This window comes from Gordonibacter faecis (assembly GCF_030077735.1).
GTDB lineage: Bacteria > Actinomycetota > Coriobacteriia > Coriobacteriales > Eggerthellaceae > Gordonibacter > Gordonibacter faecis.
Window position 1 is genome coordinate 171,811 of sequence record NZ_JASJEU010000013.1, and the last position, 57,671, is coordinate 229,481.

General features: G+C 58.4%; 47 protein-coding genes (2 of these 47 only partly in view). 37 read left to right on the top strand and 10 right to left on the bottom strand.

All coding sequences use genetic code 11. From position 1 onward, the window contains the following. Positions 1 to 83: the 3' end of an FKBP-type peptidyl-prolyl cis-trans isomerase gene (locus QNJ86_RS07235; protein ID WP_283831931.1), read on the top strand. Its footprint begins 436 nt before the window's first position; 83 of the gene's 519 nt are visible here — the last part of the coding sequence; the start codon falls outside the window, past its left edge; its stop codon occupies positions 81 to 83. Between the two features lie 11 nt (positions 84 to 94). Beyond that, positions 95 to 397, top strand: a complete 303-nt coding sequence (locus QNJ86_RS07240; protein WP_283831932.1) for a hypothetical protein — start codon at positions 95 to 97, stop codon at positions 395 to 397. Between the two features lie 162 nt (positions 398 to 559). Here QNJ86_RS07240 and sdaAB read toward each other — a convergent pair whose 3' ends face one another. Continuing rightward, the gene (gene sdaAB, locus QNJ86_RS07245; protein WP_283831933.1) at positions 560 to 2,173 is read right to left on the bottom strand and encodes an L-serine ammonia-lyase, iron-sulfur-dependent subunit beta; all 1,614 of its coding nucleotides are present in this window, start codon (positions 2,171 to 2,173) and stop codon (positions 560 to 562) included. A gap of 276 nt (positions 2,174 to 2,449) precedes the next feature. On the opposite strand from sdaAB, the gene QNJ86_RS07250 reads away from it, so the two are divergent. From QNJ86_RS07250 to QNJ86_RS07310, 13 genes are all read left to right on the top strand, one after another. Then, complete coding sequence (locus QNJ86_RS07250; RefSeq protein ID WP_283831934.1) at positions 2,450 to 3,820, top strand: putative manganese-dependent inorganic diphosphatase; 1,371 nt, start codon at positions 2,450 to 2,452, stop codon at positions 3,818 to 3,820. Between the two features lie 15 nt (positions 3,821 to 3,835). Continuing rightward, positions 3,836 to 4,945: a M20/M25/M40 family metallo-hydrolase gene (locus QNJ86_RS07255; protein WP_283831935.1), complete on the top strand. Its 1,110-nt coding sequence runs from the start codon at positions 3,836 to 3,838 to the stop codon at positions 4,943 to 4,945. Positions 4,946 to 5,331: 386 nt separating this feature from the next. Continuing rightward, positions 5,332 to 5,703, top strand: coding sequence for a 30S ribosomal protein S12 (rpsL, locus tag QNJ86_RS07260; protein WP_283831936.1), 372 nt, complete (start codon positions 5,332 to 5,334; stop codon positions 5,701 to 5,703). Positions 5,704 to 5,813: 110 nt separating this feature from the next. Beyond that, positions 5,814 to 6,284: a 30S ribosomal protein S7 gene (rpsG, locus tag QNJ86_RS07265; protein ID WP_283831937.1), complete on the top strand. Its 471-nt coding sequence runs from the start codon at positions 5,814 to 5,816 to the stop codon at positions 6,282 to 6,284. Between the two features lie 20 nt (positions 6,285 to 6,304). Beyond that, positions 6,305 to 8,422: an elongation factor G gene (gene fusA, locus QNJ86_RS07270; RefSeq protein WP_283831938.1), complete on the top strand. Its 2,118-nt coding sequence runs from the start codon at positions 6,305 to 6,307 to the stop codon at positions 8,420 to 8,422. 33 nt (positions 8,423 to 8,455) lie between these two features. Further along, a complete protein-coding gene (gene rpsJ, locus QNJ86_RS07275; protein WP_080142318.1) occupies positions 8,456 to 8,764 on the top strand; it encodes a 30S ribosomal protein S10 in 309 nt (102 codons plus the stop codon). 16 nt (positions 8,765 to 8,780) lie between these two features. Beyond that, positions 8,781 to 9,401 (top strand): 50S ribosomal protein L3, encoded by a 621-nt coding sequence (gene rplC, locus QNJ86_RS07280; RefSeq protein ID WP_283831939.1) that lies wholly within the window; start codon positions 8,781 to 8,783, stop codon positions 9,399 to 9,401. A 31-nt stretch (positions 9,402 to 9,432) separates the two neighbouring features. Beyond that, positions 9,433 to 10,056 (top strand): 50S ribosomal protein L4, encoded by a 624-nt coding sequence (rplD, locus tag QNJ86_RS07285; protein WP_283831940.1) that lies wholly within the window; start codon positions 9,433 to 9,435, stop codon positions 10,054 to 10,056. Then, complete coding sequence (gene rplW, locus QNJ86_RS07290; RefSeq protein ID WP_283831941.1) at positions 10,056 to 10,340, top strand: 50S ribosomal protein L23; 285 nt, start codon at positions 10,056 to 10,058, stop codon at positions 10,338 to 10,340. Before rplD ends, rplW begins: the two co-directional genes overlap by 1 nt. A 169-nt stretch (positions 10,341 to 10,509) precedes the next feature. Beyond that, a complete protein-coding gene (locus tag QNJ86_RS07295; protein ID WP_283831942.1) occupies positions 10,510 to 11,211 on the top strand; it encodes an ABC transporter ATP-binding protein in 702 nt (233 codons plus the stop codon). Positions 11,212 to 11,224: 13 nt separating this feature from the next. Further along, the gene (locus tag QNJ86_RS07300) at positions 11,225 to 14,689 is read left to right on the top strand and encodes an ABC transporter permease (RefSeq protein WP_283831943.1); all 3,465 of its coding nucleotides are present in this window, start codon (positions 11,225 to 11,227) and stop codon (positions 14,687 to 14,689) included. 676 nt (positions 14,690 to 15,365) lie between these two features. Then, positions 15,366 to 15,611 carry a zinc-ribbon domain-containing protein gene (locus tag QNJ86_RS07305; RefSeq protein WP_283831944.1) on the top strand — a complete coding sequence of 82 codons (246 nt, stop codon included), beginning with the start codon at positions 15,366 to 15,368 and terminating at the stop codon, positions 15,609 to 15,611. A 683-nt stretch (positions 15,612 to 16,294) separates the two neighbouring features. Then, positions 16,295 to 17,620, top strand: a complete 1,326-nt coding sequence (locus QNJ86_RS07310; RefSeq protein ID WP_283831945.1) for a trigger factor — start codon at positions 16,295 to 16,297, stop codon at positions 17,618 to 17,620. A 182-nt stretch (positions 17,621 to 17,802) separates the two neighbouring features. On the opposite strand, the gene QNJ86_RS07315 is transcribed toward QNJ86_RS07310, so the two are convergent. Next, positions 17,803 to 19,287 (bottom strand): helix-turn-helix transcriptional regulator, encoded by a 1,485-nt coding sequence (locus QNJ86_RS07315; protein WP_283831946.1) that lies wholly within the window; start codon positions 19,285 to 19,287, stop codon positions 17,803 to 17,805. 223 nt (positions 19,288 to 19,510) lie between these two features. Between QNJ86_RS07315 and QNJ86_RS07320 the strand changes: the two genes are divergently transcribed. Next, positions 19,511 to 21,193: an FAD-dependent oxidoreductase gene (locus tag QNJ86_RS07320; RefSeq protein ID WP_283831947.1), complete on the top strand. Its 1,683-nt coding sequence runs from the start codon at positions 19,511 to 19,513 to the stop codon at positions 21,191 to 21,193. A gap of 280 nt (positions 21,194 to 21,473) precedes the next feature. Here the strand turns inward: QNJ86_RS07320 and QNJ86_RS07325 are convergent, their stop codons facing one another. The 3 genes from QNJ86_RS07325 to QNJ86_RS07335 all read right to left on the bottom strand — a co-directional run bounded on the left by QNJ86_RS07325 (position 21,474) and on the right by QNJ86_RS07335 (position 24,656). Next, positions 21,474 to 21,773, bottom strand: coding sequence for a hypothetical protein (locus tag QNJ86_RS07325; protein ID WP_283831948.1), 300 nt, complete (start codon positions 21,771 to 21,773; stop codon positions 21,474 to 21,476). Between the two features lie 98 nt (positions 21,774 to 21,871). Beyond that, positions 21,872 to 22,222, bottom strand: a complete 351-nt coding sequence (locus QNJ86_RS07330) for a 4Fe-4S dicluster domain-containing protein (protein ID WP_283831949.1) — start codon at positions 22,220 to 22,222, stop codon at positions 21,872 to 21,874. Between the two features lie 10 nt (positions 22,223 to 22,232). Continuing rightward, positions 22,233 to 24,656, bottom strand: coding sequence for a molybdopterin-dependent oxidoreductase (locus tag QNJ86_RS07335; protein ID WP_283831950.1), 2,424 nt, complete (start codon positions 24,654 to 24,656; stop codon positions 22,233 to 22,235). Positions 24,657 to 25,160: 504 nt separating this feature from the next. On the opposite strand from QNJ86_RS07335, the gene QNJ86_RS07340 reads away from it, so the two are divergent. From QNJ86_RS07340 to QNJ86_RS07370, 7 genes are all read left to right on the top strand, one after another. Continuing rightward, positions 25,161 to 26,768, top strand: a complete 1,608-nt coding sequence (locus QNJ86_RS07340) for a LuxR family transcriptional regulator (protein WP_283831951.1) — start codon at positions 25,161 to 25,163, stop codon at positions 26,766 to 26,768. A 151-nt stretch (positions 26,769 to 26,919) separates the two neighbouring features. Continuing rightward, on the top strand, positions 26,920 to 29,457 hold the full coding sequence (locus QNJ86_RS07345; protein WP_283831952.1) for a molybdopterin-dependent oxidoreductase: 2,538 nt from the start codon (positions 26,920 to 26,922) through the stop codon (positions 29,455 to 29,457). Then, positions 29,457 to 29,795: a 4Fe-4S dicluster domain-containing protein gene (locus QNJ86_RS07350; protein ID WP_283831953.1), complete on the top strand. Its 339-nt coding sequence runs from the start codon at positions 29,457 to 29,459 to the stop codon at positions 29,793 to 29,795. Before QNJ86_RS07345 ends, QNJ86_RS07350 begins: the two co-directional genes overlap by 1 nt. Positions 29,796 to 30,033: 238 nt before the next feature. After that, entirely contained in the window at positions 30,034 to 31,347 is a 1,314-nt protein-coding gene (locus QNJ86_RS07355) for an MFS transporter (RefSeq protein ID WP_283831954.1), read from the top strand. A gap of 141 nt (positions 31,348 to 31,488) precedes the next feature. Beyond that, positions 31,489 to 32,802 carry an MFS transporter gene (locus tag QNJ86_RS07360; protein ID WP_283831955.1) on the top strand — a complete coding sequence of 438 codons (1,314 nt, stop codon included), beginning with the start codon at positions 31,489 to 31,491 and terminating at the stop codon, positions 32,800 to 32,802. Positions 32,803 to 32,824: 22 nt separating this feature from the next. Continuing rightward, a complete protein-coding gene (locus tag QNJ86_RS07365; protein WP_283831956.1) occupies positions 32,825 to 35,395 on the top strand; it encodes a molybdopterin-dependent oxidoreductase in 2,571 nt (856 codons plus the stop codon). 4 nt (positions 35,396 to 35,399) lie between these two features. Beyond that, entirely contained in the window at positions 35,400 to 35,753 is a 354-nt protein-coding gene (locus tag QNJ86_RS07370) for a 4Fe-4S binding protein (protein ID WP_283831957.1), read from the top strand. Between the two features lie 333 nt (positions 35,754 to 36,086). Here the strand turns inward: QNJ86_RS07370 and QNJ86_RS07375 are convergent, their stop codons facing one another. Further along, on the bottom strand, positions 36,087 to 36,470 hold the full coding sequence (locus QNJ86_RS07375; RefSeq protein ID WP_347278119.1) for a helix-turn-helix domain-containing protein: 384 nt from the start codon (positions 36,468 to 36,470) through the stop codon (positions 36,087 to 36,089). Next, a complete protein-coding gene (locus tag QNJ86_RS07380) occupies positions 36,380 to 36,715 on the bottom strand; it encodes a hypothetical protein (RefSeq protein ID WP_283831959.1) in 336 nt (111 codons plus the stop codon). The genes QNJ86_RS07375 and QNJ86_RS07380 overlap by 91 nt, the downstream gene beginning before the upstream one ends. 140 nt (positions 36,716 to 36,855) lie before the next feature. On the opposite strand from QNJ86_RS07380, the gene QNJ86_RS07385 reads away from it, so the two are divergent. From QNJ86_RS07385 to QNJ86_RS07430, 10 genes are all read left to right on the top strand, one after another. Next, positions 36,856 to 37,089: a zinc ribbon domain-containing protein gene (locus QNJ86_RS07385; RefSeq protein WP_283831960.1), complete on the top strand. Its 234-nt coding sequence runs from the start codon at positions 36,856 to 36,858 to the stop codon at positions 37,087 to 37,089. Positions 37,090 to 37,128: 39 nt separating this feature from the next. Next, positions 37,129 to 38,430 (top strand): MFS transporter, encoded by a 1,302-nt coding sequence (locus tag QNJ86_RS07390; protein ID WP_283831961.1) that lies wholly within the window; start codon positions 37,129 to 37,131, stop codon positions 38,428 to 38,430. A 53-nt stretch (positions 38,431 to 38,483) separates the two neighbouring features. Further along, the gene (locus QNJ86_RS07395; RefSeq protein ID WP_283831962.1) at positions 38,484 to 40,958 is read left to right on the top strand and encodes a molybdopterin-containing oxidoreductase family protein; all 2,475 of its coding nucleotides are present in this window, start codon (positions 38,484 to 38,486) and stop codon (positions 40,956 to 40,958) included. Between the two features lie 3 nt (positions 40,959 to 40,961). Continuing rightward, positions 40,962 to 41,387 (top strand): 4Fe-4S dicluster domain-containing protein, encoded by a 426-nt coding sequence (locus tag QNJ86_RS07400; RefSeq protein ID WP_283831963.1) that lies wholly within the window; start codon positions 40,962 to 40,964, stop codon positions 41,385 to 41,387. Between the two features lie 82 nt (positions 41,388 to 41,469). Further along, positions 41,470 to 42,717 carry an MFS transporter gene (locus tag QNJ86_RS07405; protein WP_283831964.1) on the top strand — a complete coding sequence of 416 codons (1,248 nt, stop codon included), beginning with the start codon at positions 41,470 to 41,472 and terminating at the stop codon, positions 42,715 to 42,717. 113 nt (positions 42,718 to 42,830) lie between these two features. Then, the gene (locus QNJ86_RS07410; protein WP_283831965.1) at positions 42,831 to 43,961 is read left to right on the top strand and encodes a phosphotriesterase family protein; all 1,131 of its coding nucleotides are present in this window, start codon (positions 42,831 to 42,833) and stop codon (positions 43,959 to 43,961) included. Positions 43,962 to 44,144: 183 nt separating this feature from the next. Beyond that, entirely contained in the window at positions 44,145 to 45,704 is a 1,560-nt protein-coding gene (locus tag QNJ86_RS07415; RefSeq protein WP_283831966.1) for a PucR family transcriptional regulator, read from the top strand. A 263-nt stretch (positions 45,705 to 45,967) separates the two neighbouring features. Beyond that, entirely contained in the window at positions 45,968 to 47,614 is a 1,647-nt protein-coding gene (locus QNJ86_RS07420; protein ID WP_283831967.1) for a response regulator transcription factor, read from the top strand. Positions 47,615 to 47,749: 135 nt separating this feature from the next. Beyond that, the gene (locus QNJ86_RS07425) at positions 47,750 to 48,964 is read left to right on the top strand and encodes an MFS transporter (RefSeq protein ID WP_283831968.1); all 1,215 of its coding nucleotides are present in this window, start codon (positions 47,750 to 47,752) and stop codon (positions 48,962 to 48,964) included. Positions 48,965 to 49,207: 243 nt separating this feature from the next. Continuing rightward, positions 49,208 to 49,564: a 4Fe-4S dicluster domain-containing protein gene (locus QNJ86_RS07430; RefSeq protein ID WP_283831969.1), complete on the top strand. Its 357-nt coding sequence runs from the start codon at positions 49,208 to 49,210 to the stop codon at positions 49,562 to 49,564. Positions 49,565 to 49,591: 27 nt separating this feature from the next. Here the strand turns inward: QNJ86_RS07430 and QNJ86_RS07435 are convergent, their stop codons facing one another. Further along, positions 49,592 to 50,257, bottom strand: a complete 666-nt coding sequence (locus tag QNJ86_RS07435) for a TetR/AcrR family transcriptional regulator (protein WP_283831970.1) — start codon at positions 50,255 to 50,257, stop codon at positions 49,592 to 49,594. Positions 50,258 to 50,480: 223 nt separating this feature from the next. Between QNJ86_RS07435 and QNJ86_RS07440 the strand changes: the two genes are divergently transcribed. The 3 genes from QNJ86_RS07440 (at position 50,481) to QNJ86_RS07450 (ending at position 54,449) form a co-directional block, all read left to right on the top strand. Further along, positions 50,481 to 52,769 carry a molybdopterin-dependent oxidoreductase gene (locus tag QNJ86_RS07440; protein ID WP_283831971.1) on the top strand — a complete coding sequence of 763 codons (2,289 nt, stop codon included), beginning with the start codon at positions 50,481 to 50,483 and terminating at the stop codon, positions 52,767 to 52,769. A gap of 11 nt (positions 52,770 to 52,780) precedes the next feature. Beyond that, positions 52,781 to 53,119, top strand: a complete 339-nt coding sequence (locus QNJ86_RS07445; protein WP_283831972.1) for a 4Fe-4S dicluster domain-containing protein — start codon at positions 52,781 to 52,783, stop codon at positions 53,117 to 53,119. A 103-nt stretch (positions 53,120 to 53,222) separates the two neighbouring features. Next, entirely contained in the window at positions 53,223 to 54,449 is a 1,227-nt protein-coding gene (locus tag QNJ86_RS07450) for an MFS transporter (protein ID WP_283831973.1), read from the top strand. 153 nt (positions 54,450 to 54,602) lie between these two features. Here the strand turns inward: QNJ86_RS07450 and QNJ86_RS07455 are convergent, their stop codons facing one another. Together QNJ86_RS07455 and QNJ86_RS07460 are read right to left on the bottom strand one after the other, a co-directional pair. Continuing rightward, the gene (locus tag QNJ86_RS07455; RefSeq protein WP_283831974.1) at positions 54,603 to 54,938 is read right to left on the bottom strand and encodes an oxidoreductase; all 336 of its coding nucleotides are present in this window, start codon (positions 54,936 to 54,938) and stop codon (positions 54,603 to 54,605) included. A gap of 15 nt (positions 54,939 to 54,953) precedes the next feature. Further along, the gene (locus QNJ86_RS07460) at positions 54,954 to 57,239 is read right to left on the bottom strand and encodes a molybdopterin-containing oxidoreductase family protein (RefSeq protein WP_283831975.1); all 2,286 of its coding nucleotides are present in this window, start codon (positions 57,237 to 57,239) and stop codon (positions 54,954 to 54,956) included. Between the two features lie 238 nt (positions 57,240 to 57,477). Between QNJ86_RS07460 and QNJ86_RS07465 the strand changes: the two genes are divergently transcribed. After that, positions 57,478 to 57,671 carry the start of a molybdopterin-dependent oxidoreductase gene (locus tag QNJ86_RS07465; RefSeq protein ID WP_283831976.1) on the top strand. It continues 2,215 nt past the right edge of the window, so 194 of the gene's 2,409 nt are visible here — the first part of the coding sequence; it begins with the start codon at positions 57,478 to 57,480; its stop codon lies beyond the right edge, outside the window.

Below are 57,671 nucleotides of genomic sequence, written 5' to 3' on the forward strand. Positions count from 1 at the left end.
TCGTTTCCGCAGCTGAGAAGGCCAAGCACCTGAAGGAGCAGTCGAAGCTTCTGGGCGGCGACCAGGCCTCGGACTTCCGCTAGGAGTTTTGAGCATGTGCTGGTCATGCAATCCCATCTGCGGTGGCTGCCGACCGCCGCGCAAGCGCCCGGTGAAGTGTCCCGAGTGCGGCATGTTTAATGCCGTTGACCTGGAGCATTTCTCGGAACCCAACCCGTGTTCCAAGTGCGGTGCCGATCTGACAGAGCTGGCGCTGCCTGAACCGGTGGTGTGTACCATCTGCGGCGAGGTGTGTTACAACTCCTGTCGCAAGGGGCGCACGGAGCAGCCGGATGACGCGCGCGGCACGTGTCAGGTGCGCGTAGCGAAACCGTTCAGGCCGCAAGATGCGGTGTAGAAGCGGCGCGGTAACAGTAACAAACATTTTTTGCCTGCCAGGTTGACCGTAGGGCAAGGGCTTTGCCCTTGCCGCCAACTACGTTGACCTGGCAGGTTTATTTTTGTTGAGTAGCAAGGGAAACCTTGTCCAGCGAACTACCTGCCTGCGCTTTGCGGCGTGCTAGGCGCGGGCGGCGCACCAGGCGCAGGCGCTCGGGGCGGCGGCGATGCCACCAAGCGCGCTTTCGCGCAGTTCGAAGGGGAGTGCGCGGCCGACTGCGTCAAGCGCGGCCACCGTTTCGTCGAAGCCTACGAGGTTGTTCACGCCAGCGAGGGCAATTTGGGCGCTGATAAGAGCCACGCCCGTCGCGGCGGCGTTGCGCTTCTGGCAGGGCACTTCCACGAGGCCGCCCACCGGATCACACACAAGCCCCATGAGCGAAGTGAGCGCGTTCGCGGCGGCATTGAGGGCTGCGGCGGGCGAGCCGCCGGCCATCTCTACCGCGGCTGCAGCGGCCATGGCGGCCGCCGCGCCAATTTCCGCCTGACAGCCTCCTTCAGCGCCCGACACCGTGGCGTTGCGGGCGATGAGTAGGCCGACTGCTCCTGCAGCCAGAAGGCCGCGGCGCAAGGTGGTTGCGTCGAAGCCGCGCGTTTCTTCCAGCGCCAGCAGCACGCCGGGTACCACGCCCGCCGAGCCCGCCGTGGGTGCGGCCACAATTACACCCATGGAGGCGTTCGTTTCCAACACGGCCAGGGCATACTCGGCCGCGCGGGCGGCAGTGCCATCGAGCACGGCCACGCCCCGCTCGCGCGCACGATGCACGTCACGGGCTTCGCCGCCGATGAGGCCACCCATGGAGGGCGTGGGCTCCGTGAGGGGCTGGACGGCTGAGGCGCGCATGACAGCAAGCGCCCGATCGGCGTAGGCCAGCGTGCCGCAGGTGTGTCCATCCAGCGCAGCAAGCGCTTCCTCGCGCGCAAGCAGCGCATCGGCCAGGCCGCCGCCCTGGTGTGCGCAGCGTTCCAGCAACTCAGCGCCTGAAGTGAAGTCGCAGGCGACGAAGCGCTCTTCCGCGCCTTCGGCCGGCACGGTTGCGCCGGGAGCATGTGCGCCGTGGGGCGTGTCGGCGGGCACCACGCGCACGTCACGCACGGCGGCGCAGCGCTCGATGGCATCCTTCACCTGGGGCGGCACCTCGCCGTCCAACTCCATGATGGTGAACGCCTCCAAGCCGCGGCGCGTGCGATACACGCGCGTGGTGGCAATGTTCACGTCGTGCTCCGAGAGGCTGCTGGCAATGTGCGCGAGCACGCCGGTCACGTCGCGCTGACGCACCACGAGGCTGGTGCGTTCGCCCGTGAGATCGACGTCGATGCCGTCGATGCGCCTGATGACAGCCGCCCCGCCGCCCACGCTGACGCCGCGCACCTCAAGGATGGCGCCCTCTTCGGCTTCAAGATGGATGTCCACGGTGTTGGGGTGATCGACCTCCGTTTCGCGATCACACGTAAACGAAAACGTGAGGCCCGCCGCGCGTGCCCGCTCGAAGGAATCGCGTACGCCCAGGTCATCGGGCGCGAGTCCCATAAGGCCCGCCACGAGCGCCTTGTCGGTGCCATGTCCCGTGCGCGTGTGGGCGAACGAGCCGTAGAGCGTGAACGCGGCGCGCACGGGAGGTGCGGCCAGAAGGCTGCGCGCCATGCGGGCGATGCGCAGCGCGCCCGCCGTGTGCGAGCTGGAGGGCCCCACCATGAGCGGGCCTATGATGTCGGAGAACCCGAATGTTTCCATGCGTGTCCTTTCGCGTGGTGAATCTGGCGGTACCCGCGCGCTGCGGCGCGGGGCTGCGGCGCTATCGTAGCGCACTCGCGTCTGTTCGGGCCCGTCGGCCGACCGAATCTTGAGATTCCGCGACGAATCGGCCGCGCGCCGGGTCAAGCGCGGCGGCATCGCTATACTGGTCGCATCAGCGCCGCGAGCCCGCAGGCCGCGGCAGAATTTTCCACAAGGCAGACGATACCTGCACGGCGCCCCGCCCGGGGTTGCGTGCGGCAAAGGAGCGATACCATGTCCACAGCGGCGCCCGTCATTGTGGTGGGCCACAAGAACCCCGACAACGATTCCATTTGTGCGGCGGTGGCATACGCCTATTTGAAGAATGAACTCGCGAAACGCGCGGCCAGCAAGGGTGCGACCCCCGTTCGCTATGTGCCCGCGCGCCTGGGCCCCCTTCCGCCCGAGAGCGCATGGATTTTGGAGAAGAACGGCATCGCGGCGCCCGAGGTGGTGAGCCATGTGCACGCGCGCGTGGCGGATGTGATGACGCCGAACCCCATTTCCATCGCGCGCGATGCCACGCTGCTGGAGGCCGGGCGGCTGCTGCGCCAACACAATGTGCGCGCGCTCGTGGTGACGAACGACGACGGCCGGTATCGCGGCCTCATCACCACGCGCATGATTGCCGAGCGCTACATTTCGGCCACTGACGTGCTGGAAGAGGGCGGCGCGAATGAGATGGCCGTGGCGGGCGACCTCATTGCCTCGCTCGGTCAGAAGGTGGAAGACATCACCGAGACCGATGTGCTGGTGCTGGACAAGGATGGCCTTTTGGGTGAAGCCATTGAGGATTTGATGGCGAGCGCGCTGCGCGAGGCCGTGGTGCTTGATGACCAGGGCATGGCTATTGGCATTGTGACCCGCTCCGACGTGGCCGTGCGCCCGCGGCGCAAGGTGATTCTCGTCGACCACAACGAAACGCGCCAGGCGGCGAATGGCATTGAGGAAGCCGACGTGGTGGAGATTGTGGACCACCACCGCATTGCCGATGTGTCCACGGCGAACCCCATCCTGTTCCTCAACCTGCCCGTGGGCTCCACCGCCACTATTGTGGCGACCGAGTTCGAGCGCCACGGCGTGGAGATTCCGCCGGCCATTGCCGAGGTGTTGCTGTCGGCTATTATGACCGACACGGTTATATTGAAGTCACCGACCGCCACCGTGATTGACCATGAGCAGGTGGAGCACCTGGCTGCCATCGCGGGTGTGGATGCCACCGAGTTTGGCCTGGCGGTGTTCAAGTGCCGCGGCGGCGAGGACGACATGCCGGTGGAGAAGCTGGTCGGCGCCGACTCGAAGGAATTCCAGCTGGGAGATTCCACCGTGCTTATCGCGCAGCACGAGACGGTGGACTTGTCGTCGGTCATGAAGCGCGAGGACGAGATTCGCGCGCACATGCGCCGCCTGAAAGACGACCACCACTATGAGTTTGTGCTGCTCATGGTGACCGACATTCTGGCCGAGGGCAGCCAGTTCATCTGCGAAGGCAACTGCCGCACCGTGAACCGCGTATTCGGCATAGAATGCGCCCCCGGCGGCACCTGGATGCCCGGAGTGTTGAGCCGTAAAAAACAAGTAGCCGCCAAAATATTGGGTGCGTAAAGAAAGAAGTTACTCATGTCTCGTGTGCTTGATTTGTTTTGTGAGCTTGCTCGGATTGAGAGTCCTTCGCGCTCTGAGGGGGTTATGGCGGCGCGTTGTGCTGATGAGTTGCGTGATCTGGGGTTCTCGGTGCGCTTCGACGATTCAGCTGCGCAGACGGGGTCGGATACGGGAAACCTCATTGCGCATCTGCCGGGTACGGCGGCGGGGCACGTGGTGCTGTCGGCGCATATGGATACCGTGCGGCCGTGCGCGGGCATCGAGCCCGTTGTCATGGACGGGGTGGTGCGCTCGGCTGGCGATACTATTCTTTCCGCCGATGACAAAGCGGGCGTGGCGGCCATTCTGGAAGGCGTGCGCTCGGTGGTGGAATCGGGCGTGCCGCGGCCCGATGTCACCGTGCTGTTCACCACGTGCGAAGAGCTGCATCTGTTGGGTTCCGGGGCGTTGGCCGCTGACGCGCTGCCTGCTGGCGCACCGTGTTACGTGCTGGATGCCGACGGCGCGCCAGGCACCGTGGTGACGGGCGCGCCCTGCCACTGGGGGCTTGAGGCGGCGTTCGCTGGCCGCGCCTCGCACGCGGGCGTGGTGCCCGAGGCGGGCGTGTCGGCCATCCAGATGGCGGCGGCCGCCATTGAAGCCATGCCACTTGGCCGCATCGACGAGGCCACCACGGCAAACATCGGCGTTATTGCGGGTGGCTGCGAGACCAACGTCGTGCCGGACGCCTGCACACTGGCAGGCGAGTGTCGCTCGCTCTACCCCGAGCGCGTCGAGGCGCAGAACGCAGCGATGACGTCCGCGCTGGAAGAGGCCGCCGCCCGCTTCGGCGGTACGGTGGACGTGTGCTGGACAAAAAGCTACGACGCGGTACTTTATAGCGAGGACGACGCGGTGGTGCAAGCAGCCGCCCGTGCGGCACGCGCTGCGGGTCTTGAGCCGGCGTTTCGCCACGACGGCGGCGGTGCCGATGCCAACATCCTCGCTGCTCGCGGTGTGCGCGCCGTCACCCTCGGCGTTGGCATGACCGCCTTCCACTCCACCGACGAGCATATAACAGTAGCCGACCTTGAAAACTCCGCCCGCCTCGCCGCAGCTCTCATCCAAGAAAGCGTGGAAGCCTAAGCGCCAGCATACGTTCTTCGTGCGTGGACAGGGGTGCTTCTGCTGGCATCCCTGCACGCCCGAGCAAGAGTTTTCACCGTGAGCAAATAAATTTGAGATTACGTGGAGGCGCGGACTCACATAGCGCAACGGTATGCCTTTCATCAGGCGAAACGCAATAAAAGAAGATGGATACTCCCGGATGCGTGGCGTTTGACAAGCTGCGGAGGCGATGATAAAGTTCTCCGTCGCGCCTCATATCGGTGCGCGTTTTCGTGTGCGAATCAGCTGAGCGCACAGGAAGACATCCGTTGGTCCCGTATCAACAAAGGTAGTAACAGGCGTTTTATGTGAATGGTCAAACGATTCACCATAAAACACCGTCAGGTAGAAAAAGGAGAAGAGTTTTGCCTACCATCAACCAGCTGGTCCGCAAGGGCCGCAAGAAGACGGTCGAAAAGAAGAAGACGCCGGCTCTCAAGGGCAACCCGCAGAAGCGTGGCGTGTGCACGCGTGTGTACACCACTACGCCGAAAAAGCCGAACTCGGCTCTGCGTAAGGTGTGCCGTGTGCGCCTCGTCAACGGCATGGAAGTGACCGCCTACATCCCGGGCATCGGCCACAACCTGCAGGAGCACTCCATGGTGCTCATCCGCGGTGGTCGTGTTAGGGACCTCCCCGGTGTGCGCTACAAGGTCATCCGTGCCGCGCTCGACTGCTCGGCCGTCGACAACCGCAAGCAGGCTCGCAGCCGCTACGGCGCCAAGCGCCCGAAGTAACCACTAAGACGCGCGGGCCACACAACCGCCGCCGCCCAAGAGGGGCGTCGCGCGGGGCCTAATGGGCGAAGGAAACGCCCCGAAGCGCGCAGGAAGAAGAAGGAGATACAATGCCGCGTCGTGCAGCAGCAGTCCGTCGTGAAGTTCAGCCGGACGCACAGTACAACAACCGTCTTGTCACGCAGCTTATCAATAAGGTACTGCTTGATGGCAAGAAATCCGTCGCCGAAGGCATCGTTTACGGCGCTTTCGACATCATTGAGAAGAAGACCGGCGGCGACCCGCTGGCCGTGTTCAAGAAGGCCATGGACAACGTCCGCCCGACGCTTGAGGTTAAGCCCAAGCGCGTTGGTGGCGCCACCTACCAGGTGCCGATGGAAGTTAACTCCCGTCGTTCCACCACGCTGGCCATCCGCTGGATCGTGGACTTCTCGCGCAAGCGCAAGGAGCACACGATGAAGGAGCGCCTCGCCGCCGAGATCATGGACGCCTCTGAAAACACGGGCGCGTCGGTGAAGAAGCGTGAGGACCTGTACAAGATGGCCGAGTCCAACCGCGCGTTCTCGCACTATCGTTTCTAGGAAAGCGTGAGGATATCTTTATGGCAAAAATTGAACTGAAAGACACGCGCAACATCGGCATCATGGCCCACATCGACGCGGGCAAGACGACGACGACCGAGCGCATCCTCTACTACACGGGTAAAACCCATAAGATCGGCGAGGTGCACGATGGCGCCGCGACGATGGACTGGATGGTGCAGGAGCAGGAGCGCGGCGTAACCATTACCGCTGCCGCTACCACGTGCTTCTGGAAGTACCCCGGTGGTGCCGATGACGGCAAGGAGTACCGCTTCCAGATTATCGACACGCCCGGCCACGTTGACTTCACGGCTGAGGTCGAGCGTTCGCTTCGCGTGCTCGACGGTGCCGTTGCCGTGTTTGACGCCGTTGCTGGCGTGCAGCCGCAGTCCGAAACGGTGTGGCGTCAGGCCAGCCGCTACGGCGTGCCGCGCATCGCTTACATCAACAAGTACGACCGCGTGGGTGCCGACTTCTTCCACGCTATCGAAACCATGAAGGATCGCCTGGGCGCGCCGGCTATCGCCGTGCAGATGCCCATGGGTGCCGAGGACAACTTCTGGGGCGTCATTGACCTGGTCACCATGACCGCGTGGGACTTCAAGGCCGACGACAAGGGCATGACCTGGCCCGAGCCGATGGACGCCATCCCGGCCGAGTTCGCCGAAGAGGCTGAACTGCGCCACCAGGAGCTGCTTGAGGCCGCCGCTGATTGCGACGACAACCTCATGGAGAAGGTGCTCATGGAAGAAGAGGTGACGGTCGAGGAAATTAAGACCGCCATCCGCAAGGGCACCATCGCCTGCCAGATTCACCCCGTGTTCGTGGGTTCGTCCTACAAGAACAAGGGCGTGCAGGAGCTGCTCGACGGCGTGGTTGACTACATGCCGTCCCCCATCGACATCCCCGCCATCAAGGGTACCGATCCGGAAACGGGTGAGGAAGACGAGCGTCGCGCCGACCTGAAAGAGCCGTTCAGCGCGCTGGCCTTCAAGATTATGACCGATCCGTTCGTGGGTAAGCTCACCTACCTGCGCGTGTACTCGGGCCAGCTTGACTCGGGTTCCTACGTGCTGAACGCGTCCAAGGACAAGAAAGAGCGCATCGGCCGCCTGCTGCAGATGCACTCGAACCAGCGCGTCGACATCGACGGCTGCGCCGCGGGCGACATCGTTGCCGTCGTGGGCTTGAAGGACACGTCCACCGGTGACACGCTCTGCGACCCGGACAAGCCGATTGTGCTTGAGTCCATGGAATTCGCCGAGCCCGTTATCGACATCGCTGTTGAGCCTAAGACGAAGGCTGAGCAGGACAAGATGGGCGTGGCGCTGCAGAAGCTGGCTGAGGAAGACCCGACGTTCCGCGTGTCCACCAACCAGGAGACGGGCCAGACCATCATCGCTGGTATGGGCGAGCTGCACCTGGAGATCATCGTTGACCGTCTGCTCCGCGAGTTCAAGGTGGAGGCAAACGTTGGTAAGCCGCAGGTAGCCTACCGCGAGACGGCCACGAAAGAGGCCCTCAACGTGGAAGGCAAGTTCGTGCGTCAGTCCGGCGGTCGCGGCCAGTACGGCCATGCGGTCATCAACATGTACCCGCAGGAGACCGGCAAGGGCTATGAGTTCGAGAACAAGATCGTGGGCGGCGTCGTGCCGAAGGAGTACATCACGCCTATCGACAAGGGCATCCAGGAGGCGCTGAACTCGGGCGTTCTGGCAGGGTATCCCGTCGTGGACGTGCGCGTTGAGCTGGTTGACGGCTCCTATCACGAGGTCGACTCCTCCGAGGCGGCGTTTAAGGTGGCCGGTTCCATGGCCATCAAGGCGGCTCTCAAGAAGGGCAACCCGGTCATCCTCGAGCCGATGATGGCTGTCGAGGTTGAAACGCCTGAGGAGTACATGGGCGACGTTATGGGTAACCTCTCCAGCCGTCGCGGCCAGATCCAGGGCATGGGCGATCGCGGAGGCGCCAAGACCATCAAGGCGAAGGTCCCGCTGTCCGAGATGTTCGGTTACGCCACCGACCTGCGTTCCACGACGCAGGGCCGCGCTTCGTACACGATGCAGTTCGATTCGTACGAGGCTGTGCCGAAGAACGTGGCGGAAGAAATTATCAGCAAGGCCGGCGGCAACGCCTAGGGCGTGCGCGCGAGCATGATGGAGGTAAGGTAAGTGGCTAATCAGAAGATTCGCATCCGCTTGAAGGGGTACGACCATGAGATCGTGGACCAGTCCACGAAGCTCATCGTCGACACCGCTCAGAAGACGGGTGCCAAGGTGTCCGGTCCTATTCCGCTGCCGACGGAGCGCAACCTGTACTGCGTCGTCCGCGGTCCGCACGTCGACAAGGATTCCCGCGAGCAGTTCGAGATGCGCACGCACAAGCGCCTCATCGACATCTTGGAGCCGACCCCGAACACGGTCGATTCCCTGATGCGTCTCGATCTCCCCGCCGGCGTCGACATCGAAATTAAGCTGTAAAGGGGGTCAGGCTCACATGATCAATGCAATCTATGGTAAGAAGATCGGCATGACCCAGATCTTCGGCGAGGACGACCGCGTCATTCCGGTGACCGTTATCCAGGCCGAGCCCAACAAGGTCTGCCAGGTGAAGACGAAGGACACTGACGGCTACGAGGCCGTGCAGATGGGCTTCGGCGCCATCAAGGAGAAGAAGGTCAACCGCCCGATGAAGGGTCACTTCGAGAAGCAGGGCACGGCTCCCGTGCGTTACCTGCGCGAGGTGCGCGTGGAAAACGCCGGCGAGTACAAGGTCGGCGACGAGCAGACGGTGGCCGCGTTCAACGAAGTGAAGAAGGTTGACGTCACCGGCACGTCTAAGGGTAAGGGCTTCGCCGGCGTTATGAAGCGCTACGGCTTCCGTGGTGGCCCGGGTGGCCACGGCGCTCACTTCCACCGCGCTCCCGGTTCGGTGGGCCAGTGTGCCACGCCGTCCCGCGTGTTCAAGGGGCTTAAGCTCCCTGGTCACATGGGCTGCGAGACCGTGACGGTGAAGAACCTGGAGGTTGTCCGCGTGGACGAGGATCAGAACCTCATCCTCATCAAGGGCGCCGTTCCCGGTGGTAAGAATGGTATCGTTCGCGTCCGCATGGCGTAAACGTGGGTTTGGATACAGAGGAGTTTAACCTATGACCACGATTGAGATCAAAGACGCGAGCGGGAAGAAGGCCGGCTCTGCCGACCTGGCCCCCTCCGTTTTCGGCATCGAGCCGAACATCCACGTGATGCACACGGTCGTGCGTTCGCAGCGCGCCGCGTGGCGTCAGGGTACGCACGACACGAAGACCCGCGGGCAGGTGCGCGGCGGCGGCAAGAAGCCGTGGCGTCAGAAGGGCACCGGTCGCGCTCGTCAGGGCACCATCCGCGCTCCCCAGTGGGCCGGCGGCGGCACCGTGTTCGGTCCGCATCCGCGTTCCTACGAGATGCGCGTGAACAACAAGGAAATCAAGCTGGCTATGCGCTCTGCGCTGTCCGCCAAGCTGGCCGATGGCGAGTTGGTTGTGGTGAAGGACTTCGAGTTCGAGAAGCCTTCGACCAAAATTGCCGTAGCTGCCATGAAGGCGCTTGGCCTGGAAGGCCGCGTGACGATGGTCATCCCCGATGACGCGGTGGACACCTACCTGTCGTTCCGCAACATCCCGAAGGTGAACATCCTTCCCGCTTCCGACATCAACACCTACGAGCTGATTGACAACAAGAAACTCGTGGTGACCGAAGACGCCCTGAAGTACATCGAGGAGGTGCTTGCATAATGAAGGACCCCCGCGAGGTTATCATCCGCCCCATCATCACGGAGCACAGCTACGACATGATGGAGCAGAACACCTACACGTTTGAGGTGGCGAAAGACGCGAACAAGGTTGAGATCGCTCAGGCGATCGAGGCAATCTTTGAGGTGAAGGTTGTCAAGGTGAACACGCTGAACGTGAAGCCGAAGCCGAAGCGCGTTCGCTATCAGCTGGGCCAGACCCGCACCTGGAAAAAGGCCATGGTCACGCTCAAAGAAGGCGACACGATTGAACTGTTCGCTTCCTAAAGCGTACGTTTAGAGTTTTGAGAAAAGCCCCTGCAATCGCGGGGGCTTTTTTGTGTGCCTTAAGGTCGGGCTTCGGGCGGAAAATGTGGGGAGGCTGGCACGAGGGGATGGGTTGGTGTATCGTGAGGGAATTGAGCGTGAGCCAGGGGGAGAAGAAAGAGGTCAACCGGTGGCGTTTGTGGAGTTCAGGGATGTGCGTAAGGTGTATACCATGGGTGAGGTGGAGGTGGCCGCCGTTGATGGTATGACGTTTGACATCGAGCGCGGTGAGCTTGTGGTGGTGGTTGGGCCTTCCGGTGCTGGTAAAACGACGCTTTTGAACATGCTGGGCGGGATGGATGGGTGTTCCTCGGGCACTATTCGGCTGGACGGGCGGGAGATCAGCTCGTTTGGGCAGAAGGAGCTTACGTATTACCGCCGCTATGATATTGGCTTTGTGTTTCAGTTTTACAACCTGGTGCAGAACTTGACGGCGCTTGAGAATGTGGAATTGGCATCGCAGATTTGTAAGGACCCGCTTGATGCGGCGTTGGTGTTGGCGCAGGTGGGGCTGGGGCATCGGTTGGATAACTTCCCGGCGCAGCTTTCGGGTGGCGAGCAGCAGCGCGTGGCTATTGCGCGCGCCCTGGCGAAGAACCCCAAGCTGCTGTTGTGCGACGAGCCCACGGGCGCGCTCGACTATCAGACGGGTAAGGCTATTCTGAAGCTGCTGCAGGACACGTGCTACGACACGGGTAAAACCGTGGTGCTGATCACGCACAACTCCGCGTTCACGGCCATTGCCGATAGGGTCATTCACATTCGCGAGGGACGCGTGGCGGGTGTCGAAGTGAACGACGCGCCGCTCTCGGCTGAGACGCTGGAATGGTAGGTCTTCGGTTCCGGTGAGAAGCGCGTTCAACAAAGAAGTCGCTCGTTCTATCACCCACTCGCTCGGGCGCTTCTTGGCCATTGCCGCTATCGTGGCGCTGGGCACGGGCTTCTACGCCGGCTTGCGCATGACGGCGCCTGACATGAAGCTGGCGGCGGACGCATTCTATGACGGCACGAAGTTGATGGACGTGCGCGTGCTCTCGACGCTGGGGCTGACGGACGACGACCTCGCAGCGCTGCGCGACGTGGAGGGCGTGGACGCGGTCATGGGTGCGTATGAGACCGATGTCATGGCTACTATCGCAGGTGAGCAGTATGCCACGCGCGTGCATTCGCTCCCCGACGCGGCGCGCACTTCCGACACCTCCGACGGGGTACAGGCGCACGCGGACGACCCCGACTATCTTAACCGGCCGATTCTGGTTGAGGGCGCGTGGCCTGCGCGAGCGGGGGAGTGCGTGCTGTCGGCCGACCTCGTGACGGCGCAAAATGCGCGTGTCGGTGACACCGTGCGCATTGACGAGTGGACGGAAGGCCAAGAGGATGCGCTCGCGGCCCGCGAATACACCGTGGTTGGTCTGGTGAGCGCGTCGTACTATGCCACCTCGTCGGACTTGGGGGCAACGTCGCTCGGCAGCGGCTCCATCACCCAGTATATGTATGTGCCGGAGGACGATTTCTCGGCTGACCTTCCCTACACCGAAGCGTTTTTGACCGTGGCGGGTGCGGCGGATGAGCGTTCGGGCAGTGCGGCCTACGACGAGCGCGTGGCTGGGGTGACGGAGCGCATTGAGGCGCTGGCACCCTTCCGCGAGAAGGCGCGCGTTGATGGTTTACGCGCGGAAGCGCAGGGCGAACTTGACGACGCCCGTGCCGAGTATGACGAACAGAAGGCTGACGCTGACTCCCAGCTGGCCGACGCGAAACAGCAGCTGGACGACGCAGCGGCCAGCATTGCCGAAAACGAGCAGAAGTTCGCTGATGCGCAGGTGCAGTATGACAACGGCGTGGCCGAACTGGCGAACCAGCGTGCGAGTGGCCAGTGGCAACTCGATGCCGCCGCGCAGCAGGTGGCTGACGGTCGTGCGCAGGTGGACGCAGCGCGACCGGCCATTGAGCAGGGGCAAGCGCAGCTGGCGGTAGGCTGGGCGCAGTGGCGGCAGGGTGCTGACGCGCTCGCGCAGGCGCGCGCCGCATGGCAGGCGCAAAGCGATGCGTTGTCCGGTGCCGTTGCGCAGATGGAACAGGGCATCGCGGCGCTTGAAGCGCAGATTCAGGCGCTCGACCCGAACGATCCCGCCTACGCCGCCACAAAAGCTGCCCTTGAGGCGCAGCGCGAGGGCCTTGCGGCCCAGTTGGAGCAGTTCAAGCAGGAGCACGCCGCTGACTTTGCTGCTCTTGATGCCGCCAAGCAGCAACTTGACGCGCAGCAGGCTACCGTGGATGCGACCAAGCAGGAACTCGATACCCAGCAAGTGGCATTTGACCAGCAGAAAGCGCAGTTCGACGCCGTGGTGGCGCAGGTGGAACAGGGCGCCGCCGATCTTGCGGCGGCGCAAGCGTTGGCCGATTCGCAGCTGGCCGCCGCCCAGCAGCAGCTTGATAGCGCGGCGGCACAACTGACGAGCGGCCGCGCGCAGCTTGCGCAGGGCAAGGCTGACTACGAAAGCGGCCTCGCCGAATACGAGAGCAAGAAAGCCGAGGCCGACGAAAAACTGGCCGACGCCAAGCGCCAGCTCGATGACGCTCAGCGGCAAATCGACGATTTGGAAAACCCCGTCTGGTATGTCATGGATCGCACGGCTAACTACGGCGTAGCCAGCTTCAATGCCGACGCCGACCGCGTGGACAGCATCGCCGCCGTATTCCCCTTCATCTTCTTCCTTGTGGCGGCGCTGGTGGCGCTCACCACTATGACGCGCATGGTGGAAGAAGAGCGCATGCTCATTGGTACGTACAAGGCGCTCGGCTACAGCCGCGCGCGCATTACGGCGAAGTACCTGGTGTACGCCTCAATCGCCAGCGTGACGGGCAGTATCATAGGCATTGCGGTGCTGTCGCAGGTGCTGCCGACGGTTATCATGAAGGCGTACGGCATTATCTACTTCGTGCCGTCTCAGCCGCTACCCCTCACCATTGACCTGGGGCTTGCGGGACTCGCGGCCGGACTTGGCGTGGGCGTGACGCTGGTGGCCACCGCCGCCGCAGCCGTGTCCACACTGCGCGAGCGCCCCGCCACCCTCATGCTGCCGCGCGCACCGAAGTCGGGTAAGCGCATTCTGCTGGAGCGTATTACGCCGCTCTGGCGGCACCTGTCCTTCTCGTGGAAGGTGACCTTCCGCAACCTCTTCCGCTATAAGAAGCGTTTCATCATGACGGTGATTGGCATCGCGGGATGCACGGCGTTGTTGCTCACGGGGCTGGGGCTGTCGGATGCCATCAACGACATCATTGACAACCAGTTCGGCTCCATCACGAAGTACAACGCCCTGATCACACTTGAGGACGAACTCACGGCTGAAGAACAGGCCGAACTTGACGCGGTGCTGGGCAACAAGGAACTCGTGAGCGACCACGGACGCGTGCAGCGTGAGAATATGCTGACGGCGGGGCCCGACGACGAGGACGTGGGCGTGCAGGTGATGGTACCCAAGGACGCGGACTCCCTCGACCGCTTCGTGATGATGCGCACGCGCCTGGGGCACGAGCCCATCACGCTGGGTGCAGACGGTGTGGTGCTGGCGGAGAAGCTGGCCACGCAGCTAGGCGTGGGGGTGGGCGACACTGTGTCGTTCACCGAGCAGGACGCCATCGGCAACGCCACGGGCTCGCCGCACGAAGCCATGGTCACGGGCATCATGGAGAACTACATCTACAACTACGCGTTCATCGGCCCTGAGCGCTACGAGGAACTCATGGGCGAAGCGCCGCCGTACTCCACGGAATTGGCCATTGTTGCGCCCGACCCGCACCTTCGCTCCCAGCTGAGCGAGGACTTGGGCGCCGTCGAGGGCGTGAAGACCGTGGCGTACAACGATGAAACCATCGACGCGTATCGCGACATGCTGTCGAGCGTGAACATGATTGTGGTGGTGCTGGTGGTGGCCGCTGCGGCACTCGCGTTCATCGTGCTGTACAACCTGACGAACATCAACATCACCGAGCGCATGCGCGAGATAGCCACGCTCAAGGTGTTGGGCTTCACGCCGCGTGAGGTGGATGCCTACATCTACCGCGAGATTGCGCTGTTGTCCATCATCGGCAGCCTTGTGGGGTTGGTGCTGGGTGTGTGGATGGAAAGCTTTGTGGTGGTGACAGCCGAAGTGGATCAGGTGATGTTCGGGCGCGTCATCCACCCTGAGAGCTTCCTGCTTGCGTTTGTGCTGACGATGGTGTTCACCGTACTGGTGATGATTGCTATGCGCCGCAAGTTGGGGAACGTCGACATGGTGGAAAGTTTGAAGTCAAACGAGTGAACTCGCTTTCTGGCGGAGCCTCCGGGATGGACTTGCGGCTCGGGCAGTCCTGGGCTCGCACGAAAGCGCCACTGGCGCTTTCGGCTCGTGCGGAACTCGCCTCAAGCCCACCCCGGAGGCTCCGCCAGAAAGCGGTGACTTGTGTGACGTTCGGGGAAAAGAGGGGAAGAGCTTTCGGCTCGTGCGGAATCTCGCAGCAAACCCACCGCCAAGCCCACGCCCAAAAGGCAGTAGGGGCTGCAACAAAAATTCCACTTGCAGGTACTCCGTAGGGCAAGGGTTCTACCCTTGCCGCTCAGTGAGAACGAACCTGTTTGGTTAAATGTTGTTGACGGCAAGGGCAGAGCCCTTGCCCTACGGCCAACTTGTGGCCGAAGAAGAGGTTAGTTGGAGGGGGGAGTATCAAAACCCCTGGTGGGAAATGGGAATCAGTCTGGAGGTATTACGGGTTTTTCGACATTTAAGAGATTACAGGGGATGCGATTATTGCTCTGGGCTTGTTAGAGTGTCGCCTTGAGAGATCGAATTCGCTTCGTGTGATCGGCGCGGTTCGCTGTGCTGGATGAGTGTGCGTGAGTCGTTGCGGACACCGAATGCGATCCTCCGGATGCTGTGAACCAAGCGGGTGTGCAGCATCTGTAGCGAGCAAGCGTATCAGAGAGAAAGGACCATCCCTATGTGCTTCAGACCAGCTGCTGTTAACCTTGACAAGACCTGCCCCAAGTGTGGTGCCACGGCCCAGCCGACGGATACCGTGTGCCCCCAGTGCGGCGCCGAGCTTCCTTCCGGCCCCGGTGCTCCGGGTGCGCCGGGCGCTCCTGGTGCCCCTGCGGCTCCTGGTGCTCCGGGAACGCCGGGCGGCGCGCCGAAGGCTCCGGGTGCTCCCGGCGCTTCTGGTGCCCCCAAGGCTCCCGGCCAGTAAGCATTCCCCTGCACAATCACATTCCCTTCTGTGAGGTAAGCACAGGGCCCCAGCTTTCCCCGGCTGGGGCCCTGCCGCGTTTAGGGGGCTCAAAGGAGCGCAAACGAGAGGTCTCTTCGCAGATAAAAACTCGCGTTACCACCCTTTTTCTGCAAAAACAGGCGAAAGTGGTACGTCGAGTATGAGATGAAAAAGACGAAATAGGACCTTTGGTACAATGCGCGGATTCTCTCGACGGGGTATAGTTCTTACTGCGCTGCACGACAGGCACCGCGCGGACGTTGAGGTCAAACCCCCTGAATAGACCTCCCGCCCTTCGCCCGCAGGGCGCCGCGGAAAACTTGTCGTGCAGCTTCTTCTTTTTCCCCTCTCGCACGGGGCTCCCCTCGACAGAATCTCAGCAAAAGTGTCACTATGCCTTGGCTAACCTTCGAGGTATTGCGCGCATCTCGGCCTCGCATCGCGCGATGTGCGTTACAATTGCAAGCTAATAAGGACTGGAGAAGAAGACTGCGCACCTTTCCCGCAGGTGCCCGCATGGGGCGTGCGGTGGAGAAACGCGAACCTGCGCTTTCCGCGACACGAGGGACGCATGCCCGGGGTGGCATGAAGAGCGTGTGCGTTGTTTTCACTCCCGCCTGGCGTCACGCGCCGCAATGCTCGTAAGAAGGAGACGGAACCACATGAAAGTCACTCAGAAGAAGCTCGACGACGGCAAACTCTTGATTGATGCCGTGGCCTCAACGGCCGAGGTGAGCCGCGCGCTCAACAACGCCCATATCGGGTTCGCGCAGCAGATGGGCCTGCGCCCCGAAAAGGATAAGACGGTGGCCGAAGTGGCCGAAGAGCGCATGGGCGTGAAGGACCTCGACTCGGTGGTGCAGGCGCAAGCGGTGGAAATGCTCGTGCCGTTTGCCATTGACAAGACCGGCATTCTTCCCGCGTATCCGCCCCAGCCTCAGGTGAAATCCGCGTTGCGTCGCGGCCAGACGTTCCAGTTCTCGCTTGAGTTGGCCCCGAAGCCCGACTACGACTTGGAGTCGTACGATCCGGTGGAAATCACTATCCAGCCGCTCGTGCTGGACGAGAAGGAAATTGACGCACAGATTGCCAGCATGGCTGAGCGCTATGCCGAATTCGTGGCCGACGATCCGCACCCGGTGCGCAAGGGCGACAGCTGCCTGTTGGCCCTGGAGTCCTACGAGAGCGGCAAGCAGGTGGCCGGCCTCACTACCGACGCGCGCACGTATACGACGGGCGCGGGCCTCATGCCCGACGGCTTTGATGAGAACATCATTGGCATGGAAGTGGGCGAGACGAAGAAGTTCACGTTCGAAGGCCCCGGCATTGACGACGATGGCAACGAGATTGTGGAAACCATCGAGTGCACGGCCACGGTGAAGGAAATTCAGAAAAAGGTCATTCCGGTCATAGACGATGAGTGGGTGCAGAAATATATGCCCATGTACAAGGATGCCGCCGCGCTGCGTGGCAGCATCTCCGAGAGCATGAACAAGCAGGCCATGGCTGAGTACGAGAATTACAAGCGCAACATTGCTGCCGGCGAGCTGGCCAAGCGCTTTAAGGGCCGCATTGCTGACGAGGTGTACGAGGCCATGTCGCGCAACCTGATGAACAGCCTGCGCATGCAGGTTCAACAGCAGAACATGACGTGGGAGCAGTTCATCGAGCAGCAGGGCGGCGAGCAGCAGTTCAACATGATGATGATGATGCAGACCCGCCAGATGCTGGTGCAGGGTTACGCGCTGGATGCTCTGTTCCGCCACGAGGGTCTGGTAGTGAGCGACGAGGACGTGAACGAGGCGTGCCGCGCCATGAACCCGCAAAGCCCGCTGAGCGTGCGTCGTCAGATGGAAGAGTCGGGCCGTGGCTTCGCGCTGCGCGAGGCGGCCGAGCGCATCAAGGCCAACAAGTGGCTGCTTGAGCATGCGAAGATCACCGTGAAGGATCCGAAGGCCCCCAAGCAGGAAGAGGCAGCGGCTGAATAAGCGCTTGCGCTTGCCGTTAAAAGACTCTGTAAGCCTGCCAGGTTAACCGTAGGGCAAGGGTTCTACCCTTGCCGTCAACTACGGAAGACCTGGCAGGTTTTGTTTTTGCTGAGCGGCAAGGGCAGAGCCCTTGCCCTACGGAGTACCTAGGAAGGGTGCGAGGGGTCGGGCGATGTGCGACCCTACTGCGTGCGCTCTACCAGGTCGATGAGTTCCTGGTGGGAGTGGACGTCCAGCTTGGCGTATACGTGGCTTACGTGCGTCTTCACGGTGTTGTAGGACACGACGAGGGCCTCCTGGATGAAGCGCACGTTGCGCCCGCGGGCGAGGTATTCGAAAATTTCCTGCTCACGGTCGGTGAGGCCGTGCGCCGCGCCAATGGCGGCACAGCGCTGTTCCAGCGTGGATGCGGAAGTGGCGCCCGCCTCCGCGTCACCAGTGGCAGCTACCGGTGCAGTAACGAGGGGCACCAGCGGCGCCACTCCGTTGATGGTGCTGGTGAAGCTAAACGTTTTCTGCACGAGCACCACGTAGGCTACAATGCCGAACACCACCACAGAGGCGATGGCGGACACGGCGGAAGGGTCGGCCGCCTGCACGTTTGTGAAGCGCCCGAAGTTCGCACCCAGCAGCGTACCCCACGACGCCATCGCGTTTCCCCAGGCCAGAAGCGGCAATGCGTTCAGCGTGTTCTTCGCCCCCAGCGCTATGAGCACGTAGTACATCAGCATCTCGAAGAATCCGGTGCCGCACGAGAGAACCATGCTGGTGACGGAGCCCTGCACGTGCGCGATGGATAGCATGAGAAATCCGGCCACCGAGCACAGGATGGACAGCTGGAACAGCCGGTCGGGCGAAAGCTCGCGGCGGCTGGCTATCACGTAGACGGCCACAAGCGCGAGCGGGGCAAGCGCGCCCAGCGCCAGCAGCGGCACGCGATCCACCTCGCCAAACGTGAGCGTGTAGCCATAGATGAAGCGGAAGATGAGCAGCGTGATAAACACCTGGTGGCCGAAGGGAAGAAACGACTTCGGTGCCGTGACTGCGGCCTGCGCGGGCGAGCCCTCGGTGAATATCTGATTGAAAAGGGGCCGCGCCGCCGGTGCCATGAGTGCGAGGGAGCCAAGCGGCAACAGGCAAAACAGCGTGAGGTTAGCCTCTCCCGGCACCAGCGAAAACAGCCCGCGGCTGGCGTAGGCCAGCACGTAAGCGGACGTCACCGCCACGCCGAGGCGACGCATGCCAAGCCCAATGCAGCCAATGCCCACGACGATGTTCGCCAACCCCGTGCCTACGGTGACAAGGGACGCGCCCGCCACCAACAGGGCCGATTGTCGCAGTGCTAACCCCGCCGCCACAAGCAGCGAGCCGGCAATCATGACGGCCGCAGACGCGCCGAAAAAGCGGCCGCTATCAAATAGGTGCGGCCGCCAATAGGACACAAACGCAATGGCGCTGAGCGCGATGCCGCCCGCTATGGCGCTTGCCTCGCGCGTCCATATATACACCGAGTCGAAGAGCGGAAAGGCGCAGTAGTTCAGCAGCCAGTATTCCGCAAACGACACGGCGAGTGCAATCGTGCAAAGAACAAGGTGCCCGCGCATGGCGGGCGAAGTTGTCTCGGGCGCCGCGCTGAGCGCGCGCGACGCGGGAGAAGCGGTTGACATGATGCCTCCTCCCTCCCCGGAAAAGCATCGTGCGGTCTGTCGGCCCTCCATTCTAGCAGGGCGACGTGGCATGAGGCGGCGCTGTGGGCAAAATCACCCAAGTTGTATGAGGCGCTTCACCCGGGTCACGTGACGCTCTTTTTGGCCGGACTCGGTATGGTTGACCTCGTAAAACCCGTTCACGCGGGGAGGGAAAAGGTTGAACGATCGAAAGGGGAACACCATGACTGAATCAAGCAAAGGTTTGAGTCGCCGCGCCTTCTTGGGGCTGGGAGCAACGGCTGTCGCCGTGGCCGGCGCGGGGCTGGTGGGTTGCGCGCCCGCAGCGGCGCCGTCCAAGGAGGATAAGGCAACCGCGGCTGTGAGCGACTGGCTGGGCGAAGAGCCGGAGATTGCCGAGGATAAGATTGTCGAAACCATCGACACCGAAATTCTCGTGTGCGGCGCTGGCACGTCCGGTCTGTTCGCCGCTTGCTCCGCGGCCGAGGAAGGCGCGAAGGTGGTGTGCATCGAGAAGGGTGCCATCGGCGGCGGCGTGCGCGACAACCTGGGTTCGCTCAACAGTCGCCTGCAGAAGGAGGCCGGCTGCGTCATCGACGAGAACGAGATCTGCAACGACCTGACGCGCTACGCGAACGGCTACGCGAACCCGCGCCTCTACCATATTTGGGCGCAGAACTCCGGCGAGGCCATCGACTGGTATCAGGATCGCCTGGAAGAGGCCGGCTTCCAACTGTTCTTCGAAGCCGCCAACAACTGCAAGCCCACCATCTACAAGCACTGGGCCACGGGCCACATCCCCAGCTGGCCGGCCGACGCTGAGTTCGCGGGCCTGTCGGACGTGGTGAACGGCAAGATTGTGCTGGGTGACTACGCCAAGGAGAAGGGCGTGGACTTCCGCTTCACCACGCCGCTCGTGAAGCTGGAGCACAAGGACGGCAAGGTGACGGGCGCCATTGCGAAGGGCTCCGACGGCTACATTCGCATCAACGCCAGCAAGGGCACGGTGGTCTGCACTGGCGGCTACGCGCGCAACGAGGACATGCTGAAGGCGCTGCAGCCCCAGACCATGGACAAGTATTCGCTGTCCATTGCTATCGACGGCACGACGGGCGACGGCATTAAGGCCTGCCTCTGGGCCGGCGCGCACATGGACGAAATTCACACGGCCATGGTGTTTGACCGCGTGGCGGTGAAACCGAACGAGTTCGGCGGCTCGCAGACCACGGGTTCGCTGTTCTGGATGGGTTCGAACCCGTGGCTCAAGGTGAACCTGAACGGCGAGCGTTTCTGCAACGAGTCCGGCCCCTACGACTACATCCTGAACGCGGCGCTCACGCAGCCGAACCACACGATTGTGGACATCTGGGACTCGGATTACGAGAAGTACCTGGAGCAGTTCGACATCCATGGCTGCGCGCGTGTGTATCCGTTCGAGAACGGCGCGCCCACGAACATGAACCTGGAGACGGTGAAGGGCATCAACGAGGGCCTGCTGGCCGACGGCTACATTGTGAAGGCCGACACCATCGAGGAACTGGCCGAGGGCCTGGGCATTCCCGCCGAGAATCTGAAGAAGACGGTGGAGCGTCAGAACGAGAACTTCGACAAGCAAATGGACCCCGACTTCGGCAAAGAGGCATTCCGCCTGTCCGCCATCCGCACGGCGCCGTTCTATGGCGTGCGTACGTCCGGCTACATGCTGTGCACGCTTGACGGCATCACCATCAACGAGGAATTCCAGGCTGTGGACGACGCGGGCGAGGCTATCGAGGGCCTGTATGTGGCCGGCGTCGACTCGGGCTCGTACTACGCAGGCACGTACCCCAACATGTCCACCGGCAACTGCTGCGGTCGCTCCGTAACGTTCGCCCGCATGATTGGCAAGGCGCTTGCTGCGAAGTAGGTGTGTGCGCGAAAGCATGTGCCCGTGTGTCGGTGTGGGTGTGAGAGCGCTCGAAGTAGGTAAGTGTGTGATGTGAGCGTGTGAAGGCAGCGCATAGTGTTGCGTGTTGCCGCGCACTTCAATAACCCGCCCGGCTTAGCGCTTCCCCAGAAACGCCAAGCTGTGGCTCAAAACCCGTCGGTCCTGCGCCCCTCCCTCCCTGGCGCAGGACCGATTGGTGTTATGGGGAAGTGAGCGAGGGAGGGTAATGCGGAACGAAACGCATTTCAAAACGGTGGGACTATAAGAACGCGATAGTGATGTCCTTGCGGGCTGGTTCTTGGCCTTTGTCGAGGTAGGCTTTGCCGCCGCCTATTTGTGTGCCTTGAGCATCGAAGCTCATGCAAACGGCCATGCAGGTCTTTTCGTGCTCGCAGCCATCTTTGGCCTTATCGGCGGCAAGGATATAGCGGTTTTGCTTTTCGTTGGCGAGAATCTGTTGTTCAAGATCCTTTTTTGCCTCTTCATAACCAATGGCGGCATGTTCCTCAATGAACGCGCGGAACTTCTCTTCTCCCCTCATGGTGATGTTCACTTCCATGGAAGGAACCTCCTTGTTCGCTCTGGTGTGGCGTGCCCGACTGACACACGGGTGCAGGTCGGGCACCTTTTGTTGAGTACGGTGCGAGTGCCCCTTACCTACTGTTCGACGGTGGTGTACAACGCCCAGCGCGTCTTGCCGTTCATCTTGCCTGCCAGTTCTTCAACCTCTCCGCTGTAGAGGCACCAGGCTTGACATGCTTGGACGCACGCTGGCATTTTGCCTGTGGCGGTGCGGCTCGCGCACATATCGCACGCCTTAGTGATGGTGGGGTTGTATACCCACTCGTAGGGTGTTTCAGCGTTGATGTCGGTGGTATAGCGATAGGGTCCGACCTCAGTCACTTTGATGCCAAACTCCCCAGCGGCAAGTCCCCGTTCGTTGCGGCAAGCAACTTCGCAGGAGTGGCAACCCGTGCAGTACTCGTAATTGACCAATATGCCTTTCATGCGCTTCCTCCTAGTTCATAACCGTGACGACGGGTTCTTCGACCGGCTTATAGGGCTTGCCCGGCTCATAGGAAGCGAAGTCGCCCTTTTCGGCAATGATCTCGTGCGGTAAGGTGTCACCTTCTTGCACGGGGTAGATCTTGCAGAGCATGCTCTTGATGGCCGATCCAATGCCGCCCTGTCCGGTGCGGAACGCCTCGGTCATATTGTTCAGGTTGGATTCGTAGGTGCCGTAGAAGTTGGGTTCGGCTCCGTCCTGTTCGGGGAACCACCAGCCGTGCTCGGCGTGAACGCGGCCGGGCATTACCTCTATGGTTTCCTTGACTTTCTGCTTGAAGCGCGCTCCGCGGCTGTTTTCGACCCAAATCCAGTCGCCATCCTTTACGCCGTATTTCTTGCAGTCTTCGGGGCTCACCATGATGAGCGGGTCGGGGTGGAACTCGCGCATGGTGGGCAGCTGACGATGCTCGGAATGGAAGAACTCGAACGAACGACCGCCGCCGGACAAAATGATGGGGAACTCTTTGTAGGTTTCAGGCGTGGATAGAGGGCTCTCGGGTGGCTCGATGTGGTATGGCAGCGGGTCGACGCCCCAGTGGTCGTAGCCGAACGACCACAGTTCTATGCGGCCTGTGGGCGTGTTAAAACCGGGCTGGCCGTCGGGGCGTAGCATGCCCTTCTCGTACTTACGGTATGTGGCGTCCCAGTCCCAATACGCCGTGCCGTTGCAACTGTTCTCGCTCGGGTTTTGCACCGTGTCTTCCCAAGTACGGTTATATTCAGTACCACCAGGTGCCAGCTGATCGGTGAGATACCAGGTGCACCATTCTTTGTCGTCTTTCCATGGCCAGTGTTCGGGCTTAATGCGCTTGCCCAGTTCCAGGCAAATCTGTTCGTCAGATTTTGCCTCGTAATAATCAGTTACTTTTACCATGGTGCGCACGGGTGTCCACCAGGTGCGACAGGAGTTGCGCTCGCAGCTCATGGCCACGGGCAGCACGATGTCAGCCAAAGCTTGCGCTGTGGGCGTCATGAAGGGGTCGGCCACAACAATAAAAGGAACCTTCATAAGCGCAGCGCGCGTGCGTGCGGGGTCCATGGATGCGCAGGCGAGCGCGTTGGAGCTTTGAATCCAGAACATCTCGATGGAGTAGGGTTCGCCCGTTTCAATGGCGGCCAAAATGGCATCGGTGTCGGCGCACGACACAATGTTTGATTCGTTAATGCCCGAGGTGGCGGGGATAAGCTTTTTTGCATACACTTCAGGGTCGATGTATTCGTCCCCCAAGCCGTAGCGCTTTTCAATAAGGTAGGCGCAACGGTAAAGCGCGTTGCCGCCCGGGTTGTCGATGTTGCCCGTGATAGCCATGAGATCGGCTACTGCTTCGGTCACGCCGAGCGCCGCGATTTGTTGTTCGAATGCGAGGCCCCATTGGCATGCGCAGCTCGACGACGTGGCGATGAGGCGCGCAGCACCACGTAGGGTGTCGGCGTCGACCTCGCAGAGCGGACTTGCCCACTCGGGAGTTTTGTCGGCAACGCGCTCGGCGAGTGCTTCAAAACCGTAGCACCAGTTATCAACGAACTCGTGATCGTAAAGATCTTCGGCAATAACAACGTTGAGCAGCGCCATGGCCACGATGGCATCGGTGCCAGGTCGGACGGGAAGCCAATAGGCTGCGCGTGCACCCCACCACGTGAGACGGGGGTCAACGGAAATAATCTTCGAACCCATTTGCACGCACTGCACCAACCAGTGACCCAAGAACCCGTCGGCATTCGACTTGATGGGTTCGTTGCCCCATACGAGGATCACACCGGGCACCTGCCACTCAGGATTCGCATAGCGATCGTGATGGGCTTGTGAGGCATCCACAATGATCATGTCGCCGTACTTGGCTGATGTCCCGATCATGCGGGGCAGGTAGCACGCGAAACCAGTGAAGCCGAACGTGGACACGTTGGGCGTTTCCATGCAGGCCGATGCGAAGTAGGGCACCTGCCAGCCAATGTTGCGGCCGGTACCGTGCACGACCACGATGGACTGGGAGCCGTACTCCTTCTTAATGGAAAGCACACGCTCGGTGATCTCGTCGTAGGCTTCGTCCCAGCTGATGCGTTCCCACTTGTCCTCGCCGCGCTCACCGGCGCGCCTCATCGGGTACTTCAGTCGGTCGGGATGATTGACGGCTTCAGGCATATCGAGGCAGCGCATACACAATTTGCCGTTGGCGACGGCGTTGAGCGGGTCGCCTTCCACTTTCTCAAGCTTGTTATCTTTGGTGTACAACAGCACGCCGCAGCCCATGTGGCAGCCAGGAGGCGACCAATGAGTCGTGCGCGTGACGGTGAATTCACCTTCCTGCCACTGCCATTCTCCCTCGTGATAGGCTGTGCGGTCGATCTTGTCCAGATACTCTTGGTAATCGGCCATGATGCTCCTTTCCTCGTTTCATGCCGCCCGTCTGTTGCAGGCTCTCGCACTCTTCGATTCTAGGGAGGGGGCTGGTGTGTGACATGCCGCCTCGCATCCTATTTTGATACGCGCCGGCGCTCCGCCATGGGGTGCAGATGCTAATTTGCGCAGTCGGACAGCAAGCATAATGACAACATGAGAGAAGAAAGCGTCCAGTAGACGTCAGGCTGTGGCCGATCCATGCGAAGGTACGCCTTATCTTGGGAAAAAGGCCTAATACCTCACGCCCTATCTTAGTTCGGAGGTGCTTTCCTGTGGTTTATGCTAAACGCAAAAGGAGCAGATGAAGAGAGAAGAGGTGTTAGCTGAGCGGTTTGCGGAGGTTCGAGGGTGCGTGATATAACAGGCGGGCGCATCCGTCCCTTGAGGAGTTGATGAGGTGCGGACCGTCGAATACATCAGGGGGATTTCGGCGAGATAATGGGGGTTTGATCGTTGAAACTAGATCATGAAACTGATTTCATGCAGGATTTGATTGGCGATGGCAAGAGTGAATGGGTGCTTGTCAATCCTCGCATGTTGCTTGGCCTTGTGGGTGCCGTTGCCTGTTACGCATGGTTGTTTTTGATGATGGGCACCTCGGCGTTTGTGCCCTTTGTAGGAGTTTTGGATGGGGCCGTGGGCGGCGCTCACTTCTGCTTTGCCTTCGGAATTATGGCTTCACTCACGATAACATGGTTCTTCTCGGACTTCTTTTCGCCGCGCAAGCGTATTCAATTTTCTCTAGGATTTCTCTGTACTGTTTTGGGATCGGCGGGACTGTGGTTTCTCGGCGGGGATTGGCTGTGGCTTATGCCCTCAGCGGCGCTTATGGGTATGGGGTTTGGTCTGATCTATGTGTTGTACGGCGAGTTTGTGTGCGTACATTTTCATGCTTCCATCAAGGCGTATCTCTTGGGTATTTTTTGCTGCGCCTTTGTGGTGTGCGCGGGTCTTCTGTTTGCGGGCCCTCAGATGGGGTTTTTCTTTGGGCTGTTGTTTCCTACGGTGGCTTTTGCGGCGTATGCATGCGTATATGCGTTTTTCCGCTTGGGGAGGCGTCCTATTGTTGACAAGAAGACGTCCGACGCGCGCAACCGTGTTGTGTGGCGGTCGTACTTGGCGACGGCGACTGCTGGTATGGCAGCAGGATTTGCGGTGGGGTGCCTTCTCTCAAGTGAGCCGGTGCACTCGTGGGCTTATGGCATCGTTGAGGTTTTGGCGGTAGCGACCAGTGCCTTTCTGCTGGTGGATTCCTGTCGGAAAAACCGCGTTAACGAAACTATCACCATGCGCTTTTTCCTGCCTTTTGCGGCGGTATTGGCGTTTCCTCTTATGTTTGTGCCTCAGCCGTTCAAGTTTGTGTTTGCCGTGCTGCTGTTGTGTGGGTCGTTGTTTCCCATTACCTGTTCGCTTTCGGCTATCTGCAAGCATATCGTGCTCTGCGATTTATCGGCGGTGCGAGCCTTTTCCTTTGGTCGCCTTATCTGCTTTGCGGGCATTGCTCTTGGTATGGCTTTAGCGTTCGTTGGTTTTTCTCGCTCTGAGGTTTCGGGCTACCCTTATGAGGTTGCTTCGGCCGCAGCGGTAGTGGTGTTTATGATATTAGTCATTTTTTCGGCTTCATTTGTTATGACGGAGGATAATTATCCCGACGAAGCGCGTATTAAGCCCACGGGACTTGACGATTCCGAGGGTTCGGTGGCTGCCGATGTAGGCAGGGGCGTGCCCATCCGCAAGTTGGAAACCGTCGAAGCAGAAATGGCAGCCGAGCAAAACGGCGAAGGTGCATCAGGGGAGGAGCATCCCAATCGTCCTGGCATCTTCCACATCAAGTGCGAAATAGTTGCGCGAACGTACGGCTTGTCTAACCGGCAGCGTGAGGTGCTCGGCATGTTGGCGAAGGGTCGCAATGCCGACTATATAACTGAAAAGCTCATTATCTCTTCGCACACAGCCAAGGCACATATCTATAACATCTATCAAAAGACCGGCGTCCATTCGCGCCAGGAGCTCATGGACTTGGTGGAGAATGTCGACGTGAGCAACGCCGGTTCCCTTTTGCAAGACATTCTGAGCGATCGTGCATAAAGGCACTTCAGGGGCCTAATCCCTCACGCCTTACTCTTCTGTTTAGCGTCTCGCACCTCATGAAAGGTCGCTCCTTTTTTCCTATTGTTCGCTGCGAGAGCTGGCGGTGATGTGTCGCTGCTGGCTCGAGACCAGAGAGGAGAGAAGGCAGATGCTATTTGATTATCGCGCGTTTCTCGACAGTGTCGACCGCAAGGCCTACCACGAAGGGGAGTGGCAATGGGAGGAGGATGGCTACACCGTCACCAGAACCTATACCTACTCGGCTCCGGGGTGCCACGATTCCTGTGGTGTGCTTATGTACACCAAGGATGGCACGTTGGAGAAAGTGGAGGGCGACCCGCTTGACCCCTGTGCGAATGGGCGGTTGTGTATGCGCTGCCTCAACCTGGTGGAAGGCGTGAATTACGCCGACCGTCCGAAGTACCCGCTGCGTCGCGTAGGTGAGCGCGGCGAGAACAAATGGGAGCGCATCAGCTGGGAAGAGGCGCTTGACGAGATTGCCGAGTGGATTCGCGTGCACATTGATGAGGCGGGCCTTGGGCGTGAGTCTATCTTTGTGAACCACGGCACCGGGCGCAATATTTCATCGTGGGTGCCGTTTTTGGGTGGGGCGTGTTTAGGCACGCCAAATATTGGCGCTATTGGCTTCTCCGGCTACTCGTGTTATCTGCCGCGTACGTGCGGCACGGCGGCTGGCATCGGTGACTTCCCCATTGTGGATGCTTCCGAAGGTCACGAAGATCGCTACGCGAACCCCGAATGGGAGCGACCCGATGTGGTAGTTATTTGGGGCTGTGAGCCGTTGCGTTCGAATGCCGACGGCTATTTGGGTCACTGGCTGAATGTGTGTATGCAAATGGGAACGGAGTTCATCTCGGTAGACCCGCAGCTTACCTGGTGGGGCGCGCGGGCGGAGTACTGGCTGCCCATCAGACCTGCCACCGACCTGGCTCTCGCGCTGGCGTGGCTTAATGTCATCACGTCCGAAGACCTTATTGACCATGAGTTCGTGGACTGCTGGTGCGCCTACTATGACGAACTGAAGGAACACGTGGCGCAGTTCACGCCGGAGTGGGCGTCCGAGATTTGTCTCGTGCCGGCTGAGGACATAGCAGCAGCTGCGCGCTTCTACGCGAACGCCGAGCGTGGTGCCATCCAGTGGGGCCTCGCGTTTGACACGCAAGTGGACTCCATCCAGCTGTGCCAGACTGTGAGTAACCTCATGAGTGTATGCGGCAATATCGACCGTCCGGGTACCAATATCCTCGTTCGCAATGGGTTCGAAATCAACCCTGGGTACGCTACGGCGCAACTCTACTGCGATCCGGATACGTTCGCAAAGAAACTCACAGTGGACCTGGTGCATCCGGGTTGCGTGCAGTTCATCGGCATGGCTGATTGCGACGCCGTGAACCGTGCCTTCGAGACGGGCGAGCCGTATCCCATCAAGATGTTCTGGTCGCAGGGCTCCAATGGCATTGCCTGCTCCGCCACAGCAGCGCCGCGTGTGCACAAGATGCTGCAGAACGTGGAATTTTGCGTGGTGGCTGACCCGTATATGACGCCGACTGCGGTCGCGTATGCTGACATCTTCCTGCCGCTGAAGACCACGGCTGAGCGCGATTCCATGCGCGTGTGGTGGACGCCGCTGCGCGCCATGAAGGCTGTGAGCGAATGGTACGAGGCGAAGTCTGACGAGGAACTTATTGTTGCGTTGGGCAATAAGCTGAACCCCGAACTCTTCCAGAAACGCTGGCCCACGTTGGACGCGCTTTTACAGGACTACCTGGACGTAGGCTTTAACATCTACGACCCCGACACAGGCAAGAGTTACAAGAGTGCTGGCCGCTCGAAGGCTGGCATGGTGGAAGTGGACGACGTTCACACCGACTACTGGAAGAAGCACCACGACGACGGGGAGTGCTCGTTCGATGCGCTCGTGCGCAAGGGTGGCTACGAGTACGACGACTTCTGCGCCACGTATCGCAAGTACGAAAAGGGCATGCTGCGCCCCGACGGTCAGCCCGGTTTCGCCACGCCGACGGGTCGCATCGAACTGGTGCCGTTCAACACGTTTACCGCATGGGGTATTCCGCCTTTGGCTGAACACGTGGAATCGCTTACGGCGGATCGCTGGCTAAACGACCCCGAGTTCCACAAGGAATACCCGTTCATCTGCATCAACGGTTCGCGTTCCTATGAGTTCTTCCATTCAGAGAATCGCCAGCAGGCCACCATGCGCGAGTTCCATCCGTGGCCTCTTGTTAAGGTAAGTCCGCAAACGGCCGAAGAATATCAGCTGACTGAGGGCGAATGGATCTGGCTTGAGAATACGGAAGGCCGCTGCCGTCAGAAGGTGACGATCGACCCTACACTCAATCCGAACTACGTACACGCCGAGCACGGCTGGTGGTTCCCCGAGCAGGAGCCAGCTTTCCCGAACCTGTATGGCGTGTTTGACTGCAACATCAACAATCTGACCGCCTCCTATGAAACGGGCTTCGGCGGTATCGGCAACCCGCTTAAGAGCATCTGCTGCAAGATTTACAAGTGCACTGATGAGGTGGATGAACCTTCGCCCGGTGAGGTTGTGACGAAGCTCGGCGGATTCCGCAACGACTACGTGGCCGGCCAGCCCTTTGCATGGACGACCGACAACACGACGCGCGAGGGAGGGCGTTTCTAATGAAAGGCATTCTGGTTAATTACGAATTCTGCACGGGCTGCCACTCCTGCGAGGTGGCGTGCAAGAAGCACCTGGACCTGCCGGCAGGCGAATTCGGTATCAAGCTGACCGAGACAGGCCCTTACGAGTACGAGGGCAAAACGGGCAAGGAGCGTTGGGAGTGGACGTGGCTTCCCGTGCTCACCAAGGCGTGCGACATGTGTGTCGATCGCACTGAGAAGGGCAAGCTGCCCATGTGCGTGCAGCACTGCCAAGCCTGGTGCATGTACTACGGCGAGGTGGAGGAACTGGCCAAAAAGATTGACGGCACCTCACGCTGCGCTTTACTCACGCAGTAGCCAGTGCGTCTCCTTCGGCATTGTACCTGATCAACAGCTTGTGTAATCCCTCGTTTCCTATGTTTGTAGAGCCTTTTTTGCAAGATAGGAAACCGCACCTCATGAAACTTTGGACGAACGGGAACAGAATCCTGATCGTCCGCTCGAGCGGACACCTAAGGGGAGCTGTTTTTGAGAGAGGAGGAGACGTCCACCATCCTTTTGTCCAATTCGCATCAAGCAAGGAAAGGTGTAAGACATGGTAGAAGAAAAGAAGGGGATCCATCGTGCTTGGCTCGTCTTCATCGGTGTATGCATGATGATGGCTGGCGGCATGGGGTTAGTGCTCAACGTCATGGGCAACTTCTTCGTGCCGATGGCGTTGCAATTCGGGCTCGTGACACCCGAGGGTAAGCCCGACGTGACGCAGGTGACGTTGCTCATGACCGTGTACTCGTATGTCATGCTTGTATGGCTGCCGTTTGCTGGCCGCCTGTTCGACAAGGTGGACGCGCGCGTGCTGTTCGGGGTCGGCGGCCTGTGCGTCGTGGCGGCTGTGGCGTTGCTCGGTGTGTGGGGCGACGTATGGCAGATCTACATTTCCGGCGTGCTGCTTGGCCTCGCTGGTCCGATTATCTTCCTGGTCGGTCCGTCGGTTCTGATCAACAACTGGTTCGCGCCGAAGCAGGCCGGCAAGTTCCTCGGCATCGCCTCAGCGTTTACGGGTGTCGGTACGTTCGTGTGGTCTCCGCTGTTCGCAGGCCTCATCAAATCCATAGGCTACCAATCGTCATTCTTCGTAGAAGCCGCGATCTCAGCTGTGCTTATACTCATCCCCGCCGTGTTCTTCTTCCGCACGCGCCCCGAGGATGTGGGACTTGCGCAGTACGGTATTGAGAAGGAGACGGCCGAAGGTGCCGAGCCGGCGAAGAAGAGCGGCGTGTCTGGCAAGTTTGCTCTCGGTACCGTGGCGTTCTACTGCATTTTTGTGGCGGCCTGTCTCATCTCGCTCGGCGGTGGCTACAAGTCCATGATGCCGACGGCTGTGCAGTCGGTTGGTGGCACGGAGCTTGCGCTGCTGGGAGCTTCCATGATCTCAGCCGCGGCTGTAGGTAATATTCTTGGCAAGATTACGCTTGGTACTCTGTCGGACAAAATTGGCATTATGAACTCCATGGTGGCGTTTGCCGTGGTGAGCATCATCGGGTTTGCGCTCATGGTGTTCATGATGGGCGACAACCAGGTACCCATGCTGGCTGCTGGCTTCTGCATTGGTACAGGCGACGCCATGATGTCGGTGGGTCTGCCCTTGCTCACGCGCCATTGCTACGGTGACCGCGACTACGCCAAGATTTATTCGTATCTGAACATGGGCATCGCCGTACTCGGTGGCCTCGGCGCGACGTTCGTCGCCCTTGTGGCTTCTATGGCGGGAGGCTTCCAGGCAGCGTATGGCTGCGGTATTGGGTTCGAGATTGTCATCGCCCTGGCCATCATTGTGGCCGTAGTGACGGCGAAGAAGTTCCGTGACAAGTGGACGGAAGAGGGCGAGCCCGAGAAATCCCGCTCGTAGAGACTTGCTCCGCCGAAGGATGTTCGTTTCGCGCGTGCTGCTGCGTCTGAGCTGGCGGCAGCACGCGTCCTCTAGGCTGATTTTGTACACGGGTGGGGAAAGCGACGCCGCGTGCGGCGCGCGACAGATAGGTGGTTTGCAATGCCGGCACCAAAAACACGGTTTCACTACGCATGGCTCATCCTCATTGGCTGTTGCTTTATGCAGGCAGGCGGTCTGGGTGCCGTCCTTGATGCGGCGGGAGTGTTCTTTGTACCCGTGTGTGAGGACTTAGGTTTTTTGCGCTCAGAACTCTCGCTTTACCTGACGTTCTACTTCATCGCGACGGTGTTTGCCATGCCAATTGTGGGGAAGTGGATCACGAAGTTCGATCTCAATCGCGTGCTGAGCGTGTCCTTCGCGCTTGTAGTTGCTGCTGTGGCGGCCATGGGGTTCTATACCGAACCCTGGCAGTGGTGGATATCGGGCGTCGTGTTCGGGTTGGCGGGTAGTTTTATCTTTGTCGTTCCCGCGCCCATTCTCATAGGCAACTGGTTTCACACTCACCGGGGTTTGGCGCTCGGCGTAGCCATGTCATTCTCCGGTATAGGCGGCGCGGCGCTTGGACCCGTATTTACGCTGCTCATTCAAACGGTCGGCTGGCGGGAGGCGTACTTCATTGCGGCGGGTATCATGGCGCTGCTCGTGCTGCCGTGGACCCTTGTTGTGTTCAAGTTGCGCCCTGAGGACATGGGACTCAAGCCTTACGGATGGACAGAGGCCGACGAGCAAACCGAACGTGTGCGTGAGGAGCGCCACGAGGGCTTGCCGGGCGTCCCGCTGTCGAAGGCGCTCAAGACGGTTCCGTTCGTATGCATGTTTCTGTTTTCGGGCCTCATTGCCTACTTTGCCGGCTTTAACTCGCACCTGCCGGGTTACGCGCAGTCCATCGGCTTCTCGGCGATGGTGGGATCGTCGCTGCTCACAGCCGTCATGGTGGGTAACGTGGTGGAGAAGCTGCTCATTGGGTGGCTGAACGACAAGGTGGGAGTGCAATTCACGGTGAATATACAGCTAGCTATGGTGGCGCTCGGATTTATGGGTTTCATACTTGCGGGTGACAACCTTGTGCTGTTATATGTGTCGGCATTCTTGTTTGGTGCGCAAAATTCGCTCGTGTCCGTATCAACGCCGCTGCTCATTCGCCAACTTTTTGGCGAGCGCGACTTCCCTGCCATCTTCACGTATGCCCGTATCGGTACCGGTGTCATTGGATGTTTGGGTCCTGTGACCGTAGCTGCTGTGTTCGACGCTACGGGCAGTTTCGTTCCCGCGTTCATGTTGGGCATTGGTATCACGGTGCTTGGGTTTGTCACTGTGCGGTTGGCGTACGCATTTCGTGGCCGTCTGCACTGGATAGAGCGTGATCAGGATGAGGCGAAGTCTGAGGATACGCGAATCAAAGCTATTTCATAACGAAGAGAAAGAGAGGAGCGGTATGGAATTCAAAAATGACCTGGGTAAACCGTGGAAATATGAGGAAGGCGATTTTACGGTTGTACGCACGTCTATGTGGTCGCCCCCGGGCTGCCATCCGGTGGGTTGCGGCCTCAAGCTTTACGTTGACGCAGATGGACGTCTTGATCACGTGGAGGGAGACGAGAACAACCCCATCACAAAGGGGCGCCTGTGCGCTCGCTGTCTTGCCTTGAAAGACTATGTATACAATCCGAGCCGCGTCATCTATCCGATGAAGCGCGATCCGAAGGATCGTGGCCAGCACGACAAGTGGGAACGCATTACGTGGGATGAGGCGTACGCCCTCATCAAAGAGAAGCGCGACTACTTCCGCGACACGTACGGTCCCGAATGCATGGCGGTGTTCTCCGGCACGGGCCGCTCGGGTGGCATTTTGGTAGCCGACATGGCGCAGGCCGTGCTTGGTACGCCGAACGCTTGCTACACCCAGTCGGGATACGCCTGCTACCAGCCCCGATCCATGTCCTGTTCGCACGTGCTGGGTGCGTACTACCCTGAGCTTGACTACGCGGGCGGCTTGGAGGGCACCTACGATAACCCGGCCTACCGCGTGCCCGAGGTTATGGTCATGTGGGGTAAGATGCCACTCGCTTCTAACGGCGACGGCCTGTGGGGCCATGCCGTTATCGATCTTATGAAGCGCGGTGCGAAGCTCATCAGCGTTGACCCGCGTGTCAACTGGCTTGCCACGCGCGCCGAGGTGCATCTGCGTGTTCGCCCCGGCACCGACACGGCGCTCGCCATGGCGTGGCTGTGGGTTATCATCAATGAGGACCTGTACGACCACGAGTTTGTGGAGAAGTGGACGTACGGCTTCGAAGAGTTCGCGGCCCGCATCAACGACCCCGAGAAAGGTATGACGCCTGAGCGGGCGGCGGAGATCTGCGAGGTGCCGGTGGAAGACATCTACCGCGCCGCGCGCATGTATGCCCAGGCCACTCCGGCGTCCATCGCCTGGGGCCTCGCGTTCGACCAGAACCAGAATGGCAACCAGGCGGCGCACTGCGTGCTGGCGCTCATGGCTATTACGGGCAACATTGATGTGCCCGGCGGCCAGATCATCGCCGAGATTGACCCCGCCCCTGGTGTGGAAGAAGATGCGGAGGCGCAGGCAGCCGCCGAGGCCGCGGTGGCTTGCGGTTCCACGCTCGATATCGACAAGGCGGATGACACGTCGGCTGAGGATGCCGCGCGTCCCCAGCGCCGCATCGGCTGGGACAGCCTGCCCGAAGACCTGCGGGATAAGACTATCGGCTACGCCGAATATCCGCTGTATGTAGACAACATCCGCAACGCCCAGGCCGACATGATGTTTGACGCCGTGACCACGGGCAAGCCCTACCGCATCCGCATGGGCTGGATTCAGTCCACGGCGCTACTTACCCCGACGTGCTGTGCGCAGCCAACTGGCTGGTATGAGGGATGCAAGAATCTGGAGTGGTGTATGGCCACCGACTGCTTCATCACCCCGGCCATTGAGGCGTTCGCCGACCTTATTCTGCCTTTGGCATCGTGTGCTGAGAAGGATGACGTCGTCATGACGCACTACGCGGGCTCGCCCGTTACGCTGGGTTCAGTGAACAAAGCCGTTGACGTGGGCGAAGTGAAGTCGGACATCCAGATACTCATCGAGTTGGGCGAGTATCTAGAGATGGACTGCCTCAAAGACGAGAACGGCGAGCGCTTGTTCAAAGACGAGGATGACTTCCTTACACAGCGTCGCGCCCGGCCTGCGAAAATGCCGTTCGAGGATTTGCGCGAGAAAGTGGTACACCAGCGCGGCGTGAACTATCGTAAGTACGAGACCGGCAAGTTGCGTCCCGATCGCAAGCCCGGCTTCCTCACGCCGACCGGACGTGTGGAACTGTGGTCGACGGCGTACGCTCACTATGGCGAAGACCCGTTGCCCTACTACCAGGAGCCGGCGTTTAGCCCGCACAACGACCCCACATTGGCAGAGAAGTATCCCTTCATCCTGACGACGGGCGCCCGCAACTACGCTTCGTTCCATGCCGAGCATCGGCAGATTCCTGTGTTGCGCGAATTGCATCCCGATCCAATCATCGAGATCAACCCTTCTGATGCGGCCGAGTTGGGCGTGGCAAACGGACAGTGGGTGGAAATCAAGAACGACTATGGCCGCGCCAAGTTTAAGGCTGTTGTGTCGCCCATCGTGAAAAAGGGCGTAGTTCAGGCTGATCATGGCTGGTGGTTCCCCGAGCGTCAGGCCGATGATGACGCGCGCGGCGATGTGGTGCCCTTGGGCGAAATCGTGGAGCCTAACGAGGTACAGGCTGTCATCAACGGCACCGAGATCAGGGATGGTTTCGTGAAAACAGATCACGCCGACGAGAAGAGCCTGTATGGCGTGTGGCAATCGAACTGCAACGACCTCGTATCGAACCACTACAACTCCAAGCTAGGCTACGGTGGACCTTACAAGTGCAACTGCTGCAGCGTCACGCCTTTGCAGGAGAGCTACGACACGGACATGAGCCTGGTCGTCGAAAAATTCGGAGAATTGGAGTAGCGCCATGACTGAATGGGGACTGTTGATTGACTACGAGTACTGCACGGGCTGCGAGACGTGCGTGGTAGCGTGCAAGGAAGAGCACGGCTTCCCGGTTGGGAAGTGGGGTATTCGCGTCCTGGACGATGGGCCCTGGCAGAAGGACGATTCCGGCGAGGGCGGCAACTGTTTCAACTGGAATAAGATTCCCGTACCCACCGATTTGTGCGACCTGTGTGCTGATCGCGTGGCGGCGGGCAAAGACCCTTCCTGCGTGCATCATTGCCAGGCGTTCTGTATGAAGTTTGGCCCGCTGGATGAGTTGGCGGCGGAATTGAAGAAGAAGCCCAAGCAAGTAATCTGGGCACCCTGCGCCTAAGTTGGAGAGATGACGGTGTCGCCCAGCCAAGCGACACCGGGGGAAGGGAGCGCACCATGTGCTATTGCTGCAACCTATGCAACCGCTGTGGTCGCGCCGACGAGATGAGCGCACAGTTGGGACACCGGTTGTGCCCAGCTTGCGGCGCGGAGGCTCCCGACAAGGTCGCGCGTGCGTGCCCCTCCTGCGGCGCGGCGCTGCCGCCACCGTTTCCTGCTTTGCCGGATAGGCCGGAGTCAACTCAACAAATCAAAAACAGTGTATAGTGAATGAAGCCGCCAGTGAGGCGGCTTCTTTATATATAAGATGTTTTGGCTTGAGTTTGCGAAGGCGTTACGCCCGCTGGGTGAACGGGTCGCCCACTTCTATTTCTGGTTCGGTGAAGAGGTAGCTGGGGGATATGCCGAGGGCATCGGCTATGCGGAACAGCTTGTTAATGCTGATGTTGCTGATGCCGTTTTCCACTTCAGAGAGGTATCCCTGGTTGATGTTCGACATGAGGGCAAGCTGTTTTTGGGAGATGTTTTGAGCCTTACGCGTCTCCACGATGCGCTGCCCAAGCTGCCTTCTTTTGTCGAAATAATCCATACCGTGAAGGCTATCTAAGCCGCGATCTAATGAATCGGTTATATCCGAACTGGCCAAAAAAGAGCGATAATCTGCAGCAATTCCCGACCTATTCGCAAAGAAAACGCGCTTTCTGGCACTTTCGCGCATTCGGCAAGCGTCAGACTTTTCGGTCCAAAAACCTCAACAAATAGGGCCAAGACGAAAGTTCTGCTTCTCTCCGCACTTTGTAGGAAAAGCGGCCCCGTAAAACCCTTCTCAATGAGGATATGCAGGAAAAACGCTGGCAGATAGACTAACGGTACGCCATGGCTCGATTGAAAGCAAGTGGGGCGGAACCCCGCTTGCAAGGTTGCTTCTTCGTGAGAAGGAGGAAGCCTCTTGCGGGCCGGCATCTTCACTCATTTCCGTCGGCTCCCTTCGCACGTGGCGAAGAAAGAGGAGTCCTTCCCCTCACGCGCTGCGATCAATCAAGCCAGCGACCCCTGCTTTGGCATGTGCTAATCGGGTCGTTCAACGAGAAAGGACGTACGCTATGTGTTTCAGACCGCCAACTGTGGAAGGGCAAGCAGAGAAGGCCTGCCCTTCGTGCGGTGCCGAGAATTCCGCCGACGCTGCCGTCTGCGCCTCCTGCGGCAAGCCGCTGCCTGCGGTTCCGCAATCGCAGGCTCCCACTGCTCCCAAGAACCCGGGAGCGCCCAAGAATCCCGGCGCGCCCAAAAACCCGGGAGCCCCCGTGGCCCCCAAGAACCCGGGAGCCTCGCAGTAGCAAAGAGGTGCTTTTACCAACAGAGGAGGGGATAGGTTCATGGCAAGGAAGAAAACGCACTATGCGTGGGTTGTGCTGGTGGCCTGTTGTGCTCTGACGAGTGGTTTGGGGATATTGATTTCATCCGCTGGTCAGTGGTTCGCCCCGGTGACGGGGGAACTTGGTTTCAGCGTCACGGAACTGACGCTGTACATGTCCGTCTGTTGTTTGGGGTTCGCCGTGGTTTCGCCCTTTGTGGGGAGGGTGCTTGCCAAGGTGAATGTCCGTTTGTTCCTCACCCTTGGGTATGCCATATGTATCGCTACCCAGGCTGCCATGTCATTCTTTAACGCCCCTTGGCAGTGGTGGATATCGGGTGCGGTACTTGGCTTTGTAGGTGGGTTTGTATTCATGATTCCTACCCCCATCATTCTGGGAAACTGGTTCGCGAAGAAAACGGGGCTCGCGGTAAGTATTGCCATGTCCTGCTCGGGCATTGCGGCTGCCATCATGAACCCTATCGCAGCAGCGCTCATCGCCGGCGTGGGGTGGCGCACCTCCTACCTGATTGCCGCCGCCATTGCTGCAGTAATTGTGTTGCCTTGCACGCTGTTCCTCATCCGCTTCAAACCTGAGGACAAGGGCCTTTTGCCGTACGGCATTGATGAGGCAAGCGAAAGTGGTGCCGAAGAAGCAACGTCCATCATGGCCGAGGGTGTGCCTGCGCGTCGCGCCTTCCGCTCCCCGTCGTTCTGGCTCCTAGCGCTGGTGCTGGCAATGATAGCCATTCTGAGTTCGTTCTCGCAGCTGCTTCCTGTGTACATGGAGACTATCGGCATGGTGGCCATGGTTGGCCTCATCGCTTCTATGGCCATGATCGGGCAGTTTGTGGGCACGCTTGGCTTGGGCGCGGTGAGCGACCGGTTCGGTGGCACGGCTACCGGCTTGGTGGGCTTTGCGATAGCGGGAGTTGGTTTCCTCCTGCTGATCTTCTTCGGCCAAATGGTATTCGGTGATCTTGCTGGTGGCGTTCTCTATGGTGCAGCTTTGGCGCTGGGTTCTGTGGCACCGCCGCTCCTCTGCCGCAATGCCTACGGCAACCGCGACTTCGCCAAGTTGTATTCATCGCTCATGTTGGTCATTAACGGTATGGCGTTTGTTGGTATGCCCCTGTTGTCGCTCACGCTTGACCTGACCGGCAGTTTCTACCCGGCACTGTGGCTCGGCTTTGTCCTGTGTGTTGTTGCCATCCCCACGCTCATGGCTTCTATGGGTATTGCGAAGCGCCTGCCGCGCGAAGGTGGCGCTGAAGAGGAAGTGCAAAAGGAAGGGGGTGCGCTGGAAGAGACCGTTGTGGCATAGCGTGCAGTTCGCGTAAGCGAGAGAGATACAAGAGAAACGAGAAAGAGGTCAAAATGAGTGAGAACGAGAATTTCGTCTACACTGCCTGTCAGGGATGGGGGTGCCATGAGCACTGCGTTCTGAAGACCTATGTGAAAGACGGCGTCATTGAACGTACCGAGCGCGCTATTCTGAAAGGGCCGCGTGCTGAGCGTCACCGCGTCTGCCAAAAGGGCATGGTTGTGGGCAAGCTGCCCTACATCAAAGAGCGCATCCTGCATCCGCTCAAGCGCACGGGTGAGCGCGGCGAGGGCAAGTTCGAGCAGATCAGCTGGGATCAGGCTATCGAAGAGATCACTGAGAAGATGCAGGATTCCATCGAAAAGTACGGCCCCGAAACAGTCATGGTCAACACGTTTTGCTGTGGCATCGTGGGCGGCGTGGGCGCTCTTGAGACCGCTCTTACCCTGCGCCTGATTTTCACCTCGGGTGCCACGCGTTTCCACTTTCCCATTATCGACGTGGCGGGTCAGTGGGAATACAACATTGAAGACGGTGACGGTGGCTTCACCATCATGTCCGACACCGATGCCCTCGCTGATGCAAAGTACCTCATCACCTGGGGTGGTAACCCGGTTGGGTGGACGCGTGCGGCTCACACCACGCGTACCATCATCGACGCGCAGGAAAAGGGTATGAAGCTGGTGCACATCGGCCTTGTGTATGACTGCACGGCTGCCAAGGCGGATCAGTTTATTCCCATTAACGCAGCGACGGATGCGGCACTGGCTCTGGCCATGGCTAAGATTGTGATTGACGAGGACCGCGTAGACGAAGACGCCCTGCTCAAGTACACGTGCGCACCGCTTCTTATCCGCGACGACAATGGCCAGTACCTGCGCGAGGCCGACATCAAAGAAGGCGGCGACCCAAAGACGCTTCTGTGCTGGGACAAGACCACCAACGGTCCTGCGCCCATCGGTCCTGCCGAGAGCATCGACCGCGACCTGGAAGACCGCACGTTCAGCTCGTTTGCGAACTACCGCACTAACACCACCGTGTCAGCTGAGGACCTCGACCCTGAACTGGACAAAATCGTTGAGATCAACGGCATCGCCTGCAAGACCGCCTTCGCGAAGCTGAAAGAGCACCTGGAGCCGTGGACCCCGGAAAAGCAGGAATCTATCACTGGCGTACCCGCGCAGGTGGCAATCGATCTTGTGCACGAATACATGGACGCCGACCCCGGCTGCATCTACTTGAACGACGGCCTGCGCTACTCCAACGGCGGCCAGGCGTACCGTGCCATCAACCTGCTGCCCATTCTCACGGGTAACTTCGCTAAGCGCGGTGGCCGCATCACCATTTCGCCTCTGGGCGACGGCGAGACGGTCTATCTGAACGACACCGAAATGACCATGCCTGATGGCTACGAGAACATGAAGGGCAATCAGGTCTCCTTCGATGAGATTCTGGAAAGCTTCGATCATCCTGAGCGCCAGCAGTACCGCGTTTATCTCAATACCTACGTGAACCCGGTGCACGCGTGGCCTAATCCTAAGGTGGTGTGCGACCAGTTCCTGAAGCGGCTCGATCTCATGATTGACATCGACTTCCGCATGACCGACTCCACGGCTTGGGCCGATTACGTGTTGCCGGTGTGCACGCCGTTTGAGCGCGAGGAAATTTTGGCCACGGCGAACACCATGACGCTGCTTGAGGCTGCCATCGAACCGATGGGCGAGTCCAAGCCTCCTTCGTTCATCTATTCAATTTTTGCCAAGGCTATGGGTGTGGGCGACTACTTTGAGGGTATGGAAGACGCCGATTGGCATCGTTTGCGCCTGTCCGGAGGCGACCCGAAGCTTGGCGGACCCGAGCCCATCACCTATGAGCGCCTGAAGGAAGAAAAGACCATCCCGCTGTACGGTGCGGTGGATGATACCGATGTCTACGCACGCAAGGCGTGGAAGTTCGACACGGTTTCTGGTCGCTACGAGTTCTACTGCGAGGACCTGGCAGGTGCCGGCGGCGGCTTCGGAACGTACGAAGAGCCGCGCCTGCACGACCCGGAGAAGCTGGCCGACTACCCGCTGCAGATGTATCCGGGGCGCCACCGCGTATTCATGCAGACGCAGTTCACCGAGTTCCCGGAGCTCACGGCTATCGGCGGCGACAAGCCACGCGTGTCGCTGAACCCCGCCACCGCTAAGGAGCGCGGCATCAAGGAAGGCGACCTCATTGAGGTGTACAACTACCAGGGCAAGATGACCTCGGTAGCCACGCTTTCTGAGGCGTTCCCGCCGGGCATGGCTCACGTGTGGTACGCCTATCCGAAGAAGTTCCACCGCGACAATCCGCCGACAGTTTTGTCGACCACGCTCACCGGTCCTGAGGCGCACACCCCCATGACGGACGAGTGGGAGCGTATCAACACGGCGAAAAGCCTGGCCGCAGGCGTGCCGAAGGCGCTGATCTACAACGGCCTCGACCGCGTTGAAACCTACTGGGAGGACCTCTGTGAGGTCCGCAAGATCGAGGAGGCATAAACCATGGCTACACCCGCTATTTTGGTGAACGTTAACCGCTGCACGGGGTGCTGGACGTGTTCTTTGGCCTGCAAGGTAGGCCACAAACTGGGCACCGACGAGTGGTGGCAGTATGTCAATACCATCGGTGACGGCAAGGGTGTGGACAGCCCCGGCGGCACCTGGCCAAACCTGTTCATGAAATGGGAGCCCGTTTACACCAAGAAGTGCACGTTGTGCGCCGACCGTACGGTGGAGGGAGATCAGCCCTTCTGCGTGTTTAACTGCCCGACTGAGGCACTCACCTATGGTGATGCCGATGACCCCGAGAGCCCCTTCAACGTGCGCATTGAAGAGTTGAAAGAACTGGGCTTCGGCGTATACAAGCGTCACGCCTGGGAAGGCACCCGCGACAACATTTACTATGCGGAAAAGGTAACAGCCATCTAGACACTTCCTTCTGTCCCTGCGCGTCCTGCTGAGGTGGGGCGCGCAGGGACACCTCGTAGTAGAGATCAAGGACAAAGTAGAAATGAAGAAGAAGTTGCATTACGCATGGATCGTGCTTGTAGGCTGCTGCGGACTCACCTCGACGATGGGTATTATTCTGAACACGGGCGGGCAATGGTTCGCCTCAGTGACGGGGGAATTGGGTTTCAGTACCACAGAACTCGGGCTCTACTTGACGGTTTGCTCGTTGGGCCTGGGTTTGGCGGCACCGTTTGTGGGGAGGCTTTTGCCCAAAGCGAACATTCGCGTATTGCTCACTGCCTGCGCGCTGGCGAGCGTTGCCGCGTTGGGCGCCATGGCGTTTTACGATGCCCCTTGGCAATGGTGGGTCTCGGGTGCAGTTATTGGCCTTGCGGGTGGCTTCGTGTTTCTGGTGCCCGCGCCCATAATTTTGGGAAACTGGTTTGCCAAAAAGACCGGGTTCGTTGTGGGTATTGCCATGGCATGCACCGGCATTGCTGCGGCTATTATGAATCCTATCGTTGCGACTCTTATCGCGTCGCTGGGTTGGCGTACCACGTATCTGGTGACGGCGGCCATCGCTGCAATCATTGTGTTGCCCTGCACGCTCTTCCTCATCCGTTTTAAGCCTGAGGACAAAGGCCTTCTGCCCTATGGTGCAGAAGCTTTCACTGCCGAGGGCGTACAGTCTTCTGGCGCGCCCTCGTCCGCCTCTGAGGGTGTGTCGGCGAAGCGCGCCTATCATTCGCTCGCATTTTGGCTGCTGTTCTTCGCATTTGTGGCGTTTTCTATGCTGGGCGGCTTCTCGCAATTGCTTCCGCTGTACATGAGCAACGTGGGATTGACGGCTATTGTTGGCCTTATTGCCACCATGGTTATGATTGGGCAGTTCAGCGGTACGCTGGGTCTGGGGGCGGTCAGTGATCGGTTCGGTGGACTGGTCGCTGGCATGCTGGGTTCCGGCATTGTGCTTGGAGGCTTTTTGCTACTCATCTTCTTCGGAAACCTCGCGCCGAGCGCGCTGGGTGGCGGGCTCTTCTACGGCGTAGCTCTGTCGCTTTCAAGCGTGACGCCCGCGCTGCTCTGTCGAGATGCGTTTGGCAACAAGGATTTCGCTTCGCTGTACTCCACGCTCATGTTTGCGGTGAGCGCTGTGGGGGCGTTCGGCATGACCATTATCACACTCATTCTTGATACTACCGGTAGTTTCTATCCGGCGCTGTGGTTTGGCGTGGCGCTTTGCGTGGCCGCCGCAGCGGCGGTTATCACGTCCCTCAAGCTGGCGAAACGACTCCCACGCGAAGCGTAGTAGCTCGGGTGTAAGAGGGTGTGGCTACGAGGCACCACCGCGACATCCAGCAACAAATGAAGAGCCGTGTCGCACCTGCGGCGACACGGCAGAATACGACAAGGAGCAGGGATATGAAAAAGGTACGGACGGTATGCGGCGACATCGCGCCTGAACGTCTGGGCACCACCATGATCCATGAACATGTCGCTATCAATCTGAGCCCCGTTACTGCGGGGTCGCGGACGTTCTTTCCCCAGATAAAAGACGAGCAGCTGACACTGGAGAATCGCAATCTCAAGTTTCTCCAGAGCGGCGCGTGGTCCATGGCTCCCGAGGTGATGGATACGTCGGGGGATGACTATCTCAAGTTTATTGTGAATGAATTGAAGGAGTACAAGGCGGTTGGCGGGGAAGCGCTGTGCGAGTGCTCGGTCTACGGCATCCTGGGCAGGCCGTACGAGGATTTGGTGCGCGCGTCTGAGGAGTCGGGCGTCAATATTGTTTATGGTGTGGGGATGTATCGCGACTCCGTGCGCCCGGCCAAGTTTCAGGGCAAGTCTGAAGACGAAATCAAGACGCTATTTGAGGCTGACATCGACAATGGTTTTGAGGAAACCGGCATCAAGCCGGGCTTTTTGAAAGCCACGTTTTCCGGCTTGGCTGACGGGCGGCTGCCCTTCCCCGGAGAGATGGATGTGTTTCGGGCGGTTGCGCGTATTTCGGCCGAGCGCGGCATGCCCATGATGGTGCATCTGGAAGTGCCGCCGCTCAGCGGCGACCAGATTCTTGGATTCGCTGAGCTGGCGATTGCTTTGGGGGCCGACCCGAAAAAGGTGCTCTTCTGCCATGCGCAAAGTCTCGTGACTTCTCCTGATGGTCGTCCGGAAATGATAGCCGACGTTATCAAAAGTCATCAGCCGCGCTTCAGCATTGAACCCCACCAGCGGCTACTTGATTTGGGAATCAATATCTCCTTCGACAGTTTCGGCAACCAGGCCGTTCAGCCCTTCGAGTTGGGTGGCGCGAATGTGGTGAGCGAGTATCTGGAGTTGAGTGCCGTCTACGAGTTGTTGAAGTTGGGCTATGAGGGACAGATCATGCTGGGCCACGACTTCTGCTGCAAGTTGTCCGCCAAGGCCTACGGCGGCTACGGCTACACGCGCGTACCCACCTTCGTCTGCGACATGCTGGGCCAACTAGGCTTCGCCGATGCCGCCCACCGCATGATTACAACAAACCCTGCCGAGTTCCTTGCGTTTTAGGGGTTGAGCGGCGCGCGGGCGAAGCTTTTGTTTGAAGTTGGTGTGTGTCGGTGCCAGCGTCTGGTTCGGCACACACTGGCTGCACATTGCTCGGTAGTGTGCATTTTTGTTATCATCGTGGTGCGGGCAAGTATCCAAAATGCGCAGGTGATGAGGCGCATCCAAGCCGAATAGGGGCGGCGTATGGAACTGGGATACGGCTATATACGTGAGTATATGACAAAGCGGTTCACCGTTCTTTCTGCGAGTAAAGATAGGCGCGCGCGTTATGCGATGCCTGCGGTGTATAGCAAGGGTGTGCCTGTTGAGGCGAAGCGCATCTACCTGATGCGTCTGGAATCTGCAAATGATGAGCGCGTAATTTGCGAGGACATTCTATCTATTATCTGCTGCGAGTCGGGTACGTACTTGTCGGAGAGTGAGGCGCTCGGGCGTCCGCAAAGGAAAGGTCGCACGCTGTACCTTGAGGTTCCTGATGGTGGACTTCTTGAAGTGTGCGCGAGCCTGCTGGATCTGTTCCATCGCGAGGGTGTGTGGCGTGAAGCGCTCTGGCGCTTGCATCAGGACCGTGAGGGCAGTACCATTAAGAACTTTTTGGACGCAAGTGTGGATTTGTTTGACGGCATGCTTGTGTACTATCCCGCTGGTGAATGGCGTGGTTGCGTTTTCTCGACGGCGGATGATTGGAAAGCCACCCGCGTGTGGGGTCTGGTCGATGAAGACGGCCGTTACTCCGAAGAAATTGATTATAGCTGTCTTGAAGAGGCTATCGGCTCCACCGAGCCGCTTGCGACGCAGATCACTGACCGGTTCGGCGATGTCTTAGACGTATTGGCGGTGCCGGTGAGAGTGAGTGACGGGTCGTGTTTGGGACTGCTGTTGGTGCCCCTTCCGGATGGACTGGCAACTGAGGCGCAGACGTGGCATCTTTCCCAGCTGCGAGTTGCCCTTGAGGCGTTCCTGAACACCCAGACTTCCCTTGATGGGAAAGAGATCGTGTCGCCCCATTCCCTTCTTAAGCTGCTCTTGTCCGACAAGACCGAGAACCTGCGGTCGATTAAGCGACATCTCAAGGCGTTTGGGTTTCCCCACTGCGGGAACTATGCGTGCGCTATCGTTGATCTTAATACTTACGGAAGCTACAAGACTATTCCCTTGCAGCAGAATTGTGCCATCATTGAGGGCATGGGGGAGGGGTATTTGACGGTTCAGCACGAGTCGGATGTGTTTGTCCTGGCTGATCTCAGTCGCTGCAAGCCGGCCCTGCCGGAGTTCTTCCAAAAGGTGGTCAAGTATTACAGTGCCTATCCGATGCAGATTGGGGTTAGTTTTCCGTTCTCCGACTTGTTGCAAGTGGGTAAGTATGTCCAGCAGGCCAAGGCGGCGCTTGAGTTGGGCGCTGAAGCCCATCCGTCGCGGAAGACTCACTGGTTCACTGACGTTGCGGCAACGTACATTCTTTTGCATGGCACCGAGCGGCTGCCGGCTCGTATGCTTTGCTCACCAGGGGTGCTGGAGTTGCAGAAGCAGTCCGACAGCGGCGGTGTCGACTACCTGGAAACACTGACCTCTTACATCGAGAATCTCTATAACGCTTCGCTCACCGCCAAGGCGCTGCATATCCATCGTAGTACGCTGCAGTATCGCCTTGAGCGCATTGCTGCCATCACTGAACTAAACCTCGAGGATCCCGACGACCGCCTCTATCTAGAATTCTCCCTCGCCCTACTACGGCAACGGTAGACGGGTGGGAGGGGGAGGATAACCTTCTCGACTCTGACTTGAATGCATGGAAAACCTCGCGCTAGGATGGCTGAGGTTGGTTGAATACAGCCTCGTTTGTTATAGCTGAGCGCTTGAAGCGCTGCGTTTTGGACAAGCTGCGAAAATCACGAAAAGTGGTGTGCAAATCGCCAAAATCGGCGAAAAGGGCCTCGGAAAGGGCTTAAAAGGCCTGTGCTACACTGGCCTTGCCGCAGGGAGAAGTCGGGCAGGGGGAGACTTTCATGCAACGCGAGCGGGCCGCTCAGTCGGACATTTCCATCGATATGAAGTTCCTGCATCCCAATGCTGGGCAAACGCCGTTGCGCGAATTCACACTTCGTATCCCTCTGTTATGTGTGTTAGGTCTTTCCTTTTACCTGGGTTGGATATTCTGTCTATTCTGGAGTCCGTCACTGCTTCCTCACAGCGTTTTTGGTGACTTTGGTGCACATATTGTACGCACGGCTATGACCGTTGCTATGTTTGCGGCTTACGTTGTATTTGGCGTGTTTGCTCGATTCTTTGCCTCTCGTAGGGGTGAGACTGCCTTGCGTGTGGTGGCGCTCTTGTGCTGTCCTTTTGCTGGCGCAGTTGGACTACTTCCTGCGAATACTGATGTTGCTTGGGGCATTTTCCTTTGGTGTGCGAGTGGAGTGGGTAGTTCCGCACTGCTGCTTGTGTGGTCTAAAAAATTGGTAGTACTCAACCGAAAGCAAATTATCTTTTCAGCATCGAGTGCCTTCCTTGTAGGATCGCTTTTCTATGTCGCCACAGCGTTCATGCCCTCGGGTATTGCCTATACTGCCACGGTTTCGCTTCCTGTAGCTTCTGTTGTACTTGCGTGGTTGGCTCTTTCGCCTTCAGTTGTGTTCGCGCAGTTTGACGAAGAAGGTACCAGTTGTGCAGTGGAAGACAGTATTGCGTTTCAAGATGATGATGTATCAAGTAATATATGGGTCGATTCGGACGAAGGCGAAGTTCTGGCTGAGGGTGTTGAAGCGGGACAGCGCTTCTCCTTCATGCGTACCGTGTTATTAGCATTTGCTTATAGCGTCGGCATCGGTTTTGTGGGAGCTTCTGCAACGGTGGAGGCGTACTATCCTTTTACCGTGCATGTAATAGCCATGGCTAACGTGATTGCTGCTGTATTTACGGTATTGTTTTTAGTTCGCAAGCCTCGCAACATTGCACTTATCCTGACAGAAGTTTTTTTGCCCATTATGCTTATAGGGATCTTTGCGTTCTCGTTCGCAAACTATGTAGGGCAACTTCTCTGCCTTCTTGTTTTGTTTGCCCTGTTGGCGTGCCATGACATTGTGGACATCGCTAGCGTTTCTAAGAGTTTTCGCCTTTTTGACGAAAACTATGTAAAAACCTTTGCGGTAGGGCGTACGTTAAATGGGCTAGGATGCACATTGGGGTGGATTGTAGGTACCGTGATGTGCTTCGGATTTGCCGGTGACCCGCTCGGGCGTATGTTTATCTGCTTTGCTCTTGTGGTGTTTCTTGTAGTGGCCACCAGTTTCGCTGTATTTCATCCCGGGCCTCTTTCCTATGTTCGCGAGGTAAGAATTGATGCGGAACGCTCGGCGCGTCAAGCTATATCCGGTGGAATAGGGGAAACGCTAAAGCTTAAAACGAGTCTCGTGGCGCAGCGCTACGAGTTAACTCCGCGCCAAACAGAGGTGCTGTGCTGTCTCGCACAGGGTCGCAATGCGGGTTATATCGCCGATCGTTTTACCATATCGGCACATACCGCTAAAAGTCATATCTACAACATATATAACAAATTAGGGGTCCATTCGCAGCAGGAGTTGCTCGATATTGTAGAAGCCGAGGAGTGCCTCTTTCAGGAAACGACTGAACCTCCTGATGATCGGCTCGTTTAACGCCTTCATACTCAGAGTCTGATCTTGGGCGCGTCAGGTTCTGCGTGCCTTGGCCGGCAGCGTTGGCCGCTCTAACCTGCCACTCATACACCGATGCTGAAGTTGCTTCCGCATCTTGGCCAAAGGAGGGCTTTTATGTCCAATTCCACCATACGTCATCGATCAAAGCTTAGTACAAAGGCCACATTGCTTCTATGCGCCTGCGACAGCAACGCGCTTGGCTCTGAAATGACGCCTATCCTAGCGGTGATGGCGCTCGCGTTTCCGGGGGAGAACGTGAACCTGCTCGTCGCTTTGCCGCCGCTGTGTATCATTCCCGCATCGCTCATTGCGGCAAAGTTGTCGTATTACATTAGCCGTAAAACTATTCTTACCGTGGGTCAGTTGTTGTTTGTTCTTGGCGGCATTGGGGGTGCATTCGCGCCAAATTTCGAAGTTTTACTATTTACGCGAGTACTCTTTGGGCTGGGTTGCGGTCTTGTGTACCCCATCGTGCCCACGCTTATCTCGTACTTTTTTGCGGGACAGGAGCGCGCGGGAATGATGGGCGGTGCGAATGCGGTCGGGTCAATCATTGCCATGGTGTTCTCTACCCTTTCGGGGACGTTGGCTGTTATTGGTTGGCATGTGCCGTTTTTTGTGAACGTCTTCTTTGTGTTTGTACTGATTATGCAAATCATATTTCTACCAAAAGTACCGCCCGAGAAAGATCTTGCGTTTGCCCAGGAGGCCGCCGCGCTTTCGCCGGAGCAAAGGCGTATCGGTGGGCGAGCATGGATGGGTATTTTGCTCATGTTTGTATCTATGACTATAGGCATGGTGTATCTGTTGAAAATGGCTATTTTCATTCAGGAATCGGGCATTGGTGATTCTGTTATGGCTGGATTCGCTTCGTCGTCTACCACGTTTACGGCACTTCTCATATCGCTTGTGTTTGCGCAGATATTTAAGCATCTGCGGCGCTATACCGTGCTTGTTCCTATGGCAGCTATTGCGGCCTCATTTACGCTGCTTGCGTTTGCGACCACCCCTGCGGGAGTGTTTGTGGGTGCTATTGTCTATGGTATATATTTGGGCACCATCATTCCGTATTTACAAACCGCTCTCAGCGGGCTGGTGCATCCGTGTCGACGAACCTTTGCGCTTTCAGCACTTTCAATTGCCATGTTTGCGGGGCAGGCGTGCTCGTCGATATACGTCGCATTTGCTGAAGGTGTTGTTGGCGGAAGCACAACGGCTCTGTTTGAACTTATGTCTGCCATGTTTGCAGTGCTCTTTGTAGTTGTGCTTGTTTACCTGGTGCTAACGCGAAAAGATGCAGCGTATCCATACGGCGACGTGACGGAGTAGCTCATGTGTTGCCCTTGTATTCATTGTGGGAAGTGCGTTGAAAGGCAGGGTCGCTGTATCGCTTGTTACGAGAAATTGCCAAGTGCAACAGTGCGCTGCTGTCCGGTTTGTGGTGCCGCGCAACCACCTCCTCCAGGCGAACGGTTGCTTGCGAGATCAATACAACAAAGTGCTCGATACGGCGCACGAAGTACAAAATGAGACTTCTCGTCACATGCGTACTTGAAGCAAAAAGGGGGTTGCATGATGGACGTGGAGAAAGCTTTGCTGATTGATTATGAGTATTGCCTCGGCTGTTCCGAGTGTGAAACGACGTGCATGGAAGCGCATGGACTTGGACCCGACGCACTGGGTATCAAGGTTACAAAGCTAGGTCCGTGGAAAACGCGGGATGGATCGTGGCAGTATGACTTCGTTCCGTTGCCTACTGATTGGTGCGACTTATGCGAAGAGAGGGTAACCCAAGGTGGCCGTCCTGCTTGCGTACGAAGGTGCCGCTATGGTGTTATTACCTATGGCTTTGTTGATGAGTTAATGGAGTTGTTTACCGGTAAGTCCAAGATGTTGCTGTTCACGCCAAGGAGTGCGGATGGACGGTAGTGGTGCGCTGGTTCTTACCCTGTCGCACTAGTCCATGGAGCTAAACAAATGCTTGTCAATACCTCGAATACCTTTTGCTGACTTTGCAAGCAGCGTGTGATGAAGGGAATCCCAGATCGCATCAATGTGAGTGGCATAAAACGCGCGTAAATCACTCTCATCAAAGGTACCCTTTTTCCTGAACCGGTACAAGTCGTTGCAGTGGCGGTAGAGTCCCATGACAATGGATGCGCATAGAGCCACCATTTCATTGGGCTCTATGCCTGCACGCAGTTGCTCTTGCTTGAAGAGATTGCAGTAGATCGATTCGCTCGTGAGAATGTTTTCTAATTCGAAGCGCGCGAACATACCGGACTCGTCGCGCGCGGAATGTAGGATATAGCTGACATCAAACAGCCCAAACATCAGCTTGAAGTCTTGCACCATGGTTTGGAGAACCTGTTCTTTGAGTGGCATGTCGGAAGGCAATCTGCCAGCGAAGGCCTTGAGCGCAAGAATATTTTCCTTGCCGAATTTTCGCAGAATAGACTCTTTGGTGGGGAAGTACTTGTAGAGGGTACGTGTGGATACCTCTGCCTCTGCGGCGATGTCGGTAAGCGTGGTTTTTTGGTAACCCAACTCGCAAAACAAACTGATGGCGGCATCGTAGAGCCGCTGTTCCATCGCCTGCTTGTTCTCTTGTCGACTCGGCATAACCGCCTCGTTTCTTTAGATGCACCTGGGAGCCATTCTAACGAGAACCGTCTGATGTGCCAAGTCGGTGCGGGGGGAGCATTTCCTTCACGAGATGAAACTTACTTTTTTCTTGTTAGCCTTCGTGCCGAGGCGGCAGGGACGTATCGGGCTGAGTGAAATCGGTATCTGATGGTGTTTCTGCCCCAGGCGGTTGGGGAAAAGCAACGATAAGGAGGACATCATGCCGACATTGCATTTTAGCGAGCACGCTTCGCCGGCTATAACAGTGCTTGAGGATGGCACGCGCGTGTATCGGACGTGCTCGGCAGGTATCGGGTGTCACAACCTGGGCTGTGGGCTTAAGGTGCACGTAAAGGACGGGCAGCTGGTGAAAGTGGAGGGCGACGAGGAGCATCCCATAAGCAAGGGCCGCCTGTGTGTGCGCTGTTTGACGGCTAAGGAGTACTACTACCACAAAGACCGCCTGCTCTACCCGATGAAGCGCGCCCGGGAGGATCGTGGGCGCAACCGCTGGGAGCGCATCAGCTGGGATGAGGCGCTTGAGACCATCATTGCTCAGTATCGCAAGACCGTAGAAGGCTATGGCATTGGTGCGGTGAGTGTGTGGTGTGGTACGGGGCGTGAGGCAAGTCAGATTCACTTTCAGATGGCCAACGATGTGTTCGGCACCGTGAATGCTGTACATCCCAACAGCGGGTGGTCCTGCATCGTGCCGCGCATGGCGGCCATGTTGTGGACTATGGGTAGCTCCTATATCGAGGCCGACAACGCCATCGGGTTTCCTGACCGCTACGACGATCCACGTTGGGAATGCCCACGATACCTTCTTGTGTGGGGACGTGACCCTTTGCGTTCTAATCCGGATGGTCTGTTTGGGCACTCTCTTGTGGAGATGATGAAGCGTGGGATGAAACTGGTGGTGGTTGACCCTCGTGTGAATTGGCTGGCGACGCGTGCAGAAGTGCATCTGCAGCTGCGTCCTGGTACGGATGGTGCGCTTGCTCTCGGGCTACTGAACGTGGTCATTGAGGAGGATCTCTATGACCATGGCTTTGTGGAACAGTGGTGCTACGGCTTCTATGAGCTGGCTGAACGCGTGCAGGAATACCCGGTGGATCGTGTGGCGAAGATCTGTGAGGTTGATGCCGACGACATTCGTACAGCTGCTCGCTGCGTGAGCCAAGTTCCCTCAGCGCTTTCCATGGGGCTGGCGGTCGACCAGAACCCGAACACGTTGCAGATCGGCCATGCGCTGCTCTCGCTGTTTGCCATCTGCGGCAGCATGGATGTTCCGGGCGGCTGCTTCATGGGCCTGCCGCCCATTTTCGCCGGCATGGCAGAGAACGCACCCGTAGCCGACGGGGTGGGGGAGCCCGAGGGGCTGGCCAAGTTCGGCAATGTCGGCGTGGAGCCGCTCGGGCACGACCGCTACCCGGCCATGAGCGCCATTGTGAACACGACGCACCCCGACGCAACGCTCGATGTGCTGGAGACAAACGTACCCTACGGCATCCACTTTGCATACGCATTTGGGCACAACACGCTCTCCTGCATGGTGCCGCAGCCTCAGCGCTGGTATGAAGCCATGCGTAAAATCGACTTCATAGCTGTGGCTGATCTATTCATGACGCCCACCATCATGGGCTTGGCGGACCTCGTGTTGCCAGCGGCGACATTCTTTGAAAAGCAGGGCTATGTGTCCAACAACAATGCCTCGCAACCTGGGCAGATGGGTGCTATCGTGCCAGTGCTTGAGCCGGCAGGTGAATGTCGCGCCGACTTGGAAATTATGCTCGAATTACATCGCCGTTTGTATCCGGATAGTGAAAAGCCAGGCTGGGCGTCAGCAACTGACTTCATCGACAGTCAGCTGGGGAAAATGCGTGGTGTGGATGCCACATACGACGATCTGTGCGAGCATGTCATTGGTCAGTACGAAATAGAATACCGCAAATACGAGAAGGGGCTTTTGCGTGCTGACGGGCAGCCCGGCTTCAACACGCCTACGGGTCGCATAGAGTTGTACTCCACCGTGCTGCAGAACCTTGGCGACGACCCGCTGCCCTACTACTTAGAGCCCAAGTTTAGTGCCGTATCGCGCCCCGACCTGGCCGAGGAGTACCCGCTCACGCTCACGACCGGAGCACGTCGCTTTACGTCGTTTCACTCAGAGAACAGGCAAATTGCCACATTACGTGAAATTCATCCTCAGCCGACTGTAGATATTCATCCCGCTACCGCTGCGGGGTACGGCATTGCTGAAGGCTCGTATGTCTGGGTGGAGAACCACTTGGGACGGGCGAGGATGATGGCTCACCTTACACCCATTGTGAAGGAAAACGTCGTGAGTTGCGATCATGGGTGGTGGCTGCCCGAAGCTGACCCAGAAAACCTGTTTGATGTGTTCGAAATGAATGTAAACCAACTTATCCCACATGAGGAAAATGGCCCCTTGGGATTTGGAACCCACTACAAAAGTATGCCTTGCAAGATCTATCGCACTGAATGAGGAGGAGAATTATGACGAGCTTTGGCCTATTCATCGATAATGAATACTGTACCGGATGTCATTCCTGCGAGGTGGCATGTAAAAACGAGCACGATCTTCCACTCGGGCAGTGGGGTATCAAGGTGCTTGAGCTGGGTCCCTGGAAACTTCCCGATACTAAACGGTGGGAGTACCGCTTCGTGCCCGTGCCGACATCGCTTTGCGACTTGTGTGTTGATCGTATAGCCGCAGGTAAAAAGCCCAGTTGCGTGCATCACTGCTTAGCTCAGGCGCTTGAGTTTGGGTCCTTGGACGAACTTGCTGCTCGCATGGCCGACAAGGGTAAGATGGCTTCCATCTTTATCCCATAACCCCCTGTTGAATCCGTTTCACCCAGTGTTCAAAACTTACTTTTTTATACGTATGCTCCCGATGTGCGCACCACTGTAGAGGCATCCATTGAAAGGGGAAATTATGTCAGATAAAACGAGGATATCAGGTGGACAAATAGGCGTGTTTGTTGCGCTGATGTGTATGTACTTTATTGCACCGACGCACAGCGCGGTAAATGTAGCGTCCACTGGTCTCATGAGCACCTATGGTGTTGATGCAAATGCTATCTCTTATATGGTGTCCATTACCAACTTGCTTGAAATTCCTGCAGCGTTCGTCATTGGTCTTGTGGCTGGTCGTAAGTTGAGTTATCGCATCTGCGCGCTGCTAGCTACTGCACTCGTGTTTGTGGGGGGTCTACCTACCTTTTTGGGTGCGGCGCTGCCTTGGGAGGGAATCCTTGTGACGCGCGCTATCCTCGGTTTGGGGCTTGGCTGCTTTATGCCTGTTGTTCTGGGTGTTATTTCGCTCATGTTCCAGAAGGAATCGGTCCGCGCCACCATGATGAGTATCGCATCGGTGGTGTTCAACGTGGGTATGATCGTGACAACGAATGTAGCTGGCATCTTAGGTGCCATCTCGTGGAACCTTGCGTGGGGTATCTACTTGTTTTCACTTTTGCCCTTCGTGCTCTGCATCTTCTTGCTTACGCCTAAAAACGTTCCGGCTGTTCCCGCTACCGATGCAAAAGGTGAGAAGGTTAAAATTAAGCTGCCTGTGTCCGGTTGGGTACTGCTTGTACTGTTCTTGGGCGGCATCATTATGAGCCAGTCGCTGTTCAACCTTGGTGGCGCAACCATCGGTGCAGTGGTGGACAACCCAGCTGTTATTGGCACTATCTTTTCGTTGTTCTCTGTGGGAGCTATCGCTTCTGCCGTGTTATTTGGACCTGCGTATAAGTTTCTCAAGGCCTATGCTATTCCAGCATTTTGGATTGTGGGTATCGTCGGTTACGTGTTGTGGTATATCGCTCATGTGACAGGCAATGTTGCGTTGTTCTACGTGGCTATCGTGCTTGCCGGCTTTGGTACGAACACCATGACGGTGGGCGTCCCTATGCTGCTGTCCACCTTTGTGGCACCTGCCATTGTTGGTACGGTTATGGGCTTTAGCTACGTGTTCCAGAACGGCGGCGGCTTTCTCGCGTCACCCATTGATCAACTTGTCTCTACGGTGGCAGGCGCCGACGCCATTATGAGCTCCGTGTGGATCTTCGACATTGTTGTAGGAGTTGTAGTGTTGCTAGGTCTGCTCTACGTTGCGAAAAAGGCGAATGCCATGAAGCAGGAAGAAGTAGTCTCTGAATAGTAGTGTTCTCTAGCACGTAAGGGGAGTTCAGAAAACGGAGCAGAGGTGTTATGCCTCTGCTCCGTTTGCTCTATTTGGGTTAATTTGCAAGGTTAAAAAAGGCCCCTTGGCTGTTGCAAGGGGCCCTGAGAAGGTGCTCTTTTGTGAGGGTACTTACGGAAGGAAGATCACCGCTTTAGAACCCTTTTCTTCAAGTTTACGGGAAAGCTCTTCGATAGGCCCCCATTCGATAACATTTGCCAGACAGTGCAGCGCACAGGAAGGAATGCCGCCTGCCGCTATGCGATCGGTACACATATCGCAGTAGCTTGTGGGGAAAGGCAGATAGTTCCATTCCAGTTTGCCCTCGTCCATCTCGAAGGGGCCAAACTCCATCATCTTGATGCCCCACTTGTCCAAAGGGAAGCCATGCTCGTTTTTGCAAGCAAGCTCGCAGCTTTGGCAGCCTGTACAGTACTCGTAATCTATCATCAGCCCTAACTTTTGCATGAGCGGACTCCTTTTCTAAAGCACGCAGGCTTCGCTCGGGGTTCGGTACACTTTGACCGGAAGCTGCTTGTAGGGGGCTCCAAAGCCCATCTTGCCCAGCACGCGGTGCGGTACGAGACTGTTTACGTTGGATTTCCACACGCCGAACAGGTTCGGCTCCTCGCCATCCTCTTCGGGGTACCACCAGCCGTGTGCGGCGGCAACCACGTCCTTGCGGACAACGGGCGTCACCTTGGCTATTTCGTGCGCCTCGCCCCACGGGTTCTCTATGGTTACTTCGTCGCCGTCCTTGATGTCCAGCTCCGCGGCCGTTTCCGGGTGAATTTCGAGGTACGGGTCGGGCGTCAGCTGGCGCAGGCTGGGAATTTGCCGGTGCTCGGAGTGGAACGACGCGTAGTAGCGCGCGCCTGTGGTGCACATAAGCGGATACTCCTTAGCCAAGTCGGGCCGCTCCTCGGCGCCGAGCTTCGGGGGGAAGTAGTACGGCAGCGGGTCGTCGCCGAGCGCCTGGTAGCCGGTGGACCACAGTTCCACGCGGCCGGTGGCCGTTTGGAAGCCGGGTTGTCCGTCGGCGCGGATGAGCCCACGTTCGTGCTTGCGGTAACCGCCGATGTCGTTCGTGGCCACCACCTTCTCGGACAGCTCCTCCCACGTCATGTCCATCTTGCCTACGTCATCGGTCAGATACTCTTCCACCGTTTTGAAGGGGTATTCCTCGTGATAAGCATGCTCGTAGAATGCGTTGCCGAAGTGGATAAGCATTTCCAAGTCGGACTTACATTCGCCCACTTGAAGACCTTTGTTTATGGCTCCGGCAATACCCATTTGGCATCCCTGGTTCGTCATAACGATGCCATCGTGCTCGGCCCACGTGGCCAAGGGCAGCACGACATCGGCAAGGGCCATGACGGTGGGCGTCATGAACATCTCCTTGGCCACGGTGAACTCCATCTTCATGAGCGCGTCGTGCCAGCGCTTCGGCTGGGCGGAGCAGGTGGGGGACAAGAGGTTCGTGGAGTCGATCCAGGCCATTTTCAGCTCGTAGGGGCGTCCCGTCTCAAGCGCCTCCAGCGTGATGTCGGGATGCGTGGTGTTCAGCAGCACCTTCACGATGGGGTAGACGTCCCAGCCAATGCACTTGTTCTTGAGTTCCTCACTCATGAAGTCGGTGGCTCCGGTCATTTCGAACTGCATTTGTACGCCCACGACGGTACCGCCGGGTACGTCGAGGTTGCCCGTGATAGCGGCTATGGCGATGAGGCCCTGCGTCACCTGGCAGCCGTTGGGGTTCTGGTCCACGGCCACGCCCATGAGCAGGCTCCAGCGATGCACGCCGTCAAAGCCCAGCTTGCGGGCGCACGCGTAGATCTCCTCCGCTGTGATGCCGCACGTTGTGGCGGCGAACTCGGGCGAATATTCTTGCACGCGTTCGGCCAACTCATCAAAGCCATAGCACCACTTTTCGATAAAGTCATGATCAATGAGATCTTCGTTTACCAGTACGTTCAAGATGGCTAATACGAGCGCGGCGTCCGTTCCGGGTATTACCTGCAGTACCTGGTCTGCGCGCGTGGCGAGCCAGTTCAAACGCGGATCAACCATAATAAGTTTGCTCCCGCGTTTCATGAGCTCGATAAGTGCATGGCCCCACAAACCGTCAGGGTTTGATTTGAGCGGCTCCTTGCCGAGGCAGAATACGTAGTCGGGTACAACGAACTCCGGGTTGTTCCATACGTCTACGTAGCCGCCGCCGTAATCAAGCTCAATGTAAGCGCTCCCAAGCATCATGGTCATGGCTGTTTGCCGAGGTCCCATGCATGACCAGCCCGATTGCGCGTAACAGTTGTTTGGCGTGCGTAGCACCTTGGACGACAGCGTGAATCCGTAGCGTACGGCCTCACGCCCCGTGCCCATGTACACACAGATGGCTTCGGAGCCGTATTTTGCGCGAATCTCCTCTGTCCTGGATACAATGAGGTCGGTGGCTTCGTCCCAGCTGATGCGCTCCCATTTGTCGAGGCCGCGGTCCTCGCGGGCGCGCTTCATGGGATATAAAATGCGGTCGGGGTGATACACTGCCTCTTTTAGCGCGAGGCACCGTGGACACAGCCTTCCTTGTGTGAGCTGGTGATCCGGGTCACCCTCTACTTTGACAAGCTCACCATCCTTTACAAAGAGCTTGACTCCGCAGCCTACGGCGTGACAGCCCGGTGGCGACCACGCGCACGTGCGCACAACTTCTGTGCCATCATCGAGCACGGTCTTCTTCGGCGTTGGATGATCTTTGAAATGAAACGCCATAACGCACTCCTCTCCTCAGGTTTCCTTCTGCGACCCACTACCGCTATCTCGGTACGGGTTTGGCAGAGCTTGCCGATGATTCGGCGCTTCGATGGTACGAGCCGGCAGGTAAGTTTCCCAGCCTTCAGCCGCGCCTTCTCGTGAAGCTTTGAGCACGCTGAATAAAGGAGGACGGCACTTACAAACTTACTTTTTTGCCCGTATTCTGCGGCCAGTTCGGTAAACGAGAGGAGCGAGTATGGTGAAACGCATCGATATGGAAGTCGAGCAGGGCGGAACCAATGAGGTGCGGCCTGATTTCTTCCGCGAACCCCCGGTGAAATATACAGGCGGTGATCTGCCGTGGCAGTGGGAAGAAGATGGCCTGGTTGCAACCCGCACCGGAGCGTGGGCGGCTCCAGGTTGTCATGACGGCTGCGGCGTCATTGTGTA

Excerpts from the sequence above, each read along its gene's own strand:
- QNJ86_RS07395 (WP_283831962.1), top strand. The coding sequence starts at position 38,484 with ATGAGTGAGAACGAGAATTTCGTCTACACTGCCTGTCAGGGATGGGGG.
- QNJ86_RS07425 (WP_283831968.1), top strand. The coding sequence starts at position 47,750 with ATGTCCAATTCCACCATACGTCATCGATCAAAGCTTAGTACAAAGGCC.
- QNJ86_RS07250 (WP_283831934.1), top strand. The coding sequence starts at position 2,450 with ATGTCCACAGCGGCGCCCGTCATTGTGGTGGGCCACAAGAACCCCGAC.
- QNJ86_RS07390 (WP_283831961.1), top strand. The coding sequence starts at position 37,129 with ATGGCAAGGAAGAAAACGCACTATGCGTGGGTTGTGCTGGTGGCCTGT.
- QNJ86_RS07380 (WP_283831959.1), bottom strand. The coding sequence starts at position 36,715 with ATGCCGGCCCGCAAGAGGCTTCCTCCTTCTCACGAAGAAGCAACCTTG.
- rplC (WP_283831939.1), top strand. The coding sequence starts at position 8,781 with ATGATCAATGCAATCTATGGTAAGAAGATCGGCATGACCCAGATCTTC.
- QNJ86_RS07420 (WP_283831967.1), top strand. The coding sequence starts at position 45,968 with ATGCAACGCGAGCGGGCCGCTCAGTCGGACATTTCCATCGATATGAAG.
- QNJ86_RS07305 (WP_283831944.1), top strand. The coding sequence starts at position 15,366 with ATGTGCTTCAGACCAGCTGCTGTTAACCTTGACAAGACCTGCCCCAAG.
- QNJ86_RS07365 (WP_283831956.1), top strand. The coding sequence starts at position 32,825 with ATGGAATTCAAAAATGACCTGGGTAAACCGTGGAAATATGAGGAAGGC.
- QNJ86_RS07350 (WP_283831953.1), top strand. The coding sequence starts at position 29,457 with ATGAAAGGCATTCTGGTTAATTACGAATTCTGCACGGGCTGCCACTCC.
- QNJ86_RS07445 (WP_283831972.1), top strand. The coding sequence starts at position 52,781 with ATGACGAGCTTTGGCCTATTCATCGATAATGAATACTGTACCGGATGT.
- QNJ86_RS07375 (WP_347278119.1), bottom strand. The coding sequence starts at position 36,470 with ATGCGCGAAAGTGCCAGAAAGCGCGTTTTCTTTGCGAATAGGTCGGGA.
- QNJ86_RS07345 (WP_283831952.1), top strand. The coding sequence starts at position 26,920 with ATGCTATTTGATTATCGCGCGTTTCTCGACAGTGTCGACCGCAAGGCC.
- QNJ86_RS07440 (WP_283831971.1), top strand. The coding sequence starts at position 50,481 with ATGCCGACATTGCATTTTAGCGAGCACGCTTCGCCGGCTATAACAGTG.
- QNJ86_RS07400 (WP_283831963.1), top strand. The coding sequence starts at position 40,962 with ATGGCTACACCCGCTATTTTGGTGAACGTTAACCGCTGCACGGGGTGC.
- QNJ86_RS07430 (WP_283831969.1), top strand. The coding sequence starts at position 49,208 with ATGATGGACGTGGAGAAAGCTTTGCTGATTGATTATGAGTATTGCCTC.
- QNJ86_RS07310 (WP_283831945.1), top strand. The coding sequence starts at position 16,295 with ATGAAAGTCACTCAGAAGAAGCTCGACGACGGCAAACTCTTGATTGAT.
- QNJ86_RS07330 (WP_283831949.1), bottom strand. The coding sequence starts at position 22,222 with ATGAAAGGCATATTGGTCAATTACGAGTACTGCACGGGTTGCCACTCC.
- QNJ86_RS07340 (WP_283831951.1), top strand. The coding sequence starts at position 25,161 with ATGCAGGATTTGATTGGCGATGGCAAGAGTGAATGGGTGCTTGTCAAT.
- QNJ86_RS07325 (WP_283831948.1), bottom strand. The coding sequence starts at position 21,773 with ATGGAAGTGAACATCACCATGAGGGGAGAAGAGAAGTTCCGCGCGTTC.
- QNJ86_RS07410 (WP_283831965.1), top strand. The coding sequence starts at position 42,831 with ATGAAAAAGGTACGGACGGTATGCGGCGACATCGCGCCTGAACGTCTG.
- QNJ86_RS07360 (WP_283831955.1), top strand. The coding sequence starts at position 31,489 with ATGCCGGCACCAAAAACACGGTTTCACTACGCATGGCTCATCCTCATT.
- QNJ86_RS07370 (WP_283831957.1), top strand. The coding sequence starts at position 35,400 with ATGACTGAATGGGGACTGTTGATTGACTACGAGTACTGCACGGGCTGC.
- QNJ86_RS07415 (WP_283831966.1), top strand. The coding sequence starts at position 44,145 with ATGGAACTGGGATACGGCTATATACGTGAGTATATGACAAAGCGGTTC.
- QNJ86_RS07455 (WP_283831974.1), bottom strand. The coding sequence starts at position 54,938 with ATGCAAAAGTTAGGGCTGATGATAGATTACGAGTACTGTACAGGCTGC.
- QNJ86_RS07355 (WP_283831954.1), top strand. The coding sequence starts at position 30,034 with ATGGTAGAAGAAAAGAAGGGGATCCATCGTGCTTGGCTCGTCTTCATC.
- rplW (WP_283831941.1), top strand. The coding sequence starts at position 10,056 with ATGAAGGACCCCCGCGAGGTTATCATCCGCCCCATCATCACGGAGCAC.
- QNJ86_RS07435 (WP_283831970.1), bottom strand. The coding sequence starts at position 50,257 with ATGCCGAGTCGACAAGAGAACAAGCAGGCGATGGAACAGCGGCTCTAC.
- fusA (WP_283831938.1), top strand. The coding sequence starts at position 6,305 with ATGGCAAAAATTGAACTGAAAGACACGCGCAACATCGGCATCATGGCC.
- QNJ86_RS07240 (WP_283831932.1), top strand. The coding sequence starts at position 95 with ATGTGCTGGTCATGCAATCCCATCTGCGGTGGCTGCCGACCGCCGCGC.
- QNJ86_RS07405 (WP_283831964.1), top strand. The coding sequence starts at position 41,470 with ATGAAGAAGAAGTTGCATTACGCATGGATCGTGCTTGTAGGCTGCTGC.
- QNJ86_RS07460 (WP_283831975.1), bottom strand. The coding sequence starts at position 57,239 with ATGGCGTTTCATTTCAAAGATCATCCAACGCCGAAGAAGACCGTGCTC.
- QNJ86_RS07385 (WP_283831960.1), top strand. The coding sequence starts at position 36,856 with ATGTGTTTCAGACCGCCAACTGTGGAAGGGCAAGCAGAGAAGGCCTGC.
- QNJ86_RS07450 (WP_283831973.1), top strand. The coding sequence starts at position 53,223 with ATGTCAGATAAAACGAGGATATCAGGTGGACAAATAGGCGTGTTTGTT.
- rplD (WP_283831940.1), top strand. The coding sequence starts at position 9,433 with ATGACCACGATTGAGATCAAAGACGCGAGCGGGAAGAAGGCCGGCTCT.
- sdaAB (WP_283831933.1), bottom strand. The coding sequence starts at position 2,173 with ATGGAAACATTCGGGTTCTCCGACATCATAGGCCCGCTCATGGTGGGG.
- QNJ86_RS07255 (WP_283831935.1), top strand. The coding sequence starts at position 3,836 with ATGTCTCGTGTGCTTGATTTGTTTTGTGAGCTTGCTCGGATTGAGAGT.
- QNJ86_RS07320 (WP_283831947.1), top strand. The coding sequence starts at position 19,511 with ATGACTGAATCAAGCAAAGGTTTGAGTCGCCGCGCCTTCTTGGGGCTG.
- QNJ86_RS07335 (WP_283831950.1), bottom strand. The coding sequence starts at position 24,656 with ATGGCCGATTACCAAGAGTATCTGGACAAGATCGACCGCACAGCCTAT.
- QNJ86_RS07315 (WP_283831946.1), bottom strand. The coding sequence starts at position 19,287 with ATGTCAACCGCTTCTCCCGCGTCGCGCGCGCTCAGCGCGGCGCCCGAG.
- rpsG (WP_283831937.1), top strand. The coding sequence starts at position 5,814 with ATGCCGCGTCGTGCAGCAGCAGTCCGTCGTGAAGTTCAGCCGGACGCA.